At 67.2% G+C, this 57042-nt stretch carries 49 protein-coding genes (2 of these 49 running past the window's edge); 31 read left to right on the forward strand and 18 right to left on the reverse strand.

Annotated elements, in window-relative coordinates; genetic code table 11:
• A protein-coding gene (locus NSQ78_RS14135; protein WP_049465848.1) for a pyridoxal phosphate-dependent aminotransferase crosses the window boundary here: on the forward strand, nt 1-1090 show its 3' portion. It extends 35 nt beyond the left edge of the window; the window shows 1090 of its 1125 coding nt (coding positions 36-1125); its start codon lies off the left edge, out of view; the stop codon is at nt 1088-1090.
• Nucleotides 1091-1192: 102 nt separating this feature from the next.
• Here NSQ78_RS14135 and zipA read toward each other — a convergent pair whose 3' ends face one another.
• The 6 genes from zipA to NSQ78_RS14165 all read right to left on the reverse strand — a co-directional run bounded on the left by zipA (nt 1193) and on the right by NSQ78_RS14165 (nt 7536).
• Entirely contained in the window at nt 1193-1933 is a 741-nt protein-coding gene (gene zipA, locus NSQ78_RS14140) for a cell division protein ZipA (protein ID WP_049465847.1), read from the reverse strand.
• 46 nt (nt 1934-1979) lie between these two features.
• On the reverse strand, nt 1980-5483 hold the full coding sequence (gene smc, locus NSQ78_RS14145) for a chromosome segregation protein SMC (protein WP_064238844.1): 3504 nt from the start codon (nt 5481-5483) through the stop codon (nt 1980-1982).
• Between the two features lie 259 nt (nt 5484-5742).
• On the reverse strand, nt 5743-6192 hold the full coding sequence (rplI, locus tag NSQ78_RS14150; protein WP_043398478.1) for a 50S ribosomal protein L9: 450 nt from the start codon (nt 6190-6192) through the stop codon (nt 5743-5745).
• Nucleotides 6193-6297: 105 nt separating this feature from the next.
• Nucleotides 6298-6528: a 30S ribosomal protein S18 gene (gene rpsR / locus NSQ78_RS14155; protein WP_002804494.1), complete on the reverse strand. Its 231-nt coding sequence runs from the start codon at nt 6526-6528 to the stop codon at nt 6298-6300.
• 11 nt (nt 6529-6539) lie between these two features.
• Nucleotides 6540-6977, reverse strand: coding sequence for a 30S ribosomal protein S6 (gene rpsF / locus NSQ78_RS14160; protein WP_006452997.1), 438 nt, complete (start codon nt 6975-6977; stop codon nt 6540-6542).
• Between the two features lie 220 nt (nt 6978-7197).
• Nucleotides 7198-7536 carry an iron-sulfur cluster assembly accessory protein gene (locus NSQ78_RS14165; protein ID WP_049428383.1) on the reverse strand — a complete coding sequence of 113 codons (339 nt, stop codon included), beginning with the start codon at nt 7534-7536 and terminating at the stop codon, nt 7198-7200.
• Between the two features lie 129 nt (nt 7537-7665).
• On the opposite strand from NSQ78_RS14165, the gene asnS reads away from it, so the two are divergent.
• The 12 genes from asnS (at nt 7666) to NSQ78_RS14225 (ending at nt 18180) form a co-directional block, all read left to right on the forward strand.
• Nucleotides 7666-9060, forward strand: coding sequence for an asparagine--tRNA ligase (gene asnS, locus NSQ78_RS14170; RefSeq protein ID WP_057493207.1), 1395 nt, complete (start codon nt 7666-7668; stop codon nt 9058-9060).
• 30 nt (nt 9061-9090) lie between these two features.
• Entirely contained in the window at nt 9091-9390 is a 300-nt protein-coding gene (locus tag NSQ78_RS14175) for a hypothetical protein (protein WP_005417403.1), read from the forward strand.
• Between the two features lie 7 nt (nt 9391-9397).
• Entirely contained in the window at nt 9398-9712 is a 315-nt protein-coding gene (locus NSQ78_RS14180; RefSeq protein ID WP_049465843.1) for a hypothetical protein, read from the forward strand.
• Nucleotides 9713-9719: 7 nt separating this feature from the next.
• Complete coding sequence (locus tag NSQ78_RS14185) at nt 9720-10358, forward strand: FMN-binding negative transcriptional regulator (protein ID WP_057493208.1); 639 nt, start codon at nt 9720-9722, stop codon at nt 10356-10358.
• A 74-nt stretch (nt 10359-10432) separates the two neighbouring features.
• Entirely contained in the window at nt 10433-11095 is a 663-nt protein-coding gene (gene can / locus NSQ78_RS14190; RefSeq protein WP_049465839.1) for a carbonate dehydratase, read from the forward strand.
• Between the two features lie 19 nt (nt 11096-11114).
• Nucleotides 11115-11636, forward strand: a complete 522-nt coding sequence (locus NSQ78_RS14195) for a 3-hydroxyanthranilate 3,4-dioxygenase (protein WP_057493209.1) — start codon at nt 11115-11117, stop codon at nt 11634-11636.
• A 162-nt stretch (nt 11637-11798) separates the two neighbouring features.
• Nucleotides 11799-13073 (forward strand): kynureninase, encoded by a 1275-nt coding sequence (kynU, locus tag NSQ78_RS14200; protein ID WP_064238845.1) that lies wholly within the window; start codon nt 11799-11801, stop codon nt 13071-13073.
• 31 nt (nt 13074-13104) lie between these two features.
• Nucleotides 13105-14472, forward strand: a complete 1368-nt coding sequence (locus tag NSQ78_RS14205; RefSeq protein WP_049465833.1) for an NAD(P)/FAD-dependent oxidoreductase — start codon at nt 13105-13107, stop codon at nt 14470-14472.
• Complete coding sequence (sbcB, locus tag NSQ78_RS14210; protein ID WP_057493210.1) at nt 14472-15911, forward strand: exodeoxyribonuclease I; 1440 nt, start codon at nt 14472-14474, stop codon at nt 15909-15911. Before NSQ78_RS14205 ends, sbcB begins: the two co-directional genes overlap by 1 nt.
• Nucleotides 15908-16594, forward strand: coding sequence for a DUF2461 domain-containing protein (locus NSQ78_RS14215; RefSeq protein WP_049408575.1), 687 nt, complete (start codon nt 15908-15910; stop codon nt 16592-16594). Before sbcB ends, NSQ78_RS14215 begins: the two co-directional genes overlap by 4 nt.
• Nucleotides 16594-17586 carry an aldo/keto reductase gene (locus NSQ78_RS14220; RefSeq protein WP_064238846.1) on the forward strand — a complete coding sequence of 331 codons (993 nt, stop codon included), beginning with the start codon at nt 16594-16596 and terminating at the stop codon, nt 17584-17586. The genes NSQ78_RS14215 and NSQ78_RS14220 overlap by 1 nt, the downstream gene beginning before the upstream one ends.
• Nucleotides 17587-17628: 42 nt before the next feature.
• On the forward strand, nt 17629-18180 hold the full coding sequence (locus tag NSQ78_RS14225) for a DUF2939 domain-containing protein (RefSeq protein ID WP_064238847.1): 552 nt from the start codon (nt 17629-17631) through the stop codon (nt 18178-18180).
• Nucleotides 18181-18231: 51 nt separating this feature from the next.
• On the opposite strand, the gene NSQ78_RS14230 is transcribed toward NSQ78_RS14225, so the two are convergent.
• From NSQ78_RS14230 to NSQ78_RS14240, 3 genes are all read right to left on the reverse strand, one after another.
• A complete protein-coding gene (locus NSQ78_RS14230) occupies nt 18232-19176 on the reverse strand; it encodes a 5'-nucleotidase (protein WP_019660382.1) in 945 nt (314 codons plus the stop codon).
• A 47-nt stretch (nt 19177-19223) separates the two neighbouring features.
• Nucleotides 19224-19997 (reverse strand): NAD kinase, encoded by a 774-nt coding sequence (locus NSQ78_RS14235; RefSeq protein ID WP_049465824.1) that lies wholly within the window; start codon nt 19995-19997, stop codon nt 19224-19226.
• A gap of 191 nt (nt 19998-20188) precedes the next feature.
• The gene (locus NSQ78_RS14240) at nt 20189-25165 is read right to left on the reverse strand and encodes an NAD-glutamate dehydrogenase domain-containing protein (RefSeq protein ID WP_053504756.1); all 4977 of its coding nucleotides are present in this window, start codon (nt 25163-25165) and stop codon (nt 20189-20191) included.
• A 250-nt stretch (nt 25166-25415) separates the two neighbouring features.
• Here NSQ78_RS14240 and NSQ78_RS14245 point away from each other — a divergent pair, with 250 nt between their 5' ends.
• The 3 genes from NSQ78_RS14245 to NSQ78_RS14255 are packed head-to-tail and all read left to right on the forward strand — an operon-like array spanning nt 25416 to nt 30535.
• The gene (locus tag NSQ78_RS14245) at nt 25416-26072 is read left to right on the forward strand and encodes a TetR/AcrR family transcriptional regulator (RefSeq protein ID WP_049465820.1); all 657 of its coding nucleotides are present in this window, start codon (nt 25416-25418) and stop codon (nt 26070-26072) included.
• Nucleotides 26072-27346: an efflux RND transporter periplasmic adaptor subunit gene (locus tag NSQ78_RS14250; RefSeq protein WP_049465818.1), complete on the forward strand. Its 1275-nt coding sequence runs from the start codon at nt 26072-26074 to the stop codon at nt 27344-27346. Before NSQ78_RS14245 ends, NSQ78_RS14250 begins: the two co-directional genes overlap by 1 nt.
• Nucleotides 27347-27361: 15 nt before the next feature.
• Nucleotides 27362-30535 carry a multidrug efflux RND transporter permease subunit gene (locus tag NSQ78_RS14255; protein WP_053504758.1) on the forward strand — a complete coding sequence of 1058 codons (3174 nt, stop codon included), beginning with the start codon at nt 27362-27364 and terminating at the stop codon, nt 30533-30535.
• Between the two features lie 108 nt (nt 30536-30643).
• Here NSQ78_RS14255 and NSQ78_RS14260 read toward each other — a convergent pair whose 3' ends face one another.
• Both NSQ78_RS14260 and NSQ78_RS14265 read right to left on the reverse strand, forming a co-directional pair.
• Entirely contained in the window at nt 30644-30931 is a 288-nt protein-coding gene (locus NSQ78_RS14260) for a hypothetical protein (protein ID WP_053462550.1), read from the reverse strand.
• Between the two features lie 130 nt (nt 30932-31061).
• Nucleotides 31062-32210 carry an acyl-CoA dehydrogenase family protein gene (locus NSQ78_RS14265; protein ID WP_049465813.1) on the reverse strand — a complete coding sequence of 383 codons (1149 nt, stop codon included), beginning with the start codon at nt 32208-32210 and terminating at the stop codon, nt 31062-31064.
• A 153-nt stretch (nt 32211-32363) separates the two neighbouring features.
• On the opposite strand from NSQ78_RS14265, the gene NSQ78_RS14270 reads away from it, so the two are divergent.
• The 4 genes from NSQ78_RS14270 to NSQ78_RS14285 all read left to right on the forward strand — a co-directional run bounded on the left by NSQ78_RS14270 (nt 32364) and on the right by NSQ78_RS14285 (nt 38352).
• Nucleotides 32364-33293, forward strand: a complete 930-nt coding sequence (locus NSQ78_RS14270; protein WP_049465810.1) for a metalloregulator ArsR/SmtB family transcription factor — start codon at nt 32364-32366, stop codon at nt 33291-33293.
• 13 nt (nt 33294-33306) lie between these two features.
• Nucleotides 33307-34401 (forward strand): homocysteine S-methyltransferase family protein, encoded by a 1095-nt coding sequence (locus tag NSQ78_RS14275; protein ID WP_064238848.1) that lies wholly within the window; start codon nt 33307-33309, stop codon nt 34399-34401.
• Nucleotides 34398-37082, forward strand: coding sequence for a methionine synthase (gene metH, locus NSQ78_RS14280; protein WP_064238849.1), 2685 nt, complete (start codon nt 34398-34400; stop codon nt 37080-37082). Before NSQ78_RS14275 ends, metH begins: the two co-directional genes overlap by 4 nt.
• Before the next feature lie 85 nt (nt 37083-37167).
• The gene (locus NSQ78_RS14285) at nt 37168-38352 is read left to right on the forward strand and encodes an MFS transporter (protein ID WP_064238850.1); all 1185 of its coding nucleotides are present in this window, start codon (nt 37168-37170) and stop codon (nt 38350-38352) included.
• 12 nt (nt 38353-38364) lie between these two features.
• On the opposite strand, the gene NSQ78_RS14290 is transcribed toward NSQ78_RS14285, so the two are convergent.
• The 6 genes from NSQ78_RS14290 to NSQ78_RS14315 all read right to left on the reverse strand — a co-directional run bounded on the left by NSQ78_RS14290 (nt 38365) and on the right by NSQ78_RS14315 (nt 44440).
• Complete coding sequence (locus tag NSQ78_RS14290; RefSeq protein WP_064238851.1) at nt 38365-40437, reverse strand: acyltransferase family protein; 2073 nt, start codon at nt 40435-40437, stop codon at nt 38365-38367.
• 48 nt (nt 40438-40485) lie between these two features.
• Nucleotides 40486-41160 (reverse strand): DUF2058 family protein, encoded by a 675-nt coding sequence (locus NSQ78_RS14295; protein WP_053460827.1) that lies wholly within the window; start codon nt 41158-41160, stop codon nt 40486-40488.
• 10 nt (nt 41161-41170) lie between these two features.
• Nucleotides 41171-41413: a SlyX family protein gene (locus tag NSQ78_RS14300; RefSeq protein ID WP_005410256.1), complete on the reverse strand. Its 243-nt coding sequence runs from the start codon at nt 41411-41413 to the stop codon at nt 41171-41173.
• On the reverse strand, nt 41406-42755 hold the full coding sequence (locus NSQ78_RS14305; RefSeq protein ID WP_064238852.1) for a UDP-glucose/GDP-mannose dehydrogenase family protein: 1350 nt from the start codon (nt 42753-42755) through the stop codon (nt 41406-41408). The genes NSQ78_RS14300 and NSQ78_RS14305 overlap by 8 nt, the downstream gene beginning before the upstream one ends.
• A 23-nt stretch (nt 42756-42778) precedes the next feature.
• The gene (locus NSQ78_RS14310; protein WP_032962085.1) at nt 42779-43756 is read right to left on the reverse strand and encodes an FKBP-type peptidyl-prolyl cis-trans isomerase; all 978 of its coding nucleotides are present in this window, start codon (nt 43754-43756) and stop codon (nt 42779-42781) included.
• A gap of 96 nt (nt 43757-43852) precedes the next feature.
• Entirely contained in the window at nt 43853-44440 is a 588-nt protein-coding gene (locus tag NSQ78_RS14315) for a glutathione peroxidase (protein ID WP_049464346.1), read from the reverse strand.
• Between the two features lie 365 nt (nt 44441-44805).
• Between NSQ78_RS14315 and NSQ78_RS14320 the strand changes: the two genes are divergently transcribed.
• From NSQ78_RS14320 to NSQ78_RS14350, 7 genes are all read left to right on the forward strand, one after another.
• Nucleotides 44806-45042 carry a hypothetical protein gene (locus NSQ78_RS14320; protein ID WP_074724860.1) on the forward strand — a complete coding sequence of 79 codons (237 nt, stop codon included), beginning with the start codon at nt 44806-44808 and terminating at the stop codon, nt 45040-45042.
• 2 nt (nt 45043-45044) lie between these two features.
• On the forward strand, nt 45045-45404 hold the full coding sequence (locus NSQ78_RS14325) for a GntR family transcriptional regulator (RefSeq protein WP_006453095.1): 360 nt from the start codon (nt 45045-45047) through the stop codon (nt 45402-45404).
• A complete protein-coding gene (locus NSQ78_RS14330; protein ID WP_064238853.1) occupies nt 45404-46279 on the forward strand; it encodes an ABC transporter ATP-binding protein in 876 nt (291 codons plus the stop codon). The genes NSQ78_RS14325 and NSQ78_RS14330 overlap by 1 nt, the downstream gene beginning before the upstream one ends.
• Nucleotides 46276-47304, forward strand: a complete 1029-nt coding sequence (locus tag NSQ78_RS14335; protein ID WP_064238854.1) for an ABC-2 transporter permease — start codon at nt 46276-46278, stop codon at nt 47302-47304. Before NSQ78_RS14330 ends, NSQ78_RS14335 begins: the two co-directional genes overlap by 4 nt.
• A gap of 24 nt (nt 47305-47328) precedes the next feature.
• Complete coding sequence (locus tag NSQ78_RS14340; RefSeq protein ID WP_019660403.1) at nt 47329-48216, forward strand: DUF4097 family beta strand repeat-containing protein; 888 nt, start codon at nt 47329-47331, stop codon at nt 48214-48216.
• Between the two features lie 29 nt (nt 48217-48245).
• On the forward strand, nt 48246-48851 hold the full coding sequence (locus NSQ78_RS14345; protein ID WP_064238855.1) for a hypothetical protein: 606 nt from the start codon (nt 48246-48248) through the stop codon (nt 48849-48851).
• A gap of 106 nt (nt 48852-48957) precedes the next feature.
• Entirely contained in the window at nt 48958-49383 is a 426-nt protein-coding gene (locus NSQ78_RS14350; protein WP_049464855.1) for a hypothetical protein, read from the forward strand.
• Between the two features lie 71 nt (nt 49384-49454).
• Here the strand turns inward: NSQ78_RS14350 and NSQ78_RS14355 are convergent, their stop codons facing one another.
• Nucleotides 49455-50894, reverse strand: coding sequence for a class II fumarate hydratase (locus NSQ78_RS14355; protein WP_064238856.1), 1440 nt, complete (start codon nt 50892-50894; stop codon nt 49455-49457).
• Nucleotides 50895-51187: 293 nt separating this feature from the next.
• Between NSQ78_RS14355 and purB the strand changes: the two genes are divergently transcribed.
• From purB to NSQ78_RS14375, 4 genes are all read left to right on the forward strand, one after another.
• Nucleotides 51188-52555, forward strand: coding sequence for an adenylosuccinate lyase (gene purB / locus NSQ78_RS14360; protein WP_049464844.1), 1368 nt, complete (start codon nt 51188-51190; stop codon nt 52553-52555).
• A 638-nt stretch (nt 52556-53193) separates the two neighbouring features.
• Nucleotides 53194-54609 (forward strand): cupin domain-containing protein, encoded by a 1416-nt coding sequence (locus NSQ78_RS14365; RefSeq protein ID WP_053460835.1) that lies wholly within the window; start codon nt 53194-53196, stop codon nt 54607-54609.
• 9 nt (nt 54610-54618) lie between these two features.
• A complete protein-coding gene (locus tag NSQ78_RS14370) occupies nt 54619-55515 on the forward strand; it encodes a GNAT family N-acetyltransferase (protein WP_049467628.1) in 897 nt (298 codons plus the stop codon).
• A gap of 186 nt (nt 55516-55701) precedes the next feature.
• On the forward strand, nt 55702-57042 hold the 5' end (the start) of the coding sequence (locus NSQ78_RS14375; RefSeq protein ID WP_064238857.1) for a 2-oxoglutarate dehydrogenase E1 component. 1491 nt of this gene lie beyond the right edge of the window; 1341 of the gene's 2832 nt are visible here — the first part of the coding sequence; it begins with the start codon at nt 55702-55704; the stop codon falls past the right edge of the window.

Consider the following 57042-nt stretch of genomic DNA (forward strand, 5'->3'; position numbering starts at 1 on the left):
ACTGGCCGGCGCCGGCCTCGCCGTCGCCGGTACCGGGCTGGCGCAGCCCGGCCATGCCCAACCCGCGACAGCCGCCCGCACCGCTGCTGCCGAAGGTGCGGTGCTGCTGAATTTCAACGAGTGCCCCTACGGGCCCTCCCCCGCGGCCCAACAGGCGGCACGCGACAGCATCGCCGGGTGCGGTCGCTACCGCTTCGCGCTGGCCGGCCAGGTACGCGATGCCTTCATCGAACAGGCGCGCATCCCCGCTGATCACGTGCGCCTCTATCCGGGCTCCAGCGAACCGCTGAACCGTGCCGCCGTGCTGTGGACCGGCCCGCAGTCGGGACTGGTGGTGGCCGACCCGACCTTCGAGACGCTGGGCGAGGTGGCCGCCGCACGAGGCGCGCACGTGCAGAAGGTGCCGCTGCGCGACGACGGTGCACATGACCTGCGCGCGATGGTCGCCGCCGCACATGCCCGGCCGACCGGGCTGCTGTATGTGTGCAATCCGAACAACCCGACCGGTTCGATCAGCGCACCGGATGAGCTCGCCTGGCTGATGGCCCACAAGCCCGCCTCCACCCGCGTGCTGGTCGACGAGGCCTACCTGCAGTACAGCGAGCAGCCCAGCCTGATCGCGCAGGTGGCACAGCGCGACGACCTGATCGTGCTGCGCACGTTCTCCAAGCTGTACGGCATGGCCGGCCTGCGCCTGGGCGTGGCAGCGGCCCATCCCGACCGCCTGCGCGAGCTGGCCGGGCTGGGCGACAATCCGCTGCCGGTGCCGGCCCTGGCCGCTGCACTGGCCAGCCTGCGCGACCCGCAGCTGATCCCGCAGCGACGCCTGCAGAATGCAAGGGTGCGGCAGGCCACCATCGCCTGGCTCGGCAAGCGTGGCTTCAGCTGCGTGCCCTCGGAAGCGAACTGCTTCGTGGTCGATGTGCAGCGCGATGGCAGCGCGTTCGCCAAGGCCATGGCCGACAACGGCGTGGTGATTGGACGCAGCTGGCCGATCTGGCCGCAGCGCGTGCGCGTGACGGTCGGCACCGAAGGCGAGATGGCCGCCTTCCGCCGGGCGTTCGCCAAGGTGGCCGGCGTACCGGCGTGACCCTGATGGTGGGGGCGAACCTTGGTTCGCCCTATCCACGCATGGCGTGGATCGACCGTTGTGAGTGCCGACCGTTGTGGTCGGCACACCGAAGAAATGCCCTTACCAGCGCGGGGTCTTGGTCAGCGGCGGTGCCTGGTGCTGGCGATCGTAGGCGCGCAGCTCGTCACGGATGTGTGCGATGCGCTGGCGCCCCAGGGCATTGCGGCTGTCGTCCAGCACCACGCCATCGAGCAGCTCGGCCATGCGCTGCACGGTGGGCAGCATCTTCTCCCAGGCGTCCAGCGCAGTCAGCGGCGCTGGGAGCGTCAGGAAGAAGGCAATGGCCGGGGTTTCCATGGCGCGGATGTTGGCCATGTCGAAGCTGCCCGGCTTCATGATGCTGGCCATCGAGAAGATCGGGCCGCGTTCGGGGTGGCCTTCCACCAGGCGGTGGAACACGTTCATGTGGCCGAACACCAGGCCGGTCTTTTCCGCCGCCACCACGATGTCTTCACCGCGCAGCTGCTCGCCGGCCCGGGCGGCCACGAACAGCGAGACGATCTTGTCGAAGTCCTGGGTGGCGCGCTTGCCAAGGTCGCTGGCCGCGGCCGGGTCGGTGTCGGCCAGGCCAAGCTCGGCCTGCTCCCCCTCCCCGGCCATGCCCGGCTCGACGCGGCCATCGGCCACGACGACGCCATCGTCGCCCAGCACCGGCTCACGGCGCTCGCCGCTGGTCGGCTCCGCGCTTTCCACGCGGCGCCCCTGGGGCTTCTTCTTCGGACGGCCAAACAGGAAGATCGCGGCGATCAACAGCAGGCCGGCGGCCAGGATGCCGATGCGCAACAGTGCCGTGTCGGACATTCGATAGGTTCTCCGGCTAGTTCATTCAGGTAACTAGGATGGCACGTCAGGCCGCGCCCGCCAATCGCGCGGCTTCTTCCAGGTCCACGCTCACCAGGCGGCTGACGCCCGGCTCGCGCATGGTCACGCCCGAGAGCTGGTGCGCCGCCTCCATCGTCGCCTTGTTGTGGCTGACGAACAGGAACTGCACCTTCTCGCTCATTTCCTTGACCATGTTGGCCAGGCGACCGACGTTGGCTTCGTCCAGCGGTGCGTCCACCTCGTCCAGCAGGCAGAACGGCGCCGGATTCAGCTGGAAGATGGCAAACACCAGCGCCACGGCGGTCATCGCCTTCTCGCCGCCGGACAGCAGCGAGATGCTGGACACGCGCTTGCCCGGCGGGCGCGCCATGATGGTCACGCCGGTATCGAGCAGGTCTTCACCGGTCAGCTCCAGGTAAGCATGGCCGCCACCGAACAGGCGCGGGTACAGCGCCTGCACGCCGGCGTTGACGCGGTCGAAGGTGTCCTTGAAGCGGCCGCGGGTCTCGCGATCGATCTTGCGGATCGCGTCTTCCAGGGTTTCCAGCGCGGTGGTCAGGTCCGCGTGCTGCGAATCCAGGTAATCCGAACGCTGCGAAGCCTCGCCGTACTCGTGGATGGCCGCAAGGTTGACCGGCTCCAGCCGGCGCATGCGTGCGTCGATCTGATGCACGGCCTGCTCCCAGTCGCCCAGGCGCGCATCCTCGGGGAGTGCGTTGAGCACGTCCTGCAGCACGAAGCCGGCCTTTTCCACCGCCGCCTGCAGGGTGTCGGCGCTGAGCACCAGTGCCTGCTGGTCCAGCTTGCGCTGCGAAATCCGCTCGCGCTGGGCCAGCGCCTGTTCGTCGCGCTGGTGGCGGGTCTGCTCGTAGTTGCGCAGCTCGGCGTCGATGCCGTCCAGCAGCGTCCGCGCCTCGGTCAGCACGCGGTCGGCGCGCACGCGCTCTTCCAGCGCGTTCTGGTGTTCGGCCTGCAGCGCTTCGACCGGCGAGTCACCTTCGTCCAGCTGCGAGTGCAGCTCGCCCAGTCGCGAATCCAACTGCCCACGCTGGGTGCCCATGCGCTCCAGCGCCTGGCTCAACGAGGCCAGCTGCGCGCGCTGTGATTCCAGGGTCAGTGCCAGCGCATGCGAGCGCTCGCGCACCGCACGGGCGGCATCGCGGGCCAGGTCGCGGGCCTCGGTCAGCTGGCGGCGCTCGCCCTCCAGCCGCTGCCGGGTCGACTCCAGGTCACCCATGCTGCTGACCGCGTTCTCCAACCGCGAGCGCGCTTCGCGCGCCTGCTCGTTGTTGGCTTCAATCGTTTCCTGCAGCTGCTTCAGCTCGCCTTCGATGCGGTCAATGCGCGTGCGTGCAGCCTCCACCTTGCCCTGCTGGCCCTGCAACTGGCCGGCCAGTTCGGACACCGCGCGATGGGCCTGGTAGAGCGCGCGCTGCGCGTCCTCGCGCTGCTGTTCGGCCGCCTGCAGCTGCTCGCGGAAACCGGCCAGCTGGTCTTCCAGTTCGGCCTCGTGGTCCTGCAGCTGTTCGATCTGCTCGCGCAGTTCCTGGATCTCACGTTCGCGCAGCAGCGCGCCCTGCTCGGCGGCACCGGAGCGCGACACGCGCAGCCAGCCCCGGCCCAGGCGCTCGCCGCTCTGGGTGATGATCGAATCGCCTTCGGGCAGGTTGGCCTGCAGCGCCTTCGCCTCGGACAGGTCGCGGGCCGCATGCAGGTGTGCCAGCAGCCGACGGATCGCCACCGGGCCACGCACGCGTGCGGCCAGCGAGGTGGGTGCAACCTTCAGTTCGGCATCGTCGTTGGCGACCAGCGCGAGGTGACCGTCGCCCAGCTCGCCAAGCGCGTCGACCAGGCTGGCCGGGTCATCGACCAGCACGCCTTCGATCAACTGGCCGAGCGCGCTCTCCACCGCGTTTTCCCAGCCGGCATCCACGTCCAGGCGCTCGCCGACGCGCGCCGCCGAATCCAGCCCGCGCGCCTTCAGCCAGGCGACGGCCGCGCCCTGCTCCTGGCCCAGCGCGGCCTGCTGCAGGGTTTCCAGCGAGGCCAGGCGGCCGCGCAGGCCGTTGGCCTGCTTGCGCAGTTCGGCCAGTTCGTTCTGGCCATTGCGCTGCTGTTCCTGCACGGCCGCCACGCCCTGCTTGCGCAGCTCGACGTCTTCGCTCAGTTCATCCAGCGCGGCCTTCTGCGTGTCGTGCTGCAGGTGCAGCTGCTCGAAGGCTTCCTCCAGCGCGTCCACGTCCAGCCCGGCGCGCTCGGCGGCCAGGGCTTCACGACGCCGGTCGGCATCGAGGATCTGCTTGTCCAGGTAGTCCACGCGCGTGCGCTCGACATCGCCGGCGCGCGAGGCTTCCGAACTCTGCGAGGTGTGCTGTTCCCAGCGCTGCTGCCAGCTGGCCAGCCGTTCTTCAGCCTCGCGCAGGCTTTCCTGCTTGATCTCGTTCTCTTCCTGCAGCGCTTCCAGCTGCGGGGCGGCGGCCTCCACCGCCTCGCGCAGCACGCTCAGCCTGGCCTCGTCGCCGCTGATGTGCTGGCCCAGTTCGGCCAGCGCCTGCTGCGTTTCATCGCGCGCCTTGTGCAGGCGCTGCGACAGCTCGCGCTGGTGCTGGATCTGCTGTTCCAGGCGCGCCAGCGTACTGCCGACCTGGTAGACCGCCGCCTGCGCGGTGTTGAGCGCGTCGGCAGCCTCTTCGCGCCGTGCGCGCGAGGTTTCGATGCGGGCTTCGGCATCACGCTGGTCGGCAATCAGCTGCTGCAGCCGCGTTTCTTCCTGCGACAACCCTTCGCGCAGCTTGGACAGGCGTCCGTCGAGGCCGCGGAATTCCAGCGCCTTCCACTCGGCGTCCTTGACCCGGCGCTCTTCCTGCAGGGTCTGGTACTGCTCGGCCTGCTTGGCCTGGCGCTTGAGGTGCTCCAGCTGCTTGCTGATCTCGTCGCGCAGGTCGCCCAGCCGGTCCAGGTTCTCGCGGGTGTGACGGATGCGGGTCTCGGTTTCCTTGCGGCGTTCCTTGTACTTGGAGATGCCGGCTGCCTCTTCCAGGTACACACGCAGGTCTTCCGGGCGCGCCTCGATGATCTGGCTGATCATGCCCTGCTCGATGATCGAGTAGCTGCGCGGGCCCAGGCCGGTGCCGAGGAACAGGTCGGTGATGTCGCGGCGACGGCACTTGGTGCCGTTGAGGTAGTAGTTGCTGGTACCGTCGCGGCTGACCGTGCGCTTGACCGAGATTTCGTTGAACGAGGCGTACTCGCCGGAGATCGTGTGGTCGGAGTTGTCGAAGATCAGCTCGACCGTGGCCTGCGACACCGGCTTGCGGGCATTGGAACCGGAAAAGATCACGTCGGTCAGCGAGTCGCCGCGCAGGCGGCTGGCCGAGCTCTCGCCCATGACCCAGCGCACGGCGTCGATGATGTTCGACTTGCCGCAGCCATTGGGCCCCACCACGCCGGTCATGTTGGTCGGCAGGTGCAGGGTGGTCGGATCGACGAACGACTTGAAGCCGGACAGCTTGATCGTGGAAAGACGCATAGGGGTTCCGGACTGGGGCCGGCAAGCGGCCTGCGTTTACCCTCCAAGTCATTGATCCTGCTGGGATCGATGCCCGTGGATCGGGTGTGACGCCCTGAGTATACCGATGTGGCCGTGTTCTACGAATGGGCGTGGAACATTGTCCAGCCCCACCCCGCCGGCCGGACGTGGCCCGACGCCACGAAACGGAGCCATAAAACAAAACGGGCACCCTTGCGGGCGCCCGTTCTGCGGTGATGCCAGGCCTTGCGGCGTGGGATCAGGCTTCGGCGACGACGACGACCTTGACGGTGGTCTCGACGTCGGCGTGCAGGTGGATCAGCACGTCGTACTCGCCGATGTTGCGGAAGGCGCCTTCGCCCAGGATGACTTCGCTCTTGCTGACCGGCAGGCCGGCAGCGGTGAAGGCATCGGCGATTTCGCGGGCGCCGACCGAGCCGTACAGCTTGCCTTCGGTCGAAGCGTTGGCCGGGATGGTCACGCTCGCGCCGTCCAGCTTGGCCTTGCGGGCGTCAGCTTCGGCGTGGATGGCTTGGGCCTTGGCTTCGTATTCGGCGCGCTTGGCTTCGAACTCGGCCTTGTTGCTCTCGGTGGCCGGCACGGCCTTGCCCTGCGGCACGAGGAAGTTACGGCCGTAGCCCGGCTTCACGTCGACCAGGTCGCCCAGGTTGCCGAGGTTGGTGACTTTCTGCAGGAGGATCAGCTGCATGGTATTGCTCCAGATAAGTTATTCGTTAGCGAGGCGATGCCCCGCAACAAAGGCTGTCCGAATAGCTGGCACAGCGGGGGCGGCACCGGGCCGCCCCGCCGGGCATCAGACGTCGTGGTTGTCGGTGTACGGGATCAGGGCCAGGAAGCGAGCGCGCTTGACGGCGGTCGCCAGCTGGCGCTGGTACTTCGACTTGGTACCGGTGACGCGGCTCGGCACGATCTTGCCGTTCTCGGTCAGGTACTGGCGCAGGGTGTTGAGATCCTTGTAGTCGATCTCCTTCACACCTTCAGCCGTGAACTTGCAGAACTTGCGGCGACGGAAGAACTTGGACATGGGAAGGCTCCTTAGGCGGCGGAAGCGGCGTCGTCGCCGGCTTCGTTGTCAGCGGTGGTGGTGGACTCGCCTTCTTCGTCGTCACGACGACGGCGCTCACCGCGCTCCGGCTTGTCACCCTTCTCGTCCTTGCTCTTCATGATCAGCGACTGCTCGGTGTCAGCCTCGTCACGCTTGATGACCAGGTTGCGCAGCACGGCGTCGTTGAAGCGGAAGCTTTCGGTCAGTTCGTTCAGAACGGCCTGGTCGGCTTCGATGTTCATCAGCACGTAGTGGGCCTTCACCAGGTTCTGGATCGGGTACGCCAGCTGGCGGCGGCCCCAGTCTTCCAGACGGTGGATGGTGCCGTTGCCGTTCTCGACCAGCGACTTGTAGCGCTCGATCATGGCCGGGACCTGCTCGCTCTGGTCCGGGTGGACCATGAACACGATTTCGTAATGACGACTCATGTTTTTTCTACCTTTCGGATGTGGCCTTGCGGCCGGACAGCCCCCCGCCGTTGAGACCGCGGTGGGGCAAGGGTTCCCGCCAGGGAGGCAGGAAGCCGCGCATTATGGCGCAGATGGGGTTGCCGGGCAACCGGTGGGTCACCTGGCGCCCTGAACCGGGGGCGGGCGCCCAGCCAAGCCGGGTGGGGCGCCACCAGAACGATCAGGTCCCGCCGGGCCCTCAGGCCTTGTCGGCGTCGGTGGTGAAGCTCTCGCCGCAGCCACACTCGGCGGTGGCGTTCGGGTTGCTGAACGTGAAGGTCTCGCTCAGGCCGTGCTTGCCGAAGTCGATCACCGTGCCGTCCACCAGCGCCAGGCTCTTGGCGTCGACGTAGATCTTCACGCCGTCCTGCTCGAACACGGTATCGCCCTCGCGCTCATCGCGGGCCAGGTCGGTCACGTGGCCCCAGCCGGAACAGCCGGTCTTGGTCACGCCGAAACGCAGGCCCAGCGCGCCGGGGGTCTGGGCGACGAAGCGCTGCACGCGCTCGAAGGCAATGGGGGTCAGGCTGACGGCCATGGGGACTACTCCAGAGATACAGGGACATTATAAGGAGCCGTTGCCGCGAAAAATGCCTCGCAAGCGGAACGCTGCAACCGGTAAACTCCCGTGTTCACAGATCGAGTCGATCAGCAGAGGATTCAAGTCATGACGGTGGTCAGCGTTGAACATGCGCTTGCCGGGAAGATCCCGGAAGGCGGCGAAGTCACGGTACGCGGATGGGTGCGCACGGTGCGCGGTTCAGCGAATCTGGCCTTCGTGAATGTGAGCGACGGCTCCTGCTTCGCCCCGATCCAGGTGGTGGCCAACGACAGCCTGGGCAACTTCGACGAGATCAAGCGCCTGACCAGCGGCTGTTCGGTCATCGCCACCGGCACCCTGGTGAAGTCGCAGGGCAAGGGCCAGTCGTTCGAGATCCAGGCCAGCACGCTGGAGGTGGTCGGCTGGGTCGAGGACCCGCTGACCTATCCGATCCAGCCCAAGCCGATGTCGCCGGAATTCCTGCGCGAAGTGGCCCACCTGCGCCCGCGCACCAACCTGTTCGGGGCGGTCACCCGCATCCGCAACTGCCTGGCCCAGGCCGTGCACCGCTTCTTCCACGAGAACGGCTTCAACTGGATCAGCACCCCGATCATCACCACCTCCGACGCCGAAGGCGCCGGCCAGATGTTCCGCGTGTCCACCCTGGACATGGTGAACCTGCCGCGTGACGAGAAGGGCGCGATCGATTTCAGCCGCGACTTCTTCGGCAAGGAAACCTTCCTGACCGTGTCCGGCCAGCTCAACGTCGAGGCCTACTGCCTGGCGCTGAGCAAGGTGTATACCTTCGGTCCGACCTTCCGCGCCGAGAACAGCCACACCACCCGCCACCTGGCGGAGTTCTGGATGATCGAGCCGGAAATCGCCTTCGCCGACCTGGCCGAAGACGCGCGCCTGGCCGAAGAGTTCCTGAAGTACCTGTTCCGCGCGGTGCTGAACGAACGCAGCGACGACCTGGCCTTCATCGCCGAGCGCGTGGACAAGAACGCGATCACCAAGCTGGAAGACTTCATCAATGCGCCGTTCGAGCGCATCGACTACACCGATGCGGTCAGCCTGCTGCAGAAGTCCGGCAGGAAGTTCGACTTCCCGGTCGAATGGGGCCTGGACCTGCAGACCGAGCACGAGCGCTGGCTGACCGAGGAACATGTCGGGCGCCCGGTGGTGGTGACCAACTACCCGGAGCACATCAAGGCCTTCTACATGCGCCTGAACGACGACGGCAAGACCGTCGCCGCGATGGACGTGCTGGCCCCGGGCATCGGCGAGATCATCGGCGGCAGCCAGCGCGAAGAGCGCCTGGACGTGCTGGACGCGCGCATGGCCCAGTTCGGCCTGGACCGCGAGCACTACAGCTGGTACCGCGATTTCCGCCGCTACGGTTCGGTGCCGCACGCGGGCTTCGGCCTGGGCTTTGAGCGCCTGGTGGTGTACGTCTGCGGCCTGTCCAACATCCGCGATGCGATCCCCTACCCGCGCGCCCCGGGCAGCGCGGACTTCTAAGCCCCACACGACCACGGAGGTGCTGCCCCCATGACCCTGTTCTTCGCCCTCTGTTTCGTCGGCGTTGCAGTGGCCGGGTTCAGTGCCTTCGTGATCTTCTGGCCGCTGACCCTGGTGCACGTGCGCGACCGCCATCCGGCGCTCGCCGAGCGCTTTGGCAGCGGCGCCTTCCTCAAGCCCGATGCCCTGGCCTGGCTGCTGCGCCGTGATTATCGCCAGCAACCGGACCGCTCGCTGTCCGGGCTGGCGACGCCGGCCTGGGTATCGCTGCTGACCCTGCTGGCCGGACTGGGCATGGCCGCCCTGCTCTGGCTGGCCTCGCTCTGGTAACGCATCCATGAATGACATCTCCGTCTCGCGCGACAGCTGGTGGCTGGCCAGCCTCGGCAACACCCTGATCTGGGCGCGCCTGCGCGTGCGCCCGGCCGGCACCGCCGAAGTGCTCGACAGCGATGGCAATACGCTGAGTTATGACAGCGAAGACACCGCGCGTTCGCAGTTGTTCGACGCCGAATTCGTCGAGTACGACGGCCTGGACGAGGAAGACGCGCTGGTGCGCGGCTTCAGCCTGCACGAAGTGCAGCCGCCGCAGGCCGACAGCGACGAAGGCCTGCGTGGCCGCATGATCCAGTCGCTCGGCGGGCGCGCCTGACCCTGGCATGTTCACCCCGCGCGCCTTCGCCGAGACCGACCTGCTCTGGCTGGACCGCCTGCTGGCACGCGACCCGTTCGTCACCGTGCTCACGACCGGCGGCGATGGCCTGCCAGAGCTGACCCGGATGCCGGTGCTGTACCGGCGTGACGGCGATCGCATCGAACTGTGCGGGCATTGGGCCCGCGCCAACCCGCAGTCGCGCCACCGCGGCACCGCCAAGGTGCTGGTCGATGGACCGCACGGCTATGTTTCGGCCAGCTGGTACCCGGACAAGGAGCCTGCTGCGCGGGTGCCGACCTGGAACTATGCGGCTGCCGAGCTGCGCGGCCAGCTGCACACGTTCGACGATGCCGGTGCGCTGGCTGAACTGGTCGGCGCGATCAGCGATCGTTTCGAAGCCAGCGTCGGCCAGGCCTGGCGGTTCGATGCCGCGCGCGCCGAACACGGCCCGGAGCTGCGCGCCATCGTCGGCTTCCGCTTCCAGGTTGAACACGTACAGCTGAAGCTGAAACTCAGCCAGAACCATCCCGACGCCAACCAGCAGGCCGTGATCGCCGCACTGGACGCGCTCGCCTCCCCGTCCTCCCATGAGCTGGCGCAGTGGATGCGCTGGCACCGTGAACAGTCCGCCTCCAGCGGCTGATCACCTCAGCTTCCCGCGACAGCGCGACCAGAACGGCCGCGCCTTGCCCCCACCCGACGCCAGGGATACCGCACATGAAAGACATCCACCGCCTGCTGCAGAACAACCGCGACTGGGCCGACCGCATCGCCAAGGAGGACCCTGAGTTCTTCCAGCACCTGTCCAAGCAGCAGCATCCGGAATACCTGTGGATCGGCTGCTCCGACTCGAGGGTGCCAGCCAACCAGATCATCGGCATGGCGCCGGGTGAGGTCTTCGTGCATCGCAACGTCGCCAACGTGGTGGCACACAGCGACCTGAACTGCCTGAGCGTGGTGCAGTACGCGGTGGACCAGCTGAAGGTGAAGCACATCCTGATCGTCGGCCACTACGGTTGCGGCGGCGTGCACGCCTGCCTGCACAATACCCGCGTCGGCCTGGCCGACAACTGGCTGCGTCATGTCGGCGACGTGGTGCAGAAGCACCAGGGCATCCTCGACGCGATCGAGGATGACGAGCTGAAGCACGCGCGCCTGTGCGAACTGAACGTGATCGAGCAGGTCGCCAACCTGTGCCGTTCAACCATCGTGGAGGACGCCTGGGCCCGCGGCCAGAAGCTGATGGTGCACGGCTGGGTCTACAGCCTGAAGAACGGCCGGGTCAGCGAGATGGGCATCGACGTCGGTGCACCGGAAGAGTTGAAACCGGCCTATGAAAAGGCGCTGTCCTTCGTGCCCCGCCAGGGCCGGCGCGACTGAACCCCCACGGACCACGACCATGCTCGCTTCGCCGATCAACCTGCACGCCTGGATCGAAGAGAACCGCCACCTGCTGAAGCCGCCGGTGGGCAACAAGATGATCGACAACGGCGATTTCATCGTGATGGTGGTCGGTGGGCCGAATTCGCGCACCGACTACCACTACGATGAAGGCCCGGAGTGGTTCTACCAGCTCGAAGGCGAGATGGTGCTGAAGGTGCAGGAGGACGGCGCGGTGCGCGACATCCCGATCCGCGCCGGCGAGATCTTCCTGCTGCCGGCCAGGGTGCCGCACTCGCCGCGGCGCCCGCCCGGCGGCATCGGCCTGGTGGTCGAGCGCAAGCGCCTGCCGCACGAGAAGGACGGCGTGATCTGGCACTGCGAACGCTGCAACCACAAGCTGCACGAAGAGTTCTTCGCGCTGCAGAACATCGAGACCGACCTGCCCCAGGTGTTTGCGCGCTATCACGCCAGCCTGGAGCTGCGCACCTGCGGCCAGTGCGGGCACGTGGATCCGCTGCCGGCGCCAGCGGCGGGCTGAGACAGCGAACGGTAGTTGCCCGCCTTGGTGGGCGCTTTCTTGTACGTGCGCCAACCAACGTTGGCGACTACCGGATCACGCGGCGCTGGTGCCCGGTCGGCTGCTACCGGGCCATGCCCCAGGCGCTACACTGGCGGTCCCGTTGCAGCCTGTTGCCCGACCATGCCCGACCTGCTCAGCCGCACCCATGCCATTGCCCTGGACGCCGCCGATCCACTGCGCCCACTGCGCAGTGAATTCCTGATTCCGCGCCATGGCGGCGGGGAGCAGACCTACTTCGTCGGCAATTCGCTGGGCCTGCAGCCGCGCGGCGCGCAGGCGGCGGTGCAGGAAGTGATGAAGCAGTGGGGCGAGCTGGCCGTGGAAGGCCACTTCACCGGGCCGACGCAGTGGTTGTCGTACCACCGCCTGGTCAGCGCGCAGCTGGCCCGCGTGGTCGGCGCGTTGCCCAGCGAAGTGGTGGCGATGAACACGCTCAGCGTGAACCTGCACCTGATGATGGTCAGCTTCTACCGGCCGAGCACGCAGCGCCCGGTGATCCTGATGGAAGCCGGCGCATTCCCCACCGACCGCCACGCGGTGGAAGCACAGATCCGCTTCCATGGCTTCGACCCGGCCGAGTGCCTGGTGGAAGTGCAACCGGACGAAGCCAACGGCACGATCTCGCTGAACGCGATCGAACGTGCCATCGCCGAGCACGGCCCGCGCCTGGCGCTGGTGCTGTGGCCCGGTGTGCAGTACCGCACCGGCCAGGCCTTCGACCTCGATGCGATCACCCGCGCCGCCCGCCTGCAGGGCGCGCGCATCGGCTTCGACCTGGCGCATTCGGTGGGCAACCTGCCGCTGCGCCTGCATGACGTGGCCCCGGATTTTGCCGTGTGGTGCCACTACAAGTACCTCAACAGTGGCCCGGGGGCGGTGGCCGGGGCGTTCGTGCACGAGCGCCACCATCGCGACACCACCCTGCCGCGCTTTGCCGGCTGGTGGGGGCATGAGGAAGCCACCCGCTTCCAGATGGCGCCGCAGTTCACCCCGGCGACCGGTGCCGAAGGCTGGCAGCTGAGCAATCCGCCGATCCTCGGCCTGGCGCCCTTGCGGGCCTCGCTGGACCTGTTCGAGCGCGCGGGCATGGACGCACTGCGCAGCAAGTCGCTGGCGCTGACCGGCATGCTCGAAGCACTGGTGCGCGCGCGCCTGCCCCAGGTGCTGGACATCATCACCCCGGCCGACCCGCAGCGCCGCGGCTGCCAGTTGTCGCTGCGCGTGATCGGCGGCCGCGAACGGGGGCGTGCGCTGTTCGAACACCTGCGCGGCATCGGCGTACTGGGCGACTGGCGCGAACCCGACGTGATCCGCATCTCGCCCACCCCGCTCTACAACCGCTACCTGGACGTGCACCACTTCGTCGAGGAAGTGGAAGCCTGGGCAGGCCTTTGAGTCGGCCCCTTTCCTGCTGCTGGACAGTTCGTTGATCGCACACGCTTCCCGCTCGTTGAGCATTATCGGTGCCGGCCTCGCCGGGTCCCTGCTGGCCATCCTGCTGTCACGGCAGGGCTGGCGCATCACCCTGTACGAACGCCGCGGTGATCCGCGCGTGGCCGACTACGAGAGCGGCCGCTCGATCAACCTGGCGTTGGCCGAGCGCGGGCGCAATGCACTGCGCCAGGCCGGCGTGGAAGACGAAGTGATGGCGCGCGCGGTGATGATGCGCGGTCGCATGGTGCACCCGCGCGACGGCGCGCCGCAGCTGCAACGCTACGGCCGCGACGACAGCGAGGTGATCTGGTCGATCCACCGCCGTGACCTGAACACCACGCTGCTGGAGCTGGCCGAACGGGCCGGCGCCACCGTGCACTTCCACCGCCGCCTGCACACCGTTGATTTCGATGCTGGTCATGCGCGCTTCATCGATGATCGCGACGACAGTCCGCACGACATCCACTTCGATACCCTGATCGGTGCCGACGGCGCAGGGTCGGCGCTGCGCGCGGCGATGAACCGGCGCGCGCCGCTGGGCGAGGACATCGCCTTCCTCGACCACTCCTACAAGGAGCTGGAGATCCCGCCGGCCGCCGACGGTGGCTTCCGCATCGAGCGCAACGCACTGCATATCTGGCCCCGTGGCCACTACATGTGCATCGCCCTGCCCAACCACGAAGGCACCTTCACCGTCACTCTGTTCCTGCCCAACCAGGGCGATCCCAGCTTCGCGACGGTCAATACCGGTGCGCAGGCCGAGGCGTTGTTCGCGCGCGAATTCGCCGATGCGCTGCCGCTGATCCCCAACCTGCGCGCCGACTGGGAGCAACACCCGCCGGGCCTGCTTGGCACGCTCACCCTGGAGCGCTGGCACCAGCAGGGGCGCGCCGTGCTGATCGGCGATGCCGCCCACGCGATGGTGCCGTTCCACGGCCAGGGCATGAACTGCGCGTTCGAGGACTGCGTCGCACTGGCCCGCCACCTGATGGACGCGGATGACCTGCAAGGTGCGTTCGCCGCGTTCGAAGCCGAGCGCAAGCCGAATGCACGTGCCATCCAGCAGATGGCGCTGGAAAACTACCTGGAGATGCGCGACCGCGTCGCCGATCCCGCATTCCTGCTGCAGCGCGAACTGGAGCAGGAACTGCAGCGGCGCTGGCCGACCCGCTTCGTGCCGCACTACACGATGGTCACCTTCCTGCACACGCCGTACGCCGAGGCGCTGCGCCGCACCGAACTGCAACGCGACATGCTGGTGGCCGCCACCACCGGCCATGATTCACTGGACAACATCGACTGGGCCGCGCTGGAAGCGCAGATCCACGCGCAGCTGCCGGTCCTGGAGGGCGCGCACTGATGGCCGACAGCTTCCTGTTCTACGACCTGGAAACCTTCGGCCAGGATCCGCGGCGCACGCGCATCTCGCAGTACGCCGCCATCCGCACCGATGCCGATCTCAACGAGATCGACACGCCGGTCAGCTTCTTCGTGCGGCCGGCCGATGACCTGCTGCCCTCGCCGATGGCCACCCTGGTCACCGGCATCACCCCGCAACAGGCGCTGGCCGAGGGCATCAGCGAGGCCGAGGCCTTCGACCGCATCAACGAACAGCTGTCGCGCCCCGGCACCTGCGCACTGGGTTACAACACGCTGCGGTTCGACGATGAGTTCGTCCGCTACGGCCTGTTCCGCAATTTCCATGATCCGTACGAACGCGAGTGGCGCAATGGCAATTCGCGCTGGGACCTGCTGGACATGCTGCGGCTGATGCGGGCGATGCGGCCCGAGGGCATCCAGTGGCCGCTGCGCGAGGACGGCGCGACGTCGTTCAAGCTCGAACACCTGGCCGAAGCCAACAACGTGCGCGAAGGCGATGCGCACGAGGCGCTGTCGGACGTGCGCGCGACCATCGGCATGGCGCGGCTGTTCAAGCAGTCGCAGCCACGGTTGTGGGACTACGCACTGAAGCTGCGCGACAAGCGCTTCGTCGGCGGCCTGCTGGACGTGGCCGCGATGAAGCCGGTGCTGCATGTTTCCATGCGCTATCCCGCCAGCCGCCTGTGCGCGGCGCCGGTGCTGCCGCTGGCCGTGCACCCGACCATCAACAACCGGGTAATCGTGTTCGACCTGGACGGTGACATCGACGATCTGCTGGCACTGCCGGCCGAGGTGATCGCGCAGCGCCTGTACCTGCGCGCCAGCGAGCTGCCCGAGGGCGTGGCACGGGTGCCGCTGAAGGAGGTGCATCTGAACAAGGTGCCGGCGCTGATCGCCTGGAACCACCTGCGCGCCGATGACCACGCGCGCCTCGGCCTGGACGTGGCCGCGATCGAAGCCAAGGTGGAACGGCTGCGCGCGTTTGCGCCGCAACTGGCCGAGAAGGCCCGCCAGGTCTACAACCAGCCGCGCGCCGCCACCGTGGCCGACGTTGACGCCTCGCTGTACGACGGTTTCCTCGGCAACGGCGACAAGCCGCTGCTTGCCCTCGCCCGCACCACCGCGCCGGAGCAGCTGGCCGCGCTGGAGGGCCGCTTCCGCGACCCACGCCTGCCGGAACTGCTGTTCCGCTACCGCGCGCGCAACCATCCCGGCAGCCTCGCGCCGGCTGAACGCCAGCGCTGGCAGGATTACCGCCGCCAGCGCCTGCTCGGCGACGGCGGGCTGGGCGAACTCAACCTGCCCCAGTACCGGCAGCAGCTCGATGCATTGGCCGCCGAAGCGCCCGACGATGCGCGGCGCCAGGCCCTGCTGCAATCGCTGCGCGACTGGGGCCAGCACCTGCAGGAGACACTGTGAGCACCTACTTCTCGGACGCCAGTTTCAGGTTCCTGCGCAGCCTGGCACGGCACAACGACAAGGCCTGGTTCAACGACCACCGCCAGCAGTATGAAGACCACGTACGGCAGCCGTTCCTGCGCCTGCTGGGCGACCTGCAGCCGGCCCTGGCCGAGGTCAGCGAACACTTCCGTGCCGATACCCGCGGCGTCGGCGGCTCGCTGTTCCGCATCCATCGCGACGCGCGCTTCTCCAACGACAAGTCGCCGTACAAGACCTGGCAGGGGGCGCGCCTGTTCCATGAGCGCCGCCGCGAGGTGGCCGCGCCGTCGTTCTACGTGCACTTGCAGCCGGGCGAGAGCTTCGTCGGTGCCGGCCTGTGGCATCCAGAGCCGGAAACGCAGCGTCGCGTGCGCCACTTCATCCTCGACAACCCGGGCAGCTGGAAGGCCGCCGCGCATGCCCCGGCCCTGCGCAAGCGCTTCGATTTCGAGGAGAGCGAGAAGCTGGTGCGTCCGCCGCGTGGTTTCCCCGCCGACTTCGAGTTCATCGACGACCTCAAGCACCGCAACTGGGTGATGTGGCGCTCGCTGGACGACGCCACCATGACCGGCCCACGCCTGCTGTCCACGCTGGGCAAGGACCTGGCCGCGCTCGGTCCGTTCGTCGATTACCTGTGCGCCGCGCTGGATCTGGAGTTCTGATGTCGCAGGATCTTCCGCTGGCCCGCCAGCGGCGCGTGCTCGGCCGCACCGGCCTGGCCGTTTCACCGATCGGCCTGGGCTGCTCCGGCTTCTGGGGCCATCGCCGCTTCCCGGAGCATGAGGCGGCCGCCGTGGTCGAACATGCGCTCGCCCACGGCGTGAATCTGCTCGATACGGGTCACAACTATTCCGGCTTCCATGCCGAGCCGCGCCTGGGCCGCATCCTGCGCCCGTTGCTGAAGCAGTACCCGCGCGACGCGCTGGTGATCTCCAGCAAGGGCGGCACGCTGACCGGCCAGGCCGGCATCAGCGGTGCCGAGCAGCGCAACTTCTCGCCCGCGGCCATCACCGCCAGCTGCGAGGCGTCGCTGCGCAACCTCGGCCTGGATCACCTGGACATCTACCAGTTGCATGGCGCCAGCGAGCACGACATCAACGACGATCTGCTGGCCGCGCTGCAGCGCCTGCGCGAGCGCGGGTTGATCCGGCACACCGGCATCAACACCCACTCGGCCTCGACCCTGCGCTGGATGATCGCCCATCCCGGCGCCTTCGATGTGGTGCTGCTGGACTACAACGCCCTGCAGCAGGACCGCGAACCGCTGATCGACCAGTTGCAGGCGGTGGGCATCGGCGTGCTGGCCGGGACCGTGCTGGCGCAGGGCCACCTGCTGCCCGCGCGCCCGCGCCTGCCACGGCTGGCCGATGGCTGGTACTTGGCGCGCGCCTGGCTGAAGCCCAGCAGCCGCCAGCTGATGCGCAGTGCCCGCCAGATGCGCCGGGCAGTGGCCGCGATCCGCAGCCAGCGTCCGGCGCAGACCGCCTTCGCCTATGCATTGGGGCATCCCGGCGTGGCCAGCGGCATCCTCGGCACCACCCGCATCGGCAGCCTGGACGAGGTGCTGGCAACACGCGTGGAGGCGCTGGGCCCGACCGAGCGGCAACAGCTGGTGGAGGCCTTCGGCGACGGACAGCGTTCGCCCAGTCAGTAAGTCTTCACCCGGTACTGCCGCGGTTGCGGCAGTCTGGTCGCCATGAAGAAACTCTCCGCGCTTGTGGTGCTGCTGGTCCTGGCCTTGGCGGCCTGGTGGTTCGGCGGCCCGTACCTGACGGTCAACGGCCTGTCCAAGGCCATCGAGCAGCGCGACACCGCGCGCCTGGAACGTTACGTCGACTTCCCGCGCGTGCGCAGCAGCCTGCGCGCGCAGCTCAATGACTACCTGGTGAGCCAGGCCGGCCCCGAGGTGGCGGCCAGCCCGTTCGGCGCCCTGCTCTACGGCCTGGGTGATCAGCTCGGTGGCGCTGCGGTGGACACCCTGGTGACCCCGACCGGGATCGGCGCGATGCTGCAGGGCCACGTGTTGTGGAAGCGCGGCCGCAATGAACTGCAGGGCGGCGATGCGTTCGGCCCGACCGAGCCGGCGCAGCCCCTGAAGCAGGCCGAACACCATTTCGAGTCATTCGACCGCTTCGTGATCGATGTCGATCGCGGCCCCGGCCAGCCGCCGTTGAAGGTGGTGCTGGAGCCGCAGGGCCTGCGCTGGAAGGTGGTGGACCTGCAGCTGGGGCTGTCCGCCAGCCCGTGACCGGACCCGTGGCCTGACGGCAATGCCGACCAGGGGCGGCAACGACAGCCCCTAGCCCTCGTTGGCGACGCCGTGCGGCACGTGGCCGGCGGCCACATGCTCGCGGGCGCTGTCGATGTTGTGCTGCGAATCATCGAAGAAGATGTCGGCACCGAACGCCTGCAGGAACGGCCCCTTGTGGCGGCCGCCGAGGAACAGCGCTTCGTCCAGCCGCACGCCCCACTCGCGCAGCGTGCGGATCACCCGTTCATGCGCCGGCGCCGAACGCGCGGTCACCAGCGCGGTGCGGATCGGCGCGCTCTCGCCGGCCGGGAAGACTTCCTGCAGCGTATGCAGGGCCGACAGGAAGCCCCGGAACGGGCCCCCGCTGAGCGGTTCGCGGGCCCGTTCGCGCTCATGCCGGCCGAACGCTTCAACGCCCTGCTCGCGCGAAATGCGCTCACTCTCGTCGCCGAAGATCACCGCATCGCCGTCGAAGGCGATGCGCAGCTGGCCGGCCGGGCGACCGATGTCGATCTGGTCGGCTGCTGCGGCCGCGGTCTCGCCCGGCGGCTTGGGCAGGATGGTCGCCGCTGCGATGCCATGGCGCAGCGCGCTGCGCACCGATTCCGGGTTGGCCGACAGGAACAGATCGGTGCCGAACGGCTTCACGTAGGGCCAGGTCGGCTCGCCGGCGGTGAAGGTCGCGCGGATGATGCCCAGGCCGTAGTGCTGGATCGAGTTGAAGATGCGCAGGCCGGTGTCGGCCGAGTTGCGCGACAGCAGGATCACCTCGACCCGGGGGTTCTCCGGGCTGGCGCCCTGGTTCAGCGCCAGCAGCTTGCGCACCACCGGGAAGGCCACGCCGGGGCCGAGGATGTCGTCCTCGTGCTGGCGCTGGAACTCGGCGTAGGCCGCCACGCCATCGCTCTCGAACAGTGCGTGGCTTTCTTCGAGGTCGAACAGCGCGCGCGAGGTCACCGCGACGGTCAGCAAACGGGGGGAGTTGTCGCCCATCGGTGGGGGTCCTTCAAGCGGTCGGCACGGCCGGCCGCCTATTGTCCTCAAAAAACGAACTGTTCGCTCAGGATCCGGTCTTCCAGGTTGTGCTCCGGGTCGAACAGCAGGGTCACGCGGCGGTCCCTGGACTCGCGGATGGTCACCTCCACCACGTCGCGGGTCTCGTGCGAATCAGCGGTGACACTGACCGGACGCTTGTAGGGATCGAGCACGCGGAAGCGCACCTCGGTATCCGCCTTCAGGATCGCCCCGCGCCAACGCCGCGGGCGATAGGGCGCCAACGGCGTCAGGGCGATGGTATGCGAGCCCAGTGGCAGTACCGGGCCATGCGCGGAGTAGTTGTACGCGGTGCTGCCGGCCGGGGTGGCCACCAGCACGCCATCGCCGATCAGTTCGGCGACGCGCTCCTGGCCATTGAGGTCGATACCGATATGCGCGGCCTGGCGCGTCTGGCGCAGCAGCGAGACATCGTTGTAGGCCAGTGAACCGGTGCTGGTGCCCGATTCGGTCAGCGCCACCATTTCCAGCGGGCGCAGGTTGGCCGGTTCGGCGCGCGCAATGCGGGCCTGCACGTCGTCGTCGCCACGGTACTGGTTCATCAGGAAGCCGACGGTACCCAGCTTCATGCCGAACACCGGCTTGCCGAGGTGCCCGTGCCGATGCAGGGTCTGCAGCATGAAGCCGTCGCCGCCCAGCGGGCACAGCACGTCGGCCTGCTCCGGCGTGTGATCGCCATAACGCGAAATCATCGCCGCGCGGGCCATCTGCGCAGGTTCGGTGGTGCTGGCCAGGAAAGCGATGCGGGGGGTGTCGCTCATCGGTGGATCCGGGTGGGGTGTGCCAGCAAGAGCATACCCGGTAGTGCCGGCCGCTGGCCGGCAACAGCAGCCGGTTGCGGTTCATGCGGTTGCCGGCCAGCGGCCGGCACTACCCGGCAATGCAGAACGGCCCCGCTTTCGCGGGGCCGTTCCGGTTCACGCATGCCAGGCATGGCCTGGCACTACTTCACTTACGCACCATGCGCGGCCAGCTGGCCCAGGCGCTGCACCGCGACCGAGACGGTCGGGTAGTCCAGGGTCTTCTGCTCGGCCAGTTCGGCCAGCATCGCCAGGGTGAAGCGCAGGCTGTTGTCATCGCGACCCATCCAGGCCGCCACCTTGGCTTCGGCGCTGCCACCCTTGGTGCCCAGCACCTGGCCTGCCAGGTTGCGGTGGTTGGCCGCCAGTTCGTCACGCAGCACGCCACGTGCCACCGCATGCCAACGGCCGTTGACCTCCAGCGCGTCGACCTGCTCGAACAACCACGGCAGCTGCAGGGCATCGCCCAGGCGGAAGTGGACCTTGGACACGTCAACCGGCTTCAGCTTGCGGGTACGGGCCAGCTCGATGATGTCGAACGCCGGCTCCAGGAAGTGCAGTTCGGCCAGCTGCTGCGCCAGCGCGGACGGCAGGCCCTTTTCCTTCCACTCGGCCACCAGGGCTTCGTAGGTCGGACGCTGCGAATCCGGCAGCACGCCCGAAGCAACGCGGATGTCGTTGAACGGGCCCTGGTAGCGGTTGACCGCCTCGGTGATGCCCGGCATCGCGCCCGGCCGCGACAGCAGCCAGCGCACGAACGAACGCTGCAGCTTCCAGATCACTTCCAGTGCGTCGATCTGCACCGACTCCGGCACCTTGCCGTCGAGCGCGTCGATCTGCGCCCACAGTGCACGTGCATCCAGCGTTTCACGGCTGATGGTGTAGGCCTTGGCAACCTCGGCGATGGAACGGCCGGTGTCTTCCTGCATGCGCATCAGGAAGGTGGCGCCCATGCGGTTGATGGTCTGGTTGGTCACGGCCGTGGCGATGATTTCGCGCTTCAGGCGGTGACGCTCCATCGCGTCGGCGTACTTCTTCTGCAGCGGGGTCGGGAAGTAGCGCTGCAGCTCCTTGGACAGGTACGGATCTTCCGGAATGTCCGAATCCAGCAGCTGGTTGAACGCCACCAGCTTGGAGTAGGACAGCAGCACCGACAGCTCCGGACGGGTCAGGCCCTGGCCGCGTGCCTTGCGCTGCGACAGCTCGGCATCGGACGGCAGGAACTCGATCTGGCGGTCGAGCAGGCCCTGCTGTTCCAGGGTGCGGATGAAGTGCTGCTTGGACCCCAGGCGCTTGACCGCCATCCGCTCCATCAGGCTCAGCGCCTGGTTCTGGCGGTAGTTGTCGTTGAGCACCAGCTCGGCGACCTCGTCGGTCATCGACGCCAGCAGCTTGTTGCGCTGCTCGACGGTCAGCTTCTTGGCCCGCACCACATCGTTGAGCAGGATCTTGATGTTGACTTCGTGGTCGGAGGTATCGACGCCGGCCGAGTTGTCGATGAAGTCGGTGTTGAGCAGCACGCCGGCCTGGGCAGCCTCGATGCGGCCCAACTGGGTCATGCCCAGGTTGCCGCCCTCGCCCACCACCTTGCAGCGCAGCTCGCCACCGTTCACGCGCAGCGCGTTGTTGGCGCGGTCGCCGACATCGCTGTGCTGCTCGCTGGCGGCCTTGACGTAGGTACCGATGCCGCCATTCCACAACAGGTCGACCGGAGCCTTCAGGATCGCGCTCATCAGATCGTTCGGCGACAGCGCCTTGACGTTCTCGTCCAGGCCCAGCGCTTCGCGCACCTGCGGGGTGATCTCGATCGACTTCAGGCTGCGCGGGTACACGCCGCCGCCCTTGCTGATCAGCTTGGTGTCGTAATCAGCCCAGCTGGAACGCGGCAGGGTGAACAGGCGTTCGCGCTCGACGAACGACGTGGCCGCGTCCGGGTTCGGGTCCAGGAAGATATGGCGGTGGTCGAATGCAGCCACCAGGCGGATGTGGCGCGACAGCAGCATGCCGTTGCCGAACACGTCGCCCGACATGTCGCCGACGCCGACTGCGGTGAAGTCCTGGCTCTGGCTGTCACGGCCCAGGGCGCGGAAGTGGCGCTTGACCGATTCCCACGCGCCGCGCGCGGTGATGCCCATGCCCTTGTGGTCGTAGCCCACCGAGCCACCCGAGGCGAACGCATCGCCCATCCAGAAGCCGTGCGCGATGGCCAGGCCGTTGGCGATGTCGGAGAAGGTCGCGGTGCCCTTGTCGGCCGCCACCACCAGGTACGGATCGTCCATGTCGTGGCGCACGACATCCACCGGCGGCACGATCTTGTTGTTGACGATGTTGTCGGTGATGTCCAGCAGGCCCTGGATGAACAGCTTGTAGCAGGCCACGCCGTTGGCGAAGATCGCATCACGGTCGCCGTTCACCGGCGGGGTCTTGGCGAAGAAGCCGCCCTTCGCGCCGACCGGCACGATGACGGTGTTCTTGACCATCTGTGCCTTGACCAGGCCCAGCACTTCGGTACGGAAGTCCTCACGACGGTCCGACCAGCGCAGGCCGCCACGGGCGACCGCGCCGAAGCGCAGGTGGGTACCTTCCACGCGCGGGCCGTAGACGAAGATCTCGCGGTACGGGCGCGGCTTCGGCAGGTCCGGCACCAGCGCCGAATCGAACTTGAAGCTGATGACATGGCCGTGCTGGCCGTTGGCATCGGTCTGGTAGTAGCTGGTACGCAGGGTCGCGTCGATCACGCCCATGAACGAGCGCAGGATGCGGTCCTCGTCCAGGCTGGACACGCGGTCCATCAGCTTCAGCAGCGCATCGCGCGCGGCCTGCATCTGCGCGTCGCGGTCACCCTTGCGGGCATCGACCACGCTCTTGAGCACCTTCAGCGTGGCGTCGTCGCCAGCGGCCAGCACGTCGAAGTGGGCCTTCAGCTGGGCCTGGCCGGCGGCGATGTCATCCTTGCTCTCGTGGCCGGTGGCCGGATCGAAGCGGGCTTCGAACAGTTCCACCAGCAGGCGTGCCAGCAGCGGGTAGCGCGCGAAGGTGCCTTCCACGTACGCCTGCGAGAACGGCACGCCGGTCTGCAGCAGGTACTTGCAGTAGCCACGCAGCATGGCGACCTGGCGCCAGTGCAGGCCGGCAGCCAGCACCAGCCGGTTGAAACCGTCGTTCTCGGCGTCGCCATGCCAGACGCGGGCGAAGGTCTCGCCGAAAGCCTCGTCGACGCTGGCGGCATCGATCGCGCCGGCGGTCGACTCGACCTCGAAGTCCTGCACGTACACCGGGGCGTTGTCGACCGTCAGGCGGTACGGGCGCTCGGCGATCACGCGCAGGCCCATGTTCTCCATCATCGGCAGCGCGTCCGACAGCGGAATGTCGTCCAGCTGGCGGTACAGCTTCAGGCGCAGGCCATCCCCGCCTTCGCGCGGCACGGCCTGCAGGCTCAGGCGCAGGTCGTCCGGGCCGGTCAGCGCATCGAGCTGGCTGACATCGTTGGCGGCAACCGCGGTGCTGTTGTCTTCGATGTAGCCGGCCGGCAGTGCCTTGCCGATGCGGGCGGCGATGCGCAGGCCTTCGGTCTCGCCGTGGCGGGCCACCAGCGCTTCGCGCAGGTCGTCCTGCCAGTTGCGCAGCACCTGGGCCAGCTTCTGCTCCAGGTCGGCGGTATCGACGTCGAGCATCTCACCCGGCTTCGGGCGCACAATCAGGTGCACCTGCGCCAGCGGCGATTCGCCCAGCACCACCGAGCTGTCGACGTACTCACCGTGCAGTGCGTCCTTCAGCATCGCTTCGATGCGCAGGCGCACGTCGGTGTTGAAGCGCTCGCGCGGCAGGTAGACCAGCGCGGAGATGAAACGGCTGTACTTGTCGCGGCGCAGGAACAGGCGGCTGCGCACGCGCTCCTGCAGGCCCAGCACGCCCATCGCGGTGCGGAACAGTTCGTCCTCGCTGGACTGGAACAACTCTTCGCGCGGCAGGGTTTCCAGGATGTGGCGCAGGGCCTTGCCGCTGTGGCTGGCCGGGGCCAGGCCCGACTGCTTCATCACGTGCTCGTGGCGCTGGCGCACCAGCGGGATTTCCCACGGGCGGCGGTTGTAGGCGCTGGAGGTGAACAGGCCGAGGAAGCGCTGCTCGCCGATGATCTTGCCCTTGGCGTCGAATTCCAGCACGCCGATGTAGTCCATGTAACCGGCGCGATGCACGCGCGAACGGGCGTTGGTCTTGGTCAGGATCAGCGCGTCCTTCAACCCGGACGTGGTGTTCAGACCCTGCGCGGCCAGAGTCTTGACCGGACGGGCGGCGGACTTGTCCTTGCCGCGCATCAGGCCCAGGCCGGTGTCGTTCAGCGGCGCCAGCACCTCTTCCTTGCCCTGCTTCTCGACGCGGTACTCGCGGTAGCCGAAGAAGGTGAAGTGGTTGTCGGCAGCCCAGCGCAGGAACTCCTGCGCCTCCTTGCGCGACGCCGCGTCGACCGGCAGCTGGCGGCTGCCCAGGTCGTCGGCCAGCGCCAGCGCCTTGTCCTTCATCGGCTGCCAGTCGCGCACGATCGCACGTACTTCGTCCAGCGCCTTGTTGATGGCCTGTTCGATGGCGGCCATGGCGTCAGCCGGCTGGCGGTCGATCTCCAGCAGCATCACCGACTCGGCATCGCCCTCGCCGACCTTGACCAGCTTGCCGGCCTTGTCGCGGGTGAAGCGCAGCACCGGGTGGCCCAGCACGTGGACGCCCACGCCCTGCTCGGCCAGCGACATGGTGACCGTATCGACGAGGAACGGCATGTCATCGTTGACGATCTGCAGCACGGTGTGCGGCGATTCCCAACCGTTGGCCTTCGCGGTCGGATTGAACACGCGGACGTTGGCCTTGCCGGCCTTGCGGGCACGGGCGAATTCCAGCGTCTCAGCCGCGAGAGCGGCCCACTCTTCAGCGCTGTGGTGCGGGAACTCGTCCGACTCCATGCGCTTGTAGAAGTCAGTGGCAAAGGCCACTGCTTCGGCCTGTGCGGCCGCGGGGTAGCGCTTGCGCAAGGCCGTGTACACCGGCTCCAGGGAGAAACCAGCGGTCACTGCGACCTCCGACTCTGCTGGTTTCGTCTTGTTTTTCACGGTCTTGGCTGCGGTTTTTTGCGGTTTCATGGCAGAGCGATGCGCTTGCTCAGTTGGGAAAATGAAATTGTAGCCCTACGGCGCGAAAAGGCCTTGCTGCAGGACGGAATAAGCAGATTCGGGTTTGCTGCGGTTTAGACGCCTATTCAGTTCGCACCGGTATGGGCGTGGCGACCATTTCGGCACTGCCGGCAGGATCGGCAAAACGTGTTACCGGAAGACACACGCGGCGACGCGGATTGCATTCCACAATCCTGAACTGGACGGTATAGTCCACCGCGTGAACCCGGCCTACCTCCCCGTTGCCCTCGACGCGCGTGACCAGCGCGTGTTCGATGCCGTGCGCGACCTGCTCGCCCGGCAGGGCATGCAGATGAGCATGGAGGCGGTCGCCCAGCAGGCCGGCTGTTCCAAGCAGACCCTGTATTCACGCTATGGCAGCAAACAGGAACTGCTGCGCCGGGTGATGCAGCGCCATGTCGGCCACGCGACCGGGGCCATGCTTCGTGCACTCCGCGGTGACGACCTGCGTGCCAGCCTGCTCCAGTTCGCCACCGACTTCCTGGAGCATTTCAACCAACCGCACGTGGGCCAGGCCTGCCGGCTGATCGCCGCCGAGGCGTCCCAGTTTCCCGAAGAGGCGCGTACGCTTTACCGGCATGGTGCCGGCGCGCTGACGCTTCATCTTGCTGAATGGATTGAAACCGTTTGCATGCAAGGCCAGCTCCGGCATGACGACCCGCACTTCATGGCCGAACTGCTGCTGAGCATGATCGCCGGTCAGGATTTCGACAAACAGCGCTTCCATACGCCCCATCGTGATGACGCACTGCTGCGTCGGCGCTGGGCAGAGTTCTCCGTCGACAGCTTCCTGCGCGCGTTCGCGCCACAGCCGTCGCCGGCCCCGTCTACAAACCAACCCCGGAGTTCCTCCTGATGACCGCCCCACTCCGCACCCTTGCCCTGACGTGCGCCGTTGCTGTCGCGCTGGCTGCCTGCAAGAAGCCGGAACAGCAGACGCCCCCGCCGCCGGAGGTGGGCGTGATCGACGCCAAGCCGCAGACCCTGCCCCTGCAGCGTGAGCTGGTCGGCCGCCTGTCGCCGTTCCGCAGCGCCGACGTGCGCGCGCGCGTGCCGGGCGTGCTGCTCAAGCGCGTCTACCAGGAAGGCTCGCAGGTAAAGCAGGGCCAGACCCTGTTCCTGATCGACCCGGCGCCGCTGCGTGCTTCGCTCAACGCCTCCGAGGCCCAGCTGGCCTCGGCCCGCGCCACCTACGCCAACGCCAAGGTCGCCGCCGATCGCGCGCGCTCGCTGGCCCCGCAGCAGTTCGTCTCCAAGTCCGACCTGGACAACGCCGAATCGGCCGAGCGCACCGCCCTGGCCGCCGTCAAGCAGGCCGAAGCGGCAGTGACCTCCTCGCGGATCAACCTGGGCTACGCCGAAGTGACCGCGCCGATCAGTGGCGTGGCCAACAAGCAGCAGGTCACCGAGGGCGCGCTGGTCGGCCAGGGCGATGTGACCCTGCTGACCACCGTCGACCAGCTCGACCCGCTGTATGTGAACTTCTCGCTCAGCGTGGATGAGCTGACCCAGCTGCGTGCGCAGCAGGCCAAGGGCGCGCTGGCGCTGTCCGGCGACGGCAAGGCCACGGTGGCCGTGAAGCTGGCCGATGGCAGCACCTACAGCGAGCCGGGCACGCTGGACTTCTCTTCGACCACGGTCGATCCGGCCACCGGCGCGGTGTCGCTGCGTGCGCTGCTGCCGAACCCGCAGCAGATCCTGCTGCCGGGTGCCTTCGTCAGCTTCCAGGCCAACCTGGGCGAGCGCAACAACGCCTATCTGGTGCCGCAGCAGGCCCTGCTGCGTGATACCAACGGCGGCTACGTGATGGTGGTCGGCGCCGACGGCAAGGTCGTGCGCAAGAACGTGAAGACCGATGGCGCGCAGAACGGCAACTGGCTGGTCAGCGACGGCCTGGCCGCCGGTGACAAGGTGATCGTGGCCGGCGTGCAGAAGGTCAAGGAAGGTGCACCGGCCGTGGCCAAGCCGTGGACCCCGGGGCAGGACGCCAGCGGCAAGCCGGCCGCAGGCGGCGCTGCACCGGCCGCGGCTGCGGCAGCGCCGGCCGCGGGCCAGGCACCGGCCGACGCGGCCAAGCCCGAGCAGGCCGATGCGGCCAAGCCGGCCGCCACCGATTCGAACAAGCAGTAACGGGAACCTTCCGTCATGCCTAAATTTTTCATCGAGCATCCAGTCTTCGCCTGGGTGGTAGCGATCCTGATCTCGCTCAGCGGCGTGATCGCGATCCTCAACCTGGGCGTGGAGTCCTATCCCAACATCGCCCCGCCGCAGGTCACCGTCTCGGCGACCTACCCGGGCGCCAGCGCCGATACCACGGAAAAGTCGGTCACCCAGGTGATCGAGCAGCAGCTGACCGGCATCGATCATCTGCTGTACTTCAGCTCCTCGTCCGCCTCCAACGGACGTGCGCAGATCACCCTGACCTTCGAGACCGGTACCGATCCGGACATCGCCCAGGTGCAGGTGCAGAACAAGGTCTCGCTGGCCACGCCACGCCTGCCTTCGGAAGTCACCCAGCAGGGCGTGGTGGTGGCCAAGGCCAACGCCGGCTTCCTGATGGTGGTGGCGCTGCAGTCCGATACCCCGACCATCAACCGTGACGCGCTGAACGACATCGTCGGCTCGCGCGTGCTCGACCAGGTCTCGCGTATCCCCGGCGTCGGCAGCACCCAGCAGTTCGGTTCCGAGTACGCCATGAACATCTGGCTGAACCCGGAGAAGATGCAGGGCTATGGCCTGTCGGCCAGCCAGGTACTGGCCGCGGTACGTGCGCAGAACGTGCAGTTCGCCGCCGGTGCGCTGGGTTCGGACCCGTCGCCGGAAGGCCAGCACTTCACCGCCACGGTCTCGGCCGAAGGCCGCTTCAGCTCGCCGCAGGAATTCGAGAACATCATCCTGCGCGCCAACGCTGACGGCTCGCGCGTGCTGTTGAAGGACATCGCCCGCGTCGCCTTCGGTGCCAACAACTACGGCTTCGACACCCAGTACAACGGCAAGCCGACCGGCGCCTTCGCCATCCAGCTGCTGCCGGGCGCCAACGCCCTGAACGTGGCCGAAGCGGTGCGCGCCAAGATGGACGAGCTGCAGCCCAGCTTCCCGTCCGGGGTGACCTGGTTCTCGCCGTACGACAGCACCACGTTCGTCAAGATCTCGATCCAGGAAGTGGTCAAGACCCTGTTTGAAGCGGTCTTGCTGGTGTTCCTGGTGATGCTGATCTTCCTGCAGAACTTCCGCGCCACCCTGATCCCGACCCTGGTCATCCCCGTCGCCCTGCTCGGTACCTTCCTGGGCATGTGGATGATCGGCTTCACGATCAATCAGCTGACCCTGTTCGCGATGGTGCTGGCGATCGGCATCGTGGTCGACGACGCGATCGTGGTGATCGAGAACGTCGAACGCATCATGAGCGAGGAAGGCCTTGCGCCGAAGCCGGCCACGCAGAAGGCGATGACCCAGATCACCGGCGCGGTGGTGGCAATCACCGTCGTGCTGGCCGCGGTGTTCATCCCGTCCGCCCTGCAGGGCGGTGCCGCCGGTGAGATCTACAAGCAGTTCGCGCTGACCATCGCCATCTCGATGGCGTTCTCGGCGTTCCTGGCGCTGGGCTTCACCCCGGCGCTGTGCGCGACCTTCCTCAAGCCGACGCACAACGACAACCCGAACATCGTCTACCGCACCTTCAACAAGTACTACGACAAGATCAGCCACACCTACGTGGGGCACATCACCTCGGCGGTGCGCCATGCCCCGCGCTGGATGATCCTGTTCGTGGTGCTGACCGCGCTGTGCGGCTTCCTGTTCACCCGCATGCCGGGCAGCTTCCTGCCGGAAGAAGACCAGGGCTATGCGCTGGCGATCGTGCAGCTGCCCCCGGGCTCGACCAAGGGCCAGACCAACGAAGTGTTCGCGCAGATGCGCGGCATCCTGGAAAAGCAGGATGGCTATGAAGGCATGCTGCAGGTGGCCGGCTTCAGCTTCGTCGGTTCCGGCGAGAACGTGGGCATGGGCTTCATCCGCCTGAAGCCGTGGGAGGAACGCAAGTTCACCGCGCCGGAGTTCATCCAGAACATGAACGGCGCGTTCTACGGTATCAAGGAAGCGCAGATCTTCGTGGTCAACCTGCCTACCGTGCAGGGCCTTGGCCAGTTCGGCGGCTTCGACATGTGGCTGCAGGACCGCAGCGGTGCCGGCTACGAGCAGCTGACCCAGGCGCGCAACATCCTGCTGGGCAAGGCCGCGCAGAAGCCTGAAGCCCTGGTCGGCGTGCGTCCGAACGGGCTGGAGAACGCCCCGCAGCTGCAGCTGCACGTGGACCGTGTGCAGGCGCAGTCGATGGGCATGTCGGTGTCGGACGTGTACAGCACCATCCAGCTGATGCTGGCTCCGGTGTACGTCAATGACTTCTTCTACGAAGGCCGCATCAAGCGCGTGACCATGCAGGCCGATGGCCCGTACCGCACCGGCCAGGAGTCGCTGAAGAGCTTCTACAGCCCCTCCACCCTGACCCAGAACGCCGATGGCACCAATGCGATGATCCCGCTCAACACGGTGGTCAAGTCCGAATGGGTGTCGGCACCGCCGTCGCTGAGCCGCTACAACGGCTACTCGGCGATCAACATCGTCGGCTCGCAGGCCCCGGGCACCAGCTCGGGCGAAGCGATGCAGACCATGGAGAGCATCGTCAACGACGACCTGCCGGCCGGCTTCGGCTACGACTGGTCCGGCATGTCCTACCAGGAAATCCTGGCCGGCAATGCCGCCACGCTGCTGCTGGTGCTGTCGATCGTGGTGGTGTTCCTGTGCCTGGCCGCCCTGTATGAAAGCTGGTCGATCCCGGTGGCGGTGCTGCTGGTCGTGCCGCTGGGCGTGCTGGGTGCCCTCGGCCTGTCGATGCTGCGCGGCCTGCCCAACGATCTGTTCTTCAAGATCGGCCTGATCACCGTGATCGGCCTGGCGGCAAAGAACGCGATCCTGATCGTGGAGTTCGCGGTGGAGCAGCGCGCAGCAGGCAAGAACCTGCGCGATGCCACCATCGAGGCGGCCCGCCTGCGTTTCCGCCCGATCCTGATGACCTCGTTCGCGTTCATCATGGGCGTGATCCCGATGGCGATCTCCACCGGCGCCGGCGCCAACTCCCGCCACGCCATCGGTACCGGCGTGATCGGCGGCATGCTGTTCGCCACCCTGCTCGGCCTGCTGATGATCCCGGTGTTCTTCGTGGTTGTGCGCCGCATGCTGGGCGACAAGCTGGATGAACCGTCGAAGGAGTTCATGGAACGCCAGCGGGACGCCGAGTCCGCCCACCGCCCGGATCGTTGATCCGGCGGTGCGCTGAAACGAAAAGGCCCCGGAGCGATCCGGGGCCTTTTTTTTTGTCGCTGCTCTCGAATGCATGCCAACCTTGGTTGGCGCGCTTCGGGCAACGCCTCAGCGCAGCAGCGCGACCACCGCGCACACTGCCACCAGAACCAGCGCGGCCCACTGCATCGGCACGAAGAAGAAATGATGGGGCGCGACTTCACCCTTCTGCCGGGGTGCACGGTTGAGCCACAGGCCCAGCAGCACGTTCACTGCCGCGCCAATTCCGGCACCCAGCAACACCTGCGGGAGCGGGATGTTGCCCTTGGGGCCTGCGTGCGGGAAGAAATACGCCAGCAGCAGGATCGCTGCGATCGGCGTGACCAGTGTCAGGATTCCCCAACCACGATAGATCATCTGTGCAGACCGTGTGGAAACGGCCTGCATTGGAACAGATCCGGCATCGTTCGGCCAAGAGCACGGCGCATCCACGCATGGCGCCGATCTACTGGCCGCGCCGCCATTGCAGCGGCGCGGCCGTTGCGTCTCAGCGCAGCCCGGTTTCGTTGCGGGCGATGACCAGTCGCTGGATTTCCGAGGTGCCTTCGTAGATCTCGGTGATCTTGGCATCACGGAAGTAACGCTCCAGCGGCATCTCCTTCGAGTACCCCATGCCGCCGTGGATCTGCACCGCCTGGTGGGTGATCCACATCGCCGCCTCCGAGGCGGTCAGCTTGGCCACGGCCGCTTCCGTGCTGAAGCGCTTGCCCTGGCCCTTCACCCATGCCGCACGCAGGGTCAGCAGCAGCGCTGCATCCAGCTTGCACTTCATGTCGGCAATCTTGGCCTGGGTCATCTGGAAGGTACCGATCGGCGCCCCGAACGCCTTGCGCTCCTTCACGTAGTCCAGGGTCGCTTCATAGGCGGCACGGGCGATGCCGATGGCCTGCGAAGCGATACCGATGCGGCCGGCATCGAGCACGCCCATCGCGATCTTGAAGCCCTCGCCTTCCTGGCCCAGCACGTCTTCGGGCTGCGCCACGTAATCGTTGAACTCGATCTCGCAGGTGGCCGAGGCGCGGATGCCCAGCTTCGGCTCGGTCTTGCCGCGACCGAAGCCGGCCTTGTCGGTATCGATGAGGAAGGCGGTGATGCCACGCGCTCCCTTGTCCGGCTCGCTCATCGCGAACAGCACGATGTACTTCGCCACCGGGCCGGAAGTGATCCAGCTCTTCTTGCCGTTGATGACGAAGGTGCCGTCGGCCTGCTTCACCGCGCGGCAGCGCATGGCGGTGGCATCGGAGCCGGACTGCGGCTCGGTCAGCGCGAACGCGCCGATGGCCGTGCCTTCGGCGATCGCACGCACATAGGTCTGCTTCTGCTGTTCGCTGCCATGGGTGAGAATGCCGTTGCAGAACAGCGAGTTGTTGACCGACATGATGGTCGAGTGGGCGGCGTCGGCGGCGGCGACCTCCACCATCGCCAGCACGTACGCAACCGGGTCCATGCCCGCACCGCCGTATTCGGTCGGCACTTCGATGCCCATCAGGCCGTTCTCGCCCAGCAGGCGGATGTTGTCCAGCGGGAACTCGCCGGTGCGGTCGTGATGCTCCGCGCTGGGGGCGATCTTCTCCTGCGCGATGCGCCGCGCCACGTCCTGCAGCATCAACTGCTCTTCGGTAAAGCTGAAATCCACAACACCCTCCCGGGTACATGAAGTTATGGGCCGCATACGGCGCGCCCAGGTGCCCCGATTGTACCGGGGCCCGGCTGTTTCCGTACGCTGGCGACTTGACCGCGGGAGGCCTTCTCGGCGAATATATCTCTATATCGCGATAGGTAGATATTTATGGATCTGGAAGACTGGTCGACCCGCCTGAAGGTGTTCGCCGATGCGACCCGCGTGCGCCTGCTGGCGCTGCTGGAGCAGGAGGAACTCACCGTGGCCGAACTGTCGGCGATCACCCGGCTCGCGCAGCCGCGCGTGTCCACCCACCTGGCGCGCCTGAAGGAAGCCGGCCTGGTCCGCGACCGCCGTGCCGGCGTGTCGGCCTACTACCGTTTCGACGAGGCCCAGCTGGACCCGGCGCAGCGCGCATTGTGGCATGCCCTGAGCAACGGAAGCGACGACCCGTTGCTGCGGCAGGACGCCGAGCGCGTTGCCGCCGTGCTGGCCCACCGCGCCTCGGACCAGAACTGGGCCGACAGCGTGGCCGGCGACATGGAGCGCCACTACTCGCCGGGCCGCACCTGGGAGGCCCTGGCGCGTACCGCGTTGCCGCTGCTGGAAACCGGCGACGTGCTGGACATCGCCTCCGGTGACGGCGTGCTGGCCGAACTCGTCGCCCCGCATGCCAAGCGCTACATCTGCATCGATACCAGCGCGCGCGTGGTCGCCGCCGCCAGCGAGCGCCTGCGCCGCCTGCCCAATGTGGAAGTGCGCGAAGGCGACATGCACGCGCTGCCGTTCAAGGACAGCAGTTTCGACCTGGTGGTGCTGATGCACGCGTTGACCTACGCCAGCAAGCCGGCGCAGGCGGTGACCGAAGCCGCGCGCGTGCTGCGCCCGGGTGGCCGCCTGCTGCTGTGCAGCCTGGCCCGCCACGAACACAAGGCCGCGGTGGAAGCCTACGGCCACGTCAACCTTGGCTTCAGCGACAAGGAACTGCGCAGGTTCGTCGACAAGGCCGGCCTGCAGGTGTCCAGCCTGGAGACGGTCACCCGCGAAAAGCGTCCGCCGCACTTCGAAGTGATTTCGCTGATCGCCAACAAGCCCTGAGCCCGAGACTGCCATGCCTGCCCTGCCCTGGTTGCATCCTGATCGTGCCAACGCCCTGCTCGACGCCCTGCGCGAGCGGATCCTGATCATCGACGGCGCGATGGGCACGATGATCCAGCGCCATGGCCTGCAGGAAGACGACTATCGGGGCGAGCGCTTCGCCGGTGGCTATGACCATGCACATGGCCCCGGCTGCGACCACGGCGCCCCCGAGGGCCATGATCTGAAGGGCAACAACGATCTGCTGCTGCTGACCCGTCCGCAGATCATCGCCGACATCCACACCGCCTACCTGGAAGCAGGCGCGGATCTGGTCGAGACCAACACCTTCAACGCCACCTCGGTCAGCCAGGCCGACTACCACCTCGAGCACCTGGTGTACGAGTTGAACAAGGCCGGGGCGGCGGTTGCACGCGCCTGCTGCGATGCGGTGGCTGCAACCACGCCCGGCAAGCCACGCTTCGTCATCGGTGTGATCGGCCCGACCAGCCGCACCGCCTCGATCAGCCCCGACGTGAATGATCCGGGCTTCCGCAACACCAGCTTCGACGAGCTGCGCGACACCTACCGGGAAGCCATCGAAGGGCTGATCGACGGGGGCGCCGACACCCTCATGGTCGAGACCATCTTCGACACGCTCAATGCCAAGGCGGCGCTGTATGCGCTGGAAGAAGCGTTCGACGCGCGCGGCGCACGCCTGCCGGTGATGATCTCCGGCACCATCACCGACGCCTCCGGGCGCACGCTGTCCGGGCAGACCGCCGAAGCGTTCCACGCCTCGCTGGCACACGCGCGGCCGTTGTCGATCGGCTTGAACTGCGCACTGGGTGCAGAGGCGATGCGACCACACGTGGAAACCCTTTCGCAGGTCGCCGACTGCCACGTCAGCGCCCACCCCAATGCGGGCCTGCCCAACGCCTTCGGCGAATATGACGAAACGCCGGAAGAGATGGCCGCCACCCTGCGCGGCTTCGCCGAGGATGGCCTGCTGAACCTGGTCGGCGGCTGCTGTGGCTCCACGCCCGCGCACATCCGCGCCATCGCCCAGGCCGTCGCCGGATTGCCGCCGCGCGCCCTGCCCGCTTCCCGGGAGCAGCAGGCCGCATGAGCACCCCGCCCTATACCCGCCTGTCCGGCCTGGAGCCGCTGGTCATCACACCGGACCTGCTGTTCATCAACGTCGGCGAGCGCACCAACGTCACCGGCAGCGCGCAGTTCCGCAAGCTCATCAAGGAAGGCCGCTACGAAGAGGCGGTGGACGTGGCCCGCCAGCAGGTCGCCAGCGGAGCGCAGATCCTCGACGTCAACATGGACGAGGGCCTGATCGATTCGGAAGCGGCAATGACCCGCTACCTCAACCTGATCATGTCCGAGCCGGACATCGCCCGCATCCCGGTGATGGTCGATTCCTCCAAGTGGAGCGTGATCGAGGCCGGGCTGAAGTGCCTGCAGGGCAAGAGCGTGGTCAATTCGATCTCGCTGAAGGAAGGCGAGGCGCTGTTCCGCGAACATGCACGCAAGGTGCTGCGCTACGGTGCCGCTGCGGTGGTGATGGCCTTCGACGAAAACGGGCAGGCCGACACCTGCGCGCGCAAGGTCGAGATCTGCACCCGCGCCTATCGCATCCTGGTCGACGAGATCGGCTTCCCGCCGCAGGACATCATCTTCGACCCGAACATCTTCGCCGTCGCCACCGGTATCGAAGAGCACGACAACTACGCGGTGGACTTCATCGAAGCCACCCGCATCATCAAGCAGACGCTGCCGCACTGCCATGTCTCCGGCGGGGTCTCCAACGTTTCGTTCTCCTTCCGCGGCAATGAAACGGTGCGCCAGGCGATCCACTCGGTGTTCCTGTACCACGCGATCGCGGCCGGGATGGACATGGGCATCGTCAACGCCGGTGCCATGCCGATCTATGACGAGCTGGAGCCGGAGCTGCGCGAACGCGTCGAGGACGTGATCCTCAACCGCCGCAGCGATGCCACCGAGCGTCTGCTGGAGATCGCCGAGCGTTACAAGGGCAGGAAGGGCGCAGCGAAGGCGGAGGACCTGGCCTGGCGCGAGAAGCCTGTCGCGCAGCGCCTCGCCCATGCCCTGGTGCACGGCCTGGACGCTTATGTCGAGGAAGACACCGAGCTGGCCCGGCAGGCCGCCAGCCGACCGCTGGACGTGATCGAAGGCCCGCTGATGGATGGCATGAACATCGTCGGCGACCTGTTCGGTGCGGGCAAGATGTTCCTGCCGCAGGTGGTCAAGTCCGCGCGCGTGATGAAGAAGGCGGTGGCCTACCTGCTGCCCTACATCGAGGCCGAGAAGGCGCGCAGCGGTGACACCGCCAAGAGCAACGGCAAGATCATCATGGCCACGGTGAAGGGCGACGTGCATGACATCGGCAAGAACATCGTCGGCGTGGTCCTGGCCTGCAACAACTTCGACGTGGTCGACCTGGGCGTCATGGTGCCGGCGCAGAAGATCCTGGATGCCGCCCGCGAGCACCATGCCGACCTGATCGGCCTGTCCGGACTGATCACGCCGTCGCTGGAGGAGATGAGCCACGTCGCCCGCGAGATGGAGCGCCAGGGTTTCGACCTGCCGCTGCTGATCGGCGGCGCCACCACCTCGCGCGCGCACACCGCGCTGAAGATCGACCCGCATTACAAGGCGCCGACGGTGTGGGTGAAGGACGCCTCGCGCGCGGTGGGCGTGGCCCAGTCGCTGATCTCGCGCGACCTGCGCGAGGCCTTCGTCGCCGCCAACGAGGCCGACTATGCCGAAATCCGCGCGCGCCATCGCAACCGTGGCGACGCCAAGCGCCTGGTCACGCTGGAGCATGCACGCGCGCAGAAGTTCCAGGGCGGCTGGGACAGTTACACGCCACCGGCACCGCGCCAGCCCGGCCTGCATGTGTTCGACGACTACCCGTTGGCCGAACTGGTCGACTACATCGACTGGACGCCGTTCTTCCAGGCCTGGGAACTGGCCGGCAAGTTCCCGGCCATCCTCACCGACGAGATTGTCGGCACCCAGGCCAGCGATCTGTACAAGGATGCCCGCGCGATGCTCGACCGCATCGTCGAAGAAAAGTGGCTGACCGCCAAGGCCGTGTTCGGCCTGTGGCCGGCCAACAGCGTCGGCGACGACGTGCGCGTGCAGCACCCCCAGGGCGAGACTACGTTGTACTTCCTGCGCCAGCAGGTCGACAAGCCGGCCGAGCGGCCGGACTTCTGCCTGGCCGATTTCATCGCTCCCGCCGACAGCGGCCGCCAGGACTGGATCGGTGCGTTCGCGGTCACCGCGGGCATCGGCATCGATGCCCACGTCGCGCGCTTCGAGGCGGACCATGACGATTACAACGCGATCCTGCTGAAGGCACTGGCCGACCGCTTCGCCGAAGCGCTGGCCGAGCGCCTGCACCAGCGCGTGCGCACTGAATTCTGGGGCTATGACCGCGCCGAGGCGCTGGACAACGACGCCCTGATCGACGAGCAGTACCGCGGCATCCGGCCGGCGCCCGGCTATCCCGCCTGCCCGGAGCACAGCGAGAAACGGCGCCTGTTCGACCTGCTGCAGGCCGAAGCAAACGCCGGCATGGAACTGACCGAGAGCTTCGCGATGCTGCCCACGGCCGCCGTTTCGGGCTACTACTTCAGCCACCCGCAGAGCCAGTACTTCGTGGTCGGCCGGCTCAGCCGCGAACAGGTCAGCGACTACGCCCGCCGCAAGGGCGTTGACCGCGCCCAAGCCGAACGCTGGCTCGCCTCCAACCTCGACTACGACCCCGAATGACACAAAAAGGGGACGGAGGGGATTAAGTCGTTTATGCATTCGCGACTTAATCCCCTCCGTCCCCTTTTTGCCTCATCATTCCGCAATGACCGTTCCCGTTGCCCGCCTCTCCAGCTTTTACCTGTTCTACTACGCGGCGCTGGGCGCGTTCACTCCGTACTGGAGCCTGTTCCTGACCGCGCGCGGCATGAGCGTGACCGCGATCAGCGTGATGATGGGCCTGTGGTATGCCACCCGCGTGATCGCACCCAGCACCTGGACCTCGCTGGCGGCCGCATCACCGCGACCGATCCGCCTGCTCCGCGCGGGCTGCGTGCTGACCCTGCTCAGCTTCGCCGCCTTCCTGCTGCCGCTGCCGCAGCCGTGGATGTACCCGGCGATGGTGGTGTTCTGCTTCTTCTACAACGCGGTGATGCCGCAGTTCGAGTCGATCACCCTCACCCATCTGGGCAACGACAGCCATCGCTACGGGTTGATCCGGGTCTGGGGCTCGCTCGGCTTCATCGCCGTCGTGACCCTGTTCGGCTGGCTGATCGAAGGTGACGGCACGGCCAGCCGCGCCGGGCTGCTGCCCTGGATGATGCTGCCGCTGTTCGCCTTGCTGGTGGCCTCGGCCTTCAGCAACCACTATGCGCGCGACATCGGCAGGACCCAGGGCGATGCGAGCGGCTTCTGGCAGATCGTGCGCCGCCCGCCGGTGCTGGCCTTCTTCCTGGCCGCGTTCATGGAGCAGCTGTCATTCGGCCCGTACTACACGTTCTTTTCGGTCTACATGGACCATCACGGTTACCGCACCTCCACGCTCGGCCTGCTGTGGACCATCGGCGTCGTCTTCGAAGTCGGCGTGTTCTTCACCATCGGCCGTTTCTTCCGCCGCTATGACGCCAGTTGGATGCTGTTGATCGCGCTGGTCAGTTCCTGCCTGCGCTGGGCGGTGACCGCCCTGTTCCCCGAAAACCTGCCGGTGATGCTGCTGGCGCAGACCGCGCATGCGCTGGGCTTTGCCGCCTTCTTCGCGGCTGCGATGCAGATGCTGGCCACCTACTTCCCGGGCCGGCTCAACGGTCACGGCCAGGGCCTGCTGTACGGCTTCTCGTCCGGCGTGGGCGGCGTGCTGGGCGCACTGATCGCCGGTCAGCTGTGGAAGATCGACGACGGCCGCACGGCCTTCCTGGCCGGCAGCGGCTTCGCGCTGGTCGGCGCCCTGCTCTGCTTCTTCGCGCTCAGCCTGCCGCTGATACGTGCGCGCCGGCCCCGCAACGCACACTGACAACGCTCCGGTTCAGCGCTGCAGCACCACCTGCTGCAGCGACGGCAGCAGCACGCGATTGCCGTGCGCACTGAGATGATCGCCATCGAAGAACAGCGGCCGTCCATCGCGCTGGGCTGGACATAACGCGTCGTCGCACAGCACCGGCATCGGGTCCCACAGCACGCCGCCCGGCAGTCCATCGACCACCTGCCGCAGGCTGCCCAGCATGGGTGCCCGCAACGTTTCCATCGCGACGCGCGTGCTGTCCAGGCCGTTGCGGCAGACCTCGTTGCGCGCATTGAAGCGGTCCGAGCAGCGATAGGGCGGCGCCGGCAGCACCGGTTTGGGCGCCTCCAGCACGATGCGTACGCCACGCTCGGCCAGGGGCCGCCACTGCGCGACCGCCTCGGCCACTTCGGCGTCGCGTCCTGCCGCGGCCTCTGCCGTCAGTTCGCCCGCCAACTGCGCGTCGGCGTCGAACAGCACGAATTGATCCGACAGGCGCGGCACCCGCAGCGATACCAGCACCACGGCGTCCCCCGGCTGCGCGCGCTGCGCGATGTCGGCGAACACCGCTGCGTCGAAATCGGCGCAACCGGCCCCGGCACCGCGCCACTTCTGCAGGCTCACCTGCGGGCATCCGCCGCGGCCATAGAGGGAGACCTCAGAGCCGGTTTCCAGCGCCAGCCGCTGCAGCAGCTCGATGTAGGCCATCGCATGCGAATCACCGGCAACAAACACGCGCTTCGGCGCACCGGCCGGCAGCGGGCGGTCGCAGTTTCCACGAGCAAAGGTCCGCGCACTGCCGCCTTCGAATCGATGCTTCGCGACCATCAGAGCACAATCAGGATAATCACCCGCCACGCTCTTGCCGTTGGGGTACCAATCGGCCGGATGCCGGCTGACGGTACTCAGCGACAGCCGCGGCGCCTGCAGGTAGAGCAATGACTGGATGCCGGCAGCACACAGCAGTACGACCGCGCCGCTCAGCACCCACCGGCCTGGACGCAGACGCTGCGACAACGGGCCGCGGAAGGGTTGCTCGACCCAGCGCCACGATACCCATGACAGCAGCAGCACCAGCGCCATCGCAACGGTCATCTGCACCGGTGTCTGCAGGCCCACGGTCCAGCGCATCAGCACGAACACCGGCCAGTGCCACAGATACAGCGAGTACGACAGCAGGCCGATGCGGCGCATCGGGGCGCTGGCCAGCAGCCGCGCCACCCATGCCTGCGGATGATGATGCAGCGCCCACAGCAGGCCCGCGGTGGCGAAGGCCGGCAGCAGGCCGTCAGGCCACGGCGAACGCCCGGCACGCGCGGACCACAGCGCCCACCCCAGCAGGGCCAGCGCCATCAGAGCCAGCAGGGAGAACACCGGCGCAGCGCGCTTCAGCGCCTGCCCGGCTGCCGGGTCCAGCGATTCGCGCACGTGCAGCAGTTGGAACAGCAGCACGCCCACGCCCAGTTGCCAGAGGCGGGTGCTGGTGGCATAGAACGCCCACGACGGCGGCGCCTCGCGCAGACCCAGCACCGCAGCGTGCAGCAGCGATGCCGCGCTAACCAGGGCGAACAGACCCAGACTGATCCAACGCCCGCGTACGCCGCGTGCCCACGCCAGGAACAGCAACGGGAACAACAGGTAGAACTGCTCTTCCACACCCAGCGACCAGGTATGGGTGTAGGGATTGAACTCGGCCTTGGGCGCGAAGTAATCGTTGCCGATCGCCGCCAGCACCCAGTTGCTGAAGCCGAAGAACGCCATCAGCCCGGTCTTGTCGCTGGCTTCGCTGAGCCACGACTCGGGAATGAACAGCACGCTCGCCACGGCGGTCAGCAACAGGCAGGCCAGCAACGCCGGCGCGATGCGACGGATGCGGCGCGCATAGAAGCGCAGCATCGACTGCCCCAGCGACAGCGGCGGCAGCCGATGTACCGACGCACTGACCACGAAACCGGAGATGACGAAGAACACGTCCACGCCGGTGAACCCGCCCGGCAGCCAGGCCGGGTCCAGGTGGAACAGAATGACGGCCAGCACGGCGATCGCACGCAGGCCGTCAATGTGCGGCACATAGCCGCGGCTTGGATCAGCGGTCATCCCTTCCCCCACGGCCGCGACGGCAGCGCGCCCGCGGCGGTCACGCGTTTACCAGACCAGGTCGTCCGGTACCTGGTACTGCGGATCGGCGTATGGATCTTCTTCGGCCGGCGCATTCGGATCGACCTTCAGCGCCACCGATGCGGCAAACACCGCCTCGCACTCGGCCAGCACTTCGGCGGTCACCAGCAGGTAACGGCCATTGAGCTGGACCACGCCCAGCTCACCGGCATTGAGCGCGGTCAGCTGTTCGGCGGTCACGTAGATGCGCTTGATCTTGCCGCCGTACGGGAAGTGGCGGGCAATGTCGGCCGCCTCGGCATTCAGGCTCTTGTCCTTCAGCAGTTCTTCCAGCTTGGCCTTCGCCTCGCGGCGGACGCGTGCTTCTTCCTGCTTCAGGCGCTCGGCTTCGATGCGCTCTTCCTTTTCCCGCTGCGCGCGAATGGCATAGGCCTTGGCCAGATCCATCTCTTCGGCGCTGCGCGGCTTGCGCGGGCCCTGGCTGCGGGCCTGCCCAGCAGGCTTGCCCGGGCCGCCACGGCCATGCCCACGACGCTCACCGGGCGTGTGCTCGCCCTTGCCAGCGCCCTGCGGCTTTCCATTGCCGTTGCCACCCTTGCCCTGCGGGCGGCCGTCACGACGGGGGGCATCATTCTTGCGCTCGGGCTTGGGCGCAGGCTTGAAGCCCAGGCCCAGCAGCTGGTCGCGGAGGGTATCGCTCATAGAGGTCGGATCAGTAGTGCGGCGGCGGCGGTTCGCTCGCCGGATCGGAAGAATTCAATGCGTTGCGGACCTTGCCCAGGTCTTCCAGCAGCACGCGCAGCACATCGGCGTTGCGCATGCCCTGCATGCGGGCATCGGCCAGCGCATCGCTCAGTTCGGCCAGCGCCTGCTCCTGGAAGGACACGCGCATCTCCAGCTCGACCAGGCGCGCTTCCAGCGCCTGCTCGCGTTCGGTTGGCAGCAGGTCAGACATGCAGCGAGCGCCCCCGGCCGATGCCGTAGTACGCCAGGCCCGCCGCTTCCACATCCGCCGGCTCGTACAGGTTGCGCCCGTCGAACACCACCGCGTCCTTCAGCTGCTCGCGCAGCTTCTGGAAATCGGGGCTGCGGAACTGCTTCCACTCGGTCACCACGACCAGTGCATCCGCGCCCTGCAGCGCTTCGTCGGCACTGCTGCAGAACACCAGGTCATCGCGTTCGCCGAAGATGCGCTGCGATTCGTGCATCGCTTCCGGATCGTAGGCACGCACCGTTGCACCGCCTTCCCACAGCTGCGCCAGCAGTCGGCGGCTGGAGGCTTCGCGCATGTCATCGGTGTTCGGCTTGAAGGCCAGGCCCCACACGGCAAAGGTCTTGCCACGCACGCCCTCATCCTCGCCCTTGTCGTAATGACGCTGGATCAGCGCGAACAGATGTCCCTTCTGCGCATCGTTGACCGCTTCGACGGCGTTCAGCAGCTTCGGCTCCAGGCCAGCCTGCTGCGCAGTGCGGGCCAGTGCCTGCACATCCTTGGGGAAACACGAGCCGCCATAACCGGCGCCCGGGTAGATGAAGTGCCAGCCGATGCGCGGATCCGAGCCGATGCCCTGGCGAACCTGTTCCACATCGGCGCCGACACGCTCGGCGATGTTGGCGATTTCGTTCATGAACGAAATCTTGGTCGCCAGCATCGCGTTGGCGGCGTACTTGGTCAGCTCGGCCGAGCGCACGTCCATTTCCACCACGCGGTCGTGGTTGCGGTTGAACGGCGCGTACAGGCGCCGCATCACCGCCACCGACTCGGCGCTGGTCGCACCGATGATGATGCGGTCCGGGCGCATGCAGTCGGCAACGGCATCGCCTTCCTTCAGGAATTCCGGATTGGAGACCACGTCGAAGGCGATGTCGGCCCCCCGTGCGGCGAGCTCGGCGGCGATGGCCGCGCGTACCTTGTCGGCGGTGCCCACCGGCACCGTCGACTTGTTGACCACCACGGTCGGCACGCTCATGTGCTGGCCGATGGTGCGGGCCACGGCCAGCACGTACTGCAGATCAGCGCTGCCATCCTCGTCCGGCGGCGTGCCGACGGCGATGAACACGACCTGGCCGTGGCCGATCGCGGCTGCGGCATCGGTGGTGAACGTCAGCCGCGACGCGGCGTGGTTGGCCTTCACCATCGGTTCCAGGCCCGGCTCATAGATCGGGATGATGCCCTGGTTGAGGCCATCGACCTTGGCCTGGTCGATATCGACGCAGACCACCTGGTGGCCGACATCGGCCAGGCAGGTACCGGTCACCAGCCCTACATAACCGGTACCGAAAATCGCAACGCGCATGTCCGTGCTGGCTCCGTGGTCGCTTACGGCAGGACGCCCAGCAGCTCGACGTCGAACGTCAGAGTCGCGTTCGGGCCGATCGGGCCACCCGGGGTGCCGTTCTCACCGTAGGCGAGCTCGCCCGGGATCCAGAAGCGGTACTTCGAACCGACCGGCATCAGCGCGACACCTTCGGTCCAGCCCTTGATCACCTGGTCCAGGCCGAACTCGGCCGGCTGGCGACCATAGGAGCTGTCGAACACGGTGCCGTTGAGCAGCTTGCCTTCGTAGTTCACGCGCACCTTGCTGCTCGGCAGCGGACGCTCGCCGCTGCCCGGGCGGATGACCTGGTACTGCAGGCCCGACGGGGTGGTCACCACGCCCGGCTGGGTCTTGTTCTTGGCCAGGAACGCGTTGCCTTCCTCGCGATTGGTCTGCGCAGCGGCGGCGGCCTTGGCCTGCATTTCGGCCTGCTTGCTGCCCATGAACGCCTGGATGGTGGCGGTCGCGTCAGCTTCCGTCATCTTCGGCTGACCCTTGCTCAGGCCAGTGCTGATCGCGTCAAACAGCGAGGCGACGTCGATGTCATCCTTCAGCTGTGCCAGCGACGGACCGACCGAGTAGGAACCGATCATCTGCGACACCTTGACGCGGTCGACCTTCGGCGGCTGCGAACCCGGCGCCATGCCCGGCACCTGCTGCCCGCTGCGGGCCATCACGACCTGGCGCAGTGCGGCATCGGTGGCCTTGGCCTGTTCCTGGGTGATCTGCGGCTGCAGGCCTTCGAACGAACGTTCCACGGCGGTGCGCAGCGCGGCCACATCGATCTCATCGGCGATCGGGGTGAACGACTTGGCGACGTCTAGGCCGATGGCGTAGCCCAGCTTCTGCTTGGGGGAATTCAAGGTTGCGGTCTCCTTGGCGGCTGCGGGGGCAGCCGGTTGTTGCGACAGAGCGACACCCGAAGTGCCCATCGCCAGAATCAGAACCGACGCCGCGGCGCCGCGCATTCCCATCTTCATTCGCTGCATTCCTGGAAGTGTCTGGGCGCCGACGTCGGCGCGAAAAGAAGCATTGTCGCACGCATGCCGTCGATGTCGAGGCATCCGTGCCGCATATCAATGCGTGGCGGCTGCGGCCAGCGCCTTGTCGATGGCGGCGGTCAGCTGCGGATCGTCCGGCGTCACCTTGCTGGCGAACTGGGCGATGACCTTGCCATCGCGGCCCACCAGGTACTTGTGGAAGTTCCAGCCCGGCGCCACGCCGGTGGCCGCGGTCAGCCGCTGGTACAGCGGCGTGGCCTCTGCGCCGACGACGTGCACCTTCTCGAACATCGGGAACTTGACGCCGTAGGTGAGCGTGCAGAAATCCTGGATCTGCTTCTCGTCACCCGGCTCCTGGCCCTTGAAATCGTTGGACGGGAAACCGAGCACGGCGAAGCCACGGCCGGCATAGCGCTTCTGCAGCGCCTCCAGGCCTTCGTACTGAGGGGTATAGCCGCACTTGCTGGCGGTATTGACCACCAGCAGCACCTGCCCGTGGTAGCGCTGCTGCAGGTTGACCTGCTGCTTGCTGGCCAGCGGGCGGTAGTCGAGGTCGAGAAGGTCGGCCGCCAGCACCTGGCTGGAGCTGGCCAGCCCGGCCACCAGCAGGGTCAGCAGGGACAGACCGCGCAGGCGGCGCGGGGTAACGGTCGGCAGGGTCATGGAGACAGTCCGCGGTAGCCATTCACAGGGCCGGCCGGTAGCGGCCGGGAATCGGCCGAACTATAGCACCGGGCCCCGGCGCCCCTTGCTGCGGTGGGCGCCGCTGGCTTTGCGCGGCGTGGCGTTTGCCCGTCCAGTGCGGCAGCAACCGCGCAGTGATGACATAGCATGTACAAGGCTGAATGGAAGGCAGCGCCGAATCAGCCCCTTCGGAGAATTTATTTCCCTTTCCAATCAAATGGATAGGGCGATATTTCAGCGATTTGACCACCCCTGCCATCAGTTGGGCACGGCAAGGGGTTGCACGCAGGCGTGCCGGTGTTATAGTTGCATACAACACCAGTCACCTGAGACAGGGGGAAGCCATGAACACTCGGATCCGTCGCAACCTCACCGCACCTGCGGCCGCCGCTGTTTCGACCCTGATCGTGCTGGCCTGGCTGGCCGCGCCAACGCCCCCCGCCTCCCCCGACAGTCCGCAGGACGCGACCGTTTCACCGGCAGGGAATGCCGTTCCCTCCCCCCCTCCCCCGCGTCGGCTGCACAGCTCCCTGTCCATGCCGTATTTCTCGTTCGCCCAGCCGCTGACCCCACGGAGCTGAATATGAGCGACATCCAGTGGAGCGACGGCGCTCCCATCTACCGTCAGTTGAAGGAGCGCGTGATCGCCATGATGCTCGACGGAATCCTCAAGCCGGGCGATGCCCTGCCTTCGGTGCGCCAGGTGGCCGCCGACTATCAACTCAACCCCATCACCGTTTCGCGCGCCTACCAGGAACTGGCCGATGAGGGCCTGGTCGAGAAGCGCCGCGGCCTGGGCATGTTCATGACCGAACAGGCGGCCACGCAGCTGCGCAGCAGCGAGCGCGATCGCTTCCTCAATGAAGAATGGCCGGCGGTGCTGGAACGCATCCAGCGCCTGGGCCTGAGCCTCGACGAATTGCTGCCCCAGGGGAAAGTCTGATGAATAGCACTGCAAGTGAAGCGGTCATCACCGCCCGAGGCCTGCGCAAGGCCTACAAGACCACGGTGGCGCTCGACAACGCCAGCTTCAGCATTCCAAGCGGGCGCATCGTCGGCCTGATCGGGCCCAACGGCGCCGGCAAGACCACCGCGCTGAAGGCCATTCTCGGCCTGACCTCGGTGGACGGTGAACTCAGCGTGCTCGGTCGCGACCCGCGGCTGCACCGCGACGAGCTGATGAACGACATCTGCTTCATCGCCGACGTCGCCGTGCTGCCACGCTGGCTGAAGGTGCGCGAAGCGATCGATTTCGTGGCCGGTGTGCACCCGCGTTTCGATCGCGCCCGCTGCGAACGCTTCCTGGCCAACACCAAGCTGCAGCCGAAGCAGCGCGTGCGCGAACTGTCCAAGGGCATGATCGTGCAGCTGCACCTGGCCCTGGTGATGGCCATCGACGCACGCATCCTGGTGCTGGACGAGCCCACCCTGGGCCTGGACATCCTGTACCGCAAGGAGTTCTACCAGCGCCTGCTGGAAGATTACTTCGACGAACAGAAGACCATCATCGTCACCACCCACCAGGTCGAGGAAATCGAGCACATCCTCAGCGATGTCATGTTCATCCGCGACGGCCGCATCGTGCTGGATGCGGAAATGGACGACGTCGGCCAGCGCTACACCGAACTGCTGGTCAATGCCGACCAGCTGGACACCGCGCGTGCGCTGAAGCCGATCGACGAGCGCAGCCTGGCGTTCGGCAAGACCGTGATGCTGTTCGACGGCGTGCCGCGCGCCCAGCTTTCCACGCTTGGCGAGACCCGCAGCCCGGGCCTGGCCGACCTGTTCGTCGCCATCATGAAGGGGACCTACGCATGAATGCCGTCAACCACCCCGTCAGCCCGATGGGCACCCTGCGCTGGATGCTCAAGCGCGAATACTGGGAGAACCGTGGCGGTTTCCTGTACGCGCCGCTGATCGCCGGGTTGATTTCGCTGGTGATGAGCACCATCGGCATCGCCTTCGGCCTGTTCGCGCTGCACCGCGCCGCGCGTGATGGCAACCTGCACGTCGATGGCGAGAACGTGAACATCAACGGCCTGGACCTCGCGCTGCTGACCCGCGACATCAGCGCAAAAGACCTGGCCGACCTCGGCAACGGCCTCGACCTGACCCTGGTGCTCAGCTCGGCCTGGCCGTTCCTGGTGCTGGCCTTCGTGGTGTTCTTCTACTGCCTGGGCGCACTGTACGACGACCGCCGCGACCGCAGCATCCTGTTCTGGAAATCGCTGCCGCTGTCGGACACCCAGACCGTCCTTTCCAAGGTGATCAGCGCACTGATCGTGGCCCCGCTGATCGCGGTGATCGCCGGCATCATCACCATGCTCGGCTTCCTGCTGGTGATCAGCGTCGTCGCGCTGATGCATGGCGGTAGCCCGATGACGCTGATCTGGGGCCCGTCCAGTCCGCTGACCCTGGCCGCCGGCCACCTGGCCTGGATTCCGGTCTACGCGCTGTGGGCCCTGCCCACCGCCGGCTGGCTGCTGCTGTGCTCGGCCTGGGCCCGCAGCAAGCCGTTCCTGTGGGCGGTGATGCTGCCGCTGTTCGCCGGGGTCATCGTCAGCACCACCAAGGTGATGCCGCTGATCGGGCTGACCACCGGCTGGTTCTGGCAGAACATCGTCGGCCGCCTGCTGCTGGGCGGCGTGCCGGGCATGGACCTGATGTATCGCCTCAGCGCCGGTGAAGGCGCGCGCCGCGATCTCGAATCGGTGGTCAGCCTGATGTCGCCGGCCTCGCAGCTGAAGTCGCTGACGATGCCGGAGCTGTGGATCGGTGCCGCTGTCGGTGCCGTGTTCATCATCCTTGCCATCCGCCTGCGCAAGCGCGCCGGCGAGATCTGATCCCATCCACCTGGAGGCATCACCATGCGTTCCCTGCTCGCCTGTTCTGCGTTGTTGCTGTTGCCGCTGTCGGCGCTGGCCGCCGATGCTCCGAACTGCAAGTTCACCGCTGCCCGTACGTTGAAGCTGGAAACATCCGGCGCCAAGGCGGTGGTGTTCGAGGTGAACCAGCATGACCTGAAGGTGGTCGCCAGCAAGGGCGGTGGCCAGCTGGATGGCCGCGCCTGCGCCTCCAGCCAGGAATGGTTGGACCAGCTGGTGCTGGACCAGCGGAAGGAAGGCGACAAGCTGGTGGTCAGCCTGCGCCGCGAAGGCCGCGACAGCGGCATCAGCCTGGGCAGCAGCTATGCCTGGCTGGACATCCGTGGCAGCGTGCCGGACAACCTGCCGCTGCAGCTGAAGGTCGGTTCCGGCGATGCCAGCGTGGACAACGCGCAGTCGCTGAGCGTGGATGTCGGCTCCGGTGATGCCATCATCCGTGGCACCCGTGGCAGCATCCACGCAGCGGTGGGCTCGGGTGACCTGGACATCGACGGCGGCAGCTCGCTGAACCTGCTGTCGCTGGGCTCTGGCGACGTCAAGGCACGCAACATCGGCGGCGATGCGGTCACCGGCACGGTGGGTTCGGGTGACCTGAAGCTCAGCGATGTCCGCGGCAACGCCCGGCTGGACACCGTCGGGTCCGGCGACGTCGGGTTCAAGCGCGTGCAGGGCAACGTCGAGGTCGGCGTGGTCGGCTCCGGCGATGTCGACCTGTCCGACATCGGCGGCAGCGTGCATGTGCGCAGCCACGGCTCGGGTGACATCCAGGTCGATGGCGTGCGCGGCAGCCTGACCGTCGACCACAGCGGCAGCGGCGACGTGGGCCACCGCAACGTCAGCGGCACCGTCACCCTGCCCCGCAAAAAGTAACCGCCACCGGACCGATCGAGGACACTGCCATGAATCTGCTGCGCGTGCTGCCTGCCACCCTGCTGTGCCTGCCGCTGATCGCCTGCGGCGGCACGTCCTCCACGCCGGATACCACCGTCGGCAAAAGCGTGGCCGAGGCGACCAGCGGGGTCGGCCAGACGGTCAAGGAGGCCATGGACGATGCCCGCAAGGACATCACCCAGGGCAACATCAAGATTTCCGCCGACAAGCAGCCGCGTGCGGAGATCACGCCGGACGGGCGGCTGCTGATCGGCGGCAAGGAAGTGCCGGCCGATGAGTCCCAGCGCCGGCAGCTGCTGGAATACCGCGGCCACGTCGTTGCCATTGCAATGGACGGCATGGATGTCGGCCTGGCCGGTGCCAAGCTCGGCGCCAGTGCTGCCGGAGAGGCCCTGAAGGGCATCTTCAGCGGCGACAGCGAGGGCATCGAGAAGCGGATCAATGCCGAGGCGGAGAAGATCGAAGCCCAGGCCAAGCGCATCTGCAACCGCATGCCGGCGATGCTGGCCAGCCAGCAGGCGCTGGCCGCATCGCTGCCCGCGTTCAAGCCGTACGCCACGATGGACCAGAGTGATGTCGACGACTGCGGCAAGGACACCGTGGTCCAGCGCTAGGCCTGTGACAGATCAGCGCACCCGGCCGGCAGCGGCGCCCCGCTGCCGGCCGTAGCGTGCCGACCGGCTTACAATGTCGGCCCCGGACGCCCCCGAACCGAATGCCATGAAGAAGTTGTTCCTGCTGCTGGCCGCCCTGCTCTGCCTGGGCCTGGTCGGCTGTGACAAGGATTACCGCAACCACCGCGCCGAGCGCGGCAAGCCCAAGATTTCCGTCAGCGAAGGGATGGTGACCGTGCGTCGCCCGCCGGCACCGAACATCATCATCCTCGGCGATGGCACCATGAAGGTGGACGAGATCCAGATCCCGCTCGACGACGGGCAGAAGCAGATGCTGCAGACGATGTTCGGCAGGCTGCAGGTGCTGCGCCAGAACACCCTGGTCGCCGCCCCGGCCGATCCCAACATGCAACCGGTGAAGATCCAGCCGCCGGAAGGCATGGAAGTGATCCCGGCCGACCTGGTCCAGCGCATCCCCGAGTTCAAGGACTACACCGACACCTTCGGCAACATCGTCGCCGACCGTCGCTGAAAAAACGCCGCCCCCGGGGCGGCGTTTCCTCTTGTAGAGCCGAGCATGGGCTCGGCCCTACGACCGGCGCATCAACCGCCGCCGCCACCGCCCCCCGCGTGGATGCCACCGGCAGTCAGCGCGGTGGGGTCCAGCAGGCGGCGCAGTTCCGCTTCCTGCAGGCCGCTGTCTTCCAGCGCTACGTCCAGCACCGGGCGCTGTTCCTTGTAGGCACGCTTGGCAATGGCCGCTGCCTTCTCGTAGCCGATGATCGGGTTCAGCGCCGTGACCAGGATGGGATTGCGCGACAGCGCCTCGGCAACACGGTCTTCGCGCACCTTCAGCCCGGCAATCGCGCTGTCGGCCAGCAGCCGCGACACATTGGCCAGCAGGCCGATGCCATCCAGCAGGTTCACCGCGATCAGCGGCAGCGTGACGTTGAGCTGGAAGTTGCCGGTCTGCCCGGCCACGGTGATCGCGGTGTGGTGGCCGATCACCTGCGCGCAGGCCATCACGGTTGCTTCCGGAATCACCGGGTTGACCTTGCCCGGCATGATCGAGCTGCCCGGCTGCAGTGCCGGCAGTTCGATCTCGCCCAGCCCGGCCAGCGGACCGGCGTTCATCCAGCGAAGATCATTGGCGATCTTGATCAGCGCCACGGCCAGCGCATTGAGCTGGCCCGACAGTTCCACCGCATCGTCCTGCGCGGCCAGGCCTTCGAACTTGTTCTCGGCGCTGTCGAACTTGAACCCGGTCTGCTGCTTCAGTGCCTTGGCCACCTGCGCGCCGAAACGCGGGTCGGCGTTGATGCCGGTGCCGATGGCGGTGCCGCCCAGCGGCAGGCGACGCACGCGCTTGAGGCTGTCCTCAATGCGCTCCTGCGCCGAAGCCAGCTGTGCCGACCACGCGCCGAACTCCTGCTCGAAGGTCAGCGGCATCGCATCCATCAGGTGGGTACGGCCGGTCTTGACCACCTTGCGCAGGCTGCGGCCCTTCTTGTCCAGGATCTTGCGCAGGTGCACCAGCGCCGGCAGCAGCTGCTCGTGCGCGGCCAGCACCGCCGACACGCGCAGCGCGGTCGGAATGACGTCATTGGAGCTCTGCCCCTGGTTGACGTGGTCATTGGGATGCACTGTGGCCTTGCCGGCCTTGCCGGCACGGTTGGCCAGGGTGGCAATGACCTCGTTGGCATTCATGTTCGAGGATGTACCCGAACCGGTCTGGTAGACGTCGATCGGGAAGTGCGCGTCCCAGTCGCCGGCAGCCACCTCGGCGGCAGCGGCCTGGATGGCCTTGGCCACGGTCTTCGGCAGATGGCCCAGCTCGGCGTTGACGCCGGCAGCGGCGCCCTTGACCAGGCCCAGCGCACGGATGAAACCGCGCGGCATGCGCTGGCCCGACACCGGGAAATTCTGCACGGCACGCTGGGTCTGCGCGCCCCACAGGGCATCGGCAGGCACCTGCAGCTCACCCATGCTGTCATGTTCGATCCGGAATCCCGGGGTGGCACCCTTGCTTGCAGCTTTGCTCATTGCATCAACTCCGCACTACTTCAGTTGGGGAAAGGGAAGCGGCGGCTGGCAGGGTGTCGCTTCCCGGGCTGGCGGCTGCGCCAACAATACTCCGTTGCCCGTAGCGTGGGATGACGAGGACGGGCCAGAACGTTCCGTCTGCACGGCCGTTCTGCGTGCGCAAGGGCACTGCCGGCCGCTGGCCGGCAATCCATGCAGGGCGTGGCCGGGCGTGGTTGCCGGCCGGCGGCGGGCACTACCTCACCGGCACGTCGTAGAATATCGGCCCCGCCGCTCGCCCCAGCCCTGCCGACATGTCCGATTCCGCCCTGCTCGCCCTGTCCCCGCTCGATGGCCGCTATGCCGGCAAGGTCGACGCCCTGCGCCCGATCTTCTCCGAGTACGGCCTGATCAAGGCCCGCATCACGGTGGAAGTGGAGTGGCTGCTGGCCCTGGCCGCCGAGCCGGGCATCGTCGAGCTGGCGCCGTTCTCCGACGCTGCCATCGCCCGCCTGCGCGCGCTGGCCGCCCGCTTCAGCCCGGCCCAGGCCGCGCGCGTGAAGGAGATCGAGCGCACCACCAACCATGACGTCAAGGCGGTGGAGTACTTCATCAAGGAACAGCTGAAGGACGACGCCGAGCTGGCGCCGGCGCTGGAATTCGTGCATTTCGCCTGCACCAGCGAAGACATCAACAACCTCAGCTACGGCCTGATGCTGGAACAGGCCCGCCGCGAGGTGCTGCTGCCGACCCTGGACGGCATCGCCAGCACCCTGCGTACCCTGGCCCACGCCCAGGCCGGCCAGCCGATGCTGTCGCGCACCCACGGCCAGACCGCCTCGCCGACCACCCTGGGCAAGGAACTGGCCAACGTGGTCGCCCGCCTGGAGCGCCAGCGCCGGCAGATCGCTGCGGTCGAGCTGACCGGCAAGATCAACGGCGCGGTCGGCAACTACAACGCCCACGTGGCCAGCTACCCGGACGTGGACTGGCCGGCCTTCGCCGAGCGCTTCGTGACCGGCCTGGGCCTGGTGTTCAACCCGTACACCACGCAGATCGAACCGCACGACAACGTCGCCGAGATCGGCGATGCCGCACGCCGTGCCAACATCATCCTGATCGACCTGGCCCGTGACATCTGGGGCTACATTTCGCTGGGCTACTTCAAGCAGCGCCTGAAGGAAGGCGAAGTCGGTTCGTCGACGATGCCGCACAAGGTCAACCCGATCGATTTCGAGAATGCCGAAGGCAACTTCGGCATCGCCAACGCGCTGTTCGAGCACTTCAGCGCGAAGCTGCCGATCAGCCGCTGGCAGCGTGACCTGACCGATTCCACCGTGCTGCGTGCACTGGGCACCGCGTTCGGCCACAGCCAGGTGGCGCTGGATTCGCTGGCCAAGGGCCTGGGCAAGCTGGAAGTGAACCCGCAGCGCCTGGACGCCGATCTGGACGCAGCCTGGGAAGTGCTGGCCGAGGCCGTGCAGACGGTGATGCGCCGCCACGGCCTGCCGAACCCGTATGAGCAGCTGAAGGCGCTGACCCGCGGCCAGGGCATCACGGCCGAGTCGATGCGTGCGTTCGTGCAGGGGCTTGAGTTGCCGGCGGATGCGAAGCAGCGCCTGCTGGAGATGACCCCGGGCAGCTACACCGGCCTGGCCGAGTCGCTGGCGAAGAAGATCTAAGGGGTTTCCTTTGCGGCGGCGGCCGCAGGCGCTGCCTGCGGCAGGCAACGGCAACGGCAACAGCAATAGCAACGTCAAGAGCGGATCTGGATTGCTGCTAGCTGGGCGGGCCGGGAGGGGCCAGCGGGACACGCCGTAAACCCATCCATGGGGACCGCTGGCCCCTCCCGCCCCACTCTGACAGATTTCCGGTGACGGATCGAAGAGCGTGGGGTTGTCGGGGCGGAATTTGAAAGAGGGACGCGGCTTCGCCGCGTCCCTCTTTTGCTTTGGCATGAGCAAGCGCAGCGCGCGACCCGCTGTTGCCTTTGATCTTCTTCTTCCATTCCGTGGCGGGCCACGCAGGAAACTGCCAGGGGCCGGGCGGGGTGGGTTCGCGGGACCGTTGGCGCCATGGATGGCGCCATCGAGCCCCCATGGATGGGTTTACGGCGTGTCCCGCGAACCCACCCCGCCCGGCCCAGCCCATGAAGCCAGCGCTTTGCGCGACCAACCACCCCGCCACGAGGGGCTCCGCCGTTGGCCGGACACCCCGCGACAAACCACCGCACGTGCGCAATCCCGACGAACGGCGGACAATGGAACCCTTGGCGGCCCGCCACGCCGCCCCTCCCGCTTTCCGCTGCAAGGAATCCCCCATGGCCGCCCGCAAGTCCTCCGCCCCCCTGATCGAAGTCACCGCCCGCCCCGGCCAGCCGCTGGGCATGGCGCCGGCCACCTTCCTGCGCGACTTCTGGCAGAAGCGCCCGCTGCTGATCCGCAAGGCCTTCCCCGATTTCCAGACCCCGGTGCAGCCGGAAGACCTGGCCGGGCTGGCCTGCGAGGAAGGCGTGCTGGCGCGCCTGATCGAGCATGACAAGACCCAGGACGGCTGGCGCGTGCGCACCGGCCCGTTCCAGGAAGACGTGTTCCCCGCCCTGCCCGACCACGACTGGACCCTGCTGGTGCAGGACGTGGACAAGTGGGACCCCGACGTACGCGCCCTGATCGAGCATTTCAGCTTCCTGCCGCGCTGGCGCATGGATGACGTGATGATCAGCTTCGCCGCCACCGGCGGTTCGGTCGGCGCCCACGTCGACCAGTACGACGTGTTCCTGCTGCAGGCCCACGGCCATCGCCGCTGGCAGATCGATGCCAGCGAATCGATCAAGGGCAGGCAGCCGCCGCTGGGCTTCCGCCCGGACGTGGAGCTGAAGCTGCTGAAGGTGTTCAAGCCCACCCACGACTGGGTGCTGGCGCCGGGCGACATGCTGTACCTGCCGCCGAACGTGCCGCACCACGGCGTCGCCGAAGACCCCTGCCTGACCTTCTCGTTCGGCATGCGTGCACCGTCGTCGGCCGAGCTGATCAGCGACTACCTGGACACCCTGATCGCCGATGCCGACGAAAACATCCGCTACCAGGATGCCGATCTGAAGGTACCGGCCGACCCGAACGAAATCGACACGGTGGCGATGGCACGGGTGATCACCGCCCTCAACGCCATCCGCATGAACGACCCGGACAAGCTGGGCGACTGGTTCGGCCGCTTCATCACCACCTACCGCGCCGCCGGCGAAGTGATGGCCCACCAGGCCGCGCCGGCACCGGAGGAAGTGGTCCAGGCGCTGGCCTCGGGCCTGCTGCTGCAGCGTCACCCGTGGGCACGCCTGGCCTGGCGTCGGGCCAAGCGCGGTGCCAGCCTGTACGTCAGCGGCCAGGACTTCGCGCTGCCGGTGAAGGACGCCCAGCGCCTGGCCGGCGCCGAACAGCTCGATGCCGCCGCCTATCGCGGCCTGTCCGACAAGGGCCGTGCCGTGCTCCAGCAGCTGCTGGTGGGCGGCGTGTTCCAGCTGATCGATCCCAGCGAAATGCATGACGCCGAAGACGAGGACGACGGCGAGGATGCCGTGGTGCTCGGCGAGGTCGTCGAAGGCCGTGACCGCGTGGATGCGATCGACGCCGACGCGGTGTCCGACGATGTCCACACCGTGACCGTGCACGACGACGGCATCGAAGTCATCGTCAACTTCGAGGATGACGAGGAAGACGACAGCGACACGGGCCGTGCCTGAGCCCTCGCCATGATCCGGATCCAGCAGGTCAGCCACGCCGATGCCCACGCCGCCATCCACGACGTGCGCCAGCGCGTGTTCGTGCAGGAACAGGGCATCGCAGCGGCGCTGGAACGCGATGCGCTGGACCCGGTCAGCGCCCATGTGCTGGCGCTGGACGCTGATGGCCAGCCGGTGGGCACCGGCCGGCTGGCCCCGGATGGCCGCATCGGCCGCATGGCGGTATTGGCCAGTCATCGCAGCCAGGGGGTCGGCCAGGCCCTGCTGGAGGCCCTGGTTGAAGCCGGGCGCCGGCTCGGCCTGGCTGAGCTGCACCTGCACGCCCAGCTGCCGGCCCGCGATTTCTATGCCCGCCAGGGCTTCCTGCCGGAAGGCGAGGTGTTCGAAGAGGCCGGCATCGGCCACCAGCAGATGCGCCGCCGGCTGGGCGCGGCCAGCGCGATCGACAGCCGCGCCGAAGCAGTGGCCATCACCACCGCCATCGTCCACCGCGCCCGCCGCCAGCTGTGGCTGCACAGCCGCCAGCTGGACCCGGGGCTGCTCGACGCGCCGCCGGTGCAGGCCGCCCTGCGCCGCTTCGTCACCGCCCGTCACGACAAGCAGCTGCGGGTGATCGTGCATGACGCCGCCGCGATCGCCTCTGCGGGCGCGCCACTGCTGGCGCTGGCCCAGCGCCTGCCCAGCGTGATCCAGTTCCGCGAGGTCAGCGATCCGGTCGACCGCGCCCTGGCCTCGGCCTGCCTGCTCAACGATGCGGGCGACTTCTACTTTCGTCTGATCGGCCATCGCCTCGACGGCGAGGCCGGCATCGCGCTGCCGGCACGTTCGCAGCCGTTCGAGCAGCAATTGCAGCGTGTCTGGGACCGTTCGCGCGATTGCAGCGAACTGCGCGCGCTCGGCATCTGAGCCGGCGCTGCTGACCCAACCTGTCTGGAACCGGCACCGGCGGACGTGGGATGCCCGCGGTGGTGCCCCTTCGTGTCCCGTTGGGGGTACAATTTGGCTGTTTGAACGCGCCCGCGCAGGGCTATTCATCTTCCTGCCGGGTCCTTCTGAAGCCATACCCCACAAAGCGAATCAACACCCTCCATCGTGGACAATCAACTGAAGCAGTTTGCGCAATCTTCGCAACTCGCCGGCGGCAACGCCTCCTATGTCGAGGACCTGTACGAGCAGTACCTGGTCTCCCCGGATAGTGTCGATCCCAAATGGAAAACCTACTTTGACGGCTTCAAGGGCCGCGAAGCAGGTGACATTCCGCACTCGGCCGTCATCTCCCACATCGCGGACGCGGCCAAGGATGCGCTGAAAGCTGGCACCGGCACCGGTGCGGGCGACGAGCGCGAGCGCAATGTCGGTCGTCTGATCACCGCCTACCGCTCGCGCGGCCACCTGGACGCCCGCCTCGATCCGCTGGGCCTGGCCGCGCCGGTCAACACGCCCGACCTGGGCCTGGCGTTCCACAGCCTGTCCGATGCCGACCTCAACAGCGAGTTCAGCACCGGCGGCGTCGGCGGCCAGCCGCGCATGAAGCTGCGCGACCTGCTGGCACGCCTGAAGGCGACCTACACCGGCTCGATCGGTGCGGAGTTCATGCACATCTCCGAGGTCGAGCAGCGCCAGTGGATCTACAAGAAGCTGGAAGCCGCCGGTGGCAACTACCAGCTGGACGCTGACACCCAGCGCCGCACCCTGGAGCGCCTGACTGCGGCCGAAGGCCTGGAGCGCTACCTGCACACCAAGTACGTCGGCCAGAAGCGCTTCTCGCTGGAAGGCGGCGATTCGCTGATCCCGATGATGGACACCATCATCCGCAATGCCGGCAAGGATGGCGTCAAGGATGTGGTGATCGGCATGGCCCACCGTGGCCGCCTGAACGTGCTGGTCAACACCCTGGGCAAGAACCCGCGCAAGCTGTTCGACGAGTTCGAAGGCAAGTTCGAGCACGACGAGCACGCCTCGGCCGGCGACGTGAAGTACCACATGGGCTTCTCCGCCGACGTCGCCACCGATGGCGGCCCGGTGCACCTGGCGCTGGCGTTCAACCCGTCGCACCTGGAAATCGCCGACCCGGTCGTGGCCGGTTCCGTGCGTTCGCGCCAGGAGCGCCGCAAGGACACCGCGCGCAAGCAGGTGATGCCGATCCTGATCCACGGCGACGCGGCCTTCTCCGGCCAGGGCGTGGTCATGGAACTGTTCCAGATGTCGCAGGCCCGCGGCTTCGCCGTCGGCGGCACCGTGCACATCGTGGTCAACAACCAGGTCGGCTTCACCACCTCCAACCCGCTGGATACGCGTTCCACGCGCTATGCCACCGACGTGGCGAAGATGATTGCCGCCCCGGTGCTGCACGTGAACGGCGATGACCCGGAAGCGGTGGTGTTCGCCGCACAGCTGGCCTTCGAGTTCCGCCAGACGTTCGCCAAGGACGTG

Source organism: Stenotrophomonas sp. FSL W7-1447 (assembly GCF_037966425.1).
In the GTDB taxonomy this organism is placed as follows: Bacteria; Pseudomonadota; Gammaproteobacteria; order Xanthomonadales; family Xanthomonadaceae; genus Stenotrophomonas; species Stenotrophomonas pavanii.

What these genes read in the sequence shown, in the direction of transcription:
- zipA (WP_049465847.1), bottom strand. Translation starts at nt 1,933, where the DNA reads ATGTCCGACACGGCACTGTTGCGCATCGGCATCCTGGCCGCCGGCCTG.
- smc (WP_064238844.1), bottom strand. Translation starts at nt 5,483, where the DNA reads ATGCGTCTTTCCACGATCAAGCTGTCCGGCTTCAAGTCGTTCGTCGAT.
- rplI (WP_043398478.1), bottom strand. Translation starts at nt 6,192, where the DNA reads ATGCAGCTGATCCTCCTGCAGAAAGTCACCAACCTCGGCAACCTGGGC.
- rpsR (WP_002804494.1), bottom strand. Translation starts at nt 6,528, where the DNA reads ATGTCCAAGTTCTTCCGTCGCCGCAAGTTCTGCAAGTTCACGGCTGAA.
- rpsF (WP_006452997.1), bottom strand. Translation starts at nt 6,977, where the DNA reads ATGAGTCGTCATTACGAAATCGTGTTCATGGTCCACCCGGACCAGAGC.
- NSQ78_RS14165 (WP_049428383.1), bottom strand. Translation starts at nt 7,536, where the DNA reads ATGGCCGTCAGCCTGACCCCCATTGCCTTCGAGCGCGTGCAGCGCTTC.
- asnS (WP_057493207.1), top strand. Translation starts at nt 7,666, where the DNA reads ATGACGGTGGTCAGCGTTGAACATGCGCTTGCCGGGAAGATCCCGGAA.
- NSQ78_RS14175 (WP_005417403.1), top strand. Translation starts at nt 9,091, where the DNA reads ATGACCCTGTTCTTCGCCCTCTGTTTCGTCGGCGTTGCAGTGGCCGGG.
- NSQ78_RS14180 (WP_049465843.1), top strand. Translation starts at nt 9,398, where the DNA reads ATGAATGACATCTCCGTCTCGCGCGACAGCTGGTGGCTGGCCAGCCTC.
- NSQ78_RS14185 (WP_057493208.1), top strand. Translation starts at nt 9,720, where the DNA reads ATGTTCACCCCGCGCGCCTTCGCCGAGACCGACCTGCTCTGGCTGGAC.
- can (WP_049465839.1), top strand. Translation starts at nt 10,433, where the DNA reads ATGAAAGACATCCACCGCCTGCTGCAGAACAACCGCGACTGGGCCGAC.
- NSQ78_RS14195 (WP_057493209.1), top strand. Translation starts at nt 11,115, where the DNA reads ATGCTCGCTTCGCCGATCAACCTGCACGCCTGGATCGAAGAGAACCGC.
- kynU (WP_064238845.1), top strand. Translation starts at nt 11,799, where the DNA reads ATGCCCGACCTGCTCAGCCGCACCCATGCCATTGCCCTGGACGCCGCC.
- sbcB (WP_057493210.1), top strand. Translation starts at nt 14,472, where the DNA reads ATGGCCGACAGCTTCCTGTTCTACGACCTGGAAACCTTCGGCCAGGAT.
- NSQ78_RS14220 (WP_064238846.1), top strand. Translation starts at nt 16,594, where the DNA reads ATGTCGCAGGATCTTCCGCTGGCCCGCCAGCGGCGCGTGCTCGGCCGC.
- NSQ78_RS14225 (WP_064238847.1), top strand. Translation starts at nt 17,629, where the DNA reads ATGAAGAAACTCTCCGCGCTTGTGGTGCTGCTGGTCCTGGCCTTGGCG.
- NSQ78_RS14230 (WP_019660382.1), bottom strand. Translation starts at nt 19,176, where the DNA reads ATGGGCGACAACTCCCCCCGTTTGCTGACCGTCGCGGTGACCTCGCGC.
- NSQ78_RS14235 (WP_049465824.1), bottom strand. Translation starts at nt 19,997, where the DNA reads ATGAGCGACACCCCCCGCATCGCTTTCCTGGCCAGCACCACCGAACCT.
- NSQ78_RS14240 (WP_053504756.1), bottom strand. Translation starts at nt 25,165, where the DNA reads ATGAAACCGCAAAAAACCGCAGCCAAGACCGTGAAAAACAAGACGAAA.
- NSQ78_RS14250 (WP_049465818.1), top strand. Translation starts at nt 26,072, where the DNA reads ATGACCGCCCCACTCCGCACCCTTGCCCTGACGTGCGCCGTTGCTGTC.
- NSQ78_RS14255 (WP_053504758.1), top strand. Translation starts at nt 27,362, where the DNA reads ATGCCTAAATTTTTCATCGAGCATCCAGTCTTCGCCTGGGTGGTAGCG.
- NSQ78_RS14260 (WP_053462550.1), bottom strand. Translation starts at nt 30,931, where the DNA reads ATGATCTATCGTGGTTGGGGAATCCTGACACTGGTCACGCCGATCGCA.
- NSQ78_RS14270 (WP_049465810.1), top strand. Translation starts at nt 32,364, where the DNA reads ATGGATCTGGAAGACTGGTCGACCCGCCTGAAGGTGTTCGCCGATGCG.
- NSQ78_RS14275 (WP_064238848.1), top strand. Translation starts at nt 33,307, where the DNA reads ATGCCTGCCCTGCCCTGGTTGCATCCTGATCGTGCCAACGCCCTGCTC.
- metH (WP_064238849.1), top strand. Translation starts at nt 34,398, where the DNA reads ATGAGCACCCCGCCCTATACCCGCCTGTCCGGCCTGGAGCCGCTGGTC.
- NSQ78_RS14285 (WP_064238850.1), top strand. Translation starts at nt 37,168, where the DNA reads ATGACCGTTCCCGTTGCCCGCCTCTCCAGCTTTTACCTGTTCTACTAC.
- NSQ78_RS14290 (WP_064238851.1), bottom strand. Translation starts at nt 40,437, where the DNA reads ATGACCGCTGATCCAAGCCGCGGCTATGTGCCGCACATTGACGGCCTG.
- NSQ78_RS14295 (WP_053460827.1), bottom strand. Translation starts at nt 41,160, where the DNA reads ATGAGCGATACCCTCCGCGACCAGCTGCTGGGCCTGGGCTTCAAGCCT.
- NSQ78_RS14300 (WP_005410256.1), bottom strand. Translation starts at nt 41,413, where the DNA reads ATGTCTGACCTGCTGCCAACCGAACGCGAGCAGGCGCTGGAAGCGCGC.
- NSQ78_RS14305 (WP_064238852.1), bottom strand. Translation starts at nt 42,755, where the DNA reads ATGCGCGTTGCGATTTTCGGTACCGGTTATGTAGGGCTGGTGACCGGT.
- NSQ78_RS14310 (WP_032962085.1), bottom strand. Translation starts at nt 43,756, where the DNA reads ATGAAGATGGGAATGCGCGGCGCCGCGGCGTCGGTTCTGATTCTGGCG.
- NSQ78_RS14315 (WP_049464346.1), bottom strand. Translation starts at nt 44,440, where the DNA reads ATGACCCTGCCGACCGTTACCCCGCGCCGCCTGCGCGGTCTGTCCCTG.
- NSQ78_RS14320 (WP_074724860.1), top strand. Translation starts at nt 44,806, where the DNA reads ATGAACACTCGGATCCGTCGCAACCTCACCGCACCTGCGGCCGCCGCT.
- NSQ78_RS14325 (WP_006453095.1), top strand. Translation starts at nt 45,045, where the DNA reads ATGAGCGACATCCAGTGGAGCGACGGCGCTCCCATCTACCGTCAGTTG.
- NSQ78_RS14330 (WP_064238853.1), top strand. Translation starts at nt 45,404, where the DNA reads ATGAATAGCACTGCAAGTGAAGCGGTCATCACCGCCCGAGGCCTGCGC.
- NSQ78_RS14335 (WP_064238854.1), top strand. Translation starts at nt 46,276, where the DNA reads ATGAATGCCGTCAACCACCCCGTCAGCCCGATGGGCACCCTGCGCTGG.
- NSQ78_RS14340 (WP_019660403.1), top strand. Translation starts at nt 47,329, where the DNA reads ATGCGTTCCCTGCTCGCCTGTTCTGCGTTGTTGCTGTTGCCGCTGTCG.
- NSQ78_RS14345 (WP_064238855.1), top strand. Translation starts at nt 48,246, where the DNA reads ATGAATCTGCTGCGCGTGCTGCCTGCCACCCTGCTGTGCCTGCCGCTG.
- NSQ78_RS14350 (WP_049464855.1), top strand. Translation starts at nt 48,958, where the DNA reads ATGAAGAAGTTGTTCCTGCTGCTGGCCGCCCTGCTCTGCCTGGGCCTG.
- NSQ78_RS14355 (WP_064238856.1), bottom strand. Translation starts at nt 50,894, where the DNA reads ATGAGCAAAGCTGCAAGCAAGGGTGCCACCCCGGGATTCCGGATCGAA.
- purB (WP_049464844.1), top strand. Translation starts at nt 51,188, where the DNA reads ATGTCCGATTCCGCCCTGCTCGCCCTGTCCCCGCTCGATGGCCGCTAT.
- NSQ78_RS14365 (WP_053460835.1), top strand. Translation starts at nt 53,194, where the DNA reads ATGGCCGCCCGCAAGTCCTCCGCCCCCCTGATCGAAGTCACCGCCCGC.
- NSQ78_RS14370 (WP_049467628.1), top strand. Translation starts at nt 54,619, where the DNA reads ATGATCCGGATCCAGCAGGTCAGCCACGCCGATGCCCACGCCGCCATC.